The organism is Lactimicrobium massiliense (assembly GCF_900343155.1).
Classification (GTDB): Bacteria; Bacillota_I; Bacilli_A; order Erysipelotrichales; family Erysipelotrichaceae; genus Bulleidia; species Bulleidia massiliensis.
This window is the reverse complement of the sequence record NZ_OUNG01000001.1, coordinates 345,400-403,070: the sequence shown is the minus strand read 5'-3', so window position 1 is coordinate 403,070 and position 57,671 is coordinate 345,400. Positions and strand designations below refer to the sequence as shown.

The window sequence follows — 57,671 nt, the reverse complement described above, 5'->3', positions numbered from 1 at the left end:
AAATAGCATTACGCAGAGTCAGAAAACTTATATGACGCATAAATTGAATACTGAATAGAATTAACTCCGCATAATATCTCACTCTACATAAGGCGGTTTATGCCGAGCTCCACATAAACCGCCCTGTGCGGTTCCTTTCCGTGTCTCTTCAAAGCTGCCTTCTATCAGAACGCCTCCCTGCAGGAATCGTCTGATGAGTGATTCAGTGTCCGGATCTTTAATAACGTTGTGTACCAGAATCATCAATATATCCTGATTGACGTTATCAAAGAACTTTGAAAGGTCTAGGTCGACAATCCAGTCATAGCCATCGTTCATATATTCGAGTGCTTTCAGGATTGCCTGCTTGGCCCTTCTTCCTGGTCGGAACCCATAGCTGCTGTCTGAGAATGTACGATCAAAGATTGGTGACAGAACCTGTGTTACTGCTTGTTCGATCCGCCTGTCTTTGACTGCCGGCACACCCAGATTTCTCTTCGAGCCATCATCCTTCGGAATTTCCACACGCTTGACTGGCAGTGGTCTGTAATGTCTGTGCCGGATAAGTTCCCGCACTTCATCTTTATGAAGCCCGATATATTCCGGCAATCGGCTTACAGGCATACGGTCAATACCTGCAGATCCCTTGTTAATCATAACCTTGCGACTGGCTTCTTCCAGATTTCTATCTGAAAGAATCAGCTCCAGTAACTGTGATGCCATTTGTCTGCTTCTCCTTTCCGTCGCTGTCTCGTCTCTGGTCTTAACGGACTTTATCCGAGCTCACAGACCATTCAGAGAGATTTGACTACATTCATGAAATGAAGCTGGTGATTCGTTCGGCCCTTTGCTCCATCCCCATTGCGGGATTTCTTCACTACTACGGCCTCTGCTGACTTCTCATCGTTCGTTGTTACTGCTACTTACCTGCATGATGTTCTTCACCTCGGCTTTCGTCGATGAGACCTCCCCGAAGAAGGCGTGATAACTTTCCTCCCATCCAGCCTCCGGATTTACTGCTTTGCCATATTCAGCGGCTTGGACTTCTCTTTGTTCTGGAAGATCGTCCAGACTGACAGCCTTATATCCGGTTTCTGTACGTAGGCCCGGGATTTTGCCACACGGTTAGTATGTTCCCGCATCCGGCTTCCTTCCGTTGACACCTCACGATGTCCACGTTGCCTTTGGCTAGCGCTTTGAATCATGCCGCTATACATGCGCAAGGGACTTTCACCCTCGAGTTATCACCCATGTCGGGTGTACAGAAAAGAGCATTGTCATACCTGTAAACAAGGTGACAATGCTCTTTTTAAAACAGATGCAGGATGATGCCGGTCACAAACGATACCGCCCAGACATAGCCAACAATCCTCAAGTTGTTCTTCATGTTGGGATTGACCCGGAACAATACCATCATGCCAACGCCGGCATTGGCAAGCAGACCTGCGGCAACGGCCGCAAACGGGATCATCTGATCCAGATACATCTGCGTCAATAACAGGGAAGATGCACAGTTTGGAATCATGCCGATCAGTGTGCATACAAGCACGGAGCGGCTGGGATACCGGGAGACAAAGGCACGCAGGGTATCCATGCCGATGAGATCAACAGCACCGTTGAGCAGTAATGTGATGACAAACAGCCAGATCGTGATGGTCAGTGTATGCATAATGGCTGAGTGCAGGATGCCATGCTCGCAGTCACAGTGCTCTCTCTGGCAGAAAGACTCAACATCGATATTGCTGTGCCGGCTGAACAGATCGGCCAGATAGCCGGCAATGATGGCAGTGATGACCTTGACTGCAAGCAGGGGCAGAATCTTGTCTGCCGGGGCATGGGAAGAGATCATCAGCGGCAGCATTTCATCGCTGGTGGAAAGATAGACGGCAGCCAATGTGCCGGCCGAGATCACACCAGTTGCGTACAGGCTGCTGGCTGCTGAAGAAAAGCCGCATTCTGGTACGATACCAAACAGGGCACCTGCCAATGGCGCAATTTTCCGGTGGCCTTCCAGAAAGTGTTCAAACTTCTTTCCGGTTTCATGTTCCATCCATTCCAGCACAAGGTAGGTAACAAACAGGAACGGAATGATCTTGGCAACATCTGAGATGGTGTCAAGCAGGATTGCTTTGATTACTGCTCCCATGTAATCACTCCATCCAGGCCGTCTGTCCAGGCAATGTAGAAACCCATGTGGTCTTTGCCATTCTTGGCTTCGACCTTTTTATCTTCTGACATGACCCAGATCGCATCGGCATGATTGCCGGTAGCCTGTTCGTATTCATCCAGCACCTTCTGGCCATCTTCCATGGACAGGGTGAACAGCGTCGTGCTCAAACAGTCCGCAGCGCTGGAATCTTTGGTAATAATGGAAACGGAACGGTAGCGGTCAGCAGGATAGTTTGTTTCAGGATCAATGATGTGATGGTACTTCTTGCCATCCGTGGCTACATAGTAGCGTTCATAATCACCTGATGTCACAAAGGACCAGCTGCCGGTTTCAGAGACAATGATCAGCTTGTCTTCGCCATCCGGATTCTGAATGCGTACCCGCCATGGGGATCCATCCGGCTTGGCATTGATGGTGCGGTTGTTGCCGCCGGCATTAATCGCAATCGTACCGATGTTGTCTTCCGAGGCAAGCTTCTGGGCAATCTTTTCCGTAGCATACCCCTTGGCAATACCGCCGACATCAATGGACACCGACGCATCCGTTATATATACGGTATTGGCAGAATCATCGATCACGACCTTGTCCCATCCTTTATGAGATGCAGCCTCACTGAGCTCTGCATCCGTCGGCAGGGGACCCTGCTTGTTTTCCTCATTCAGGGTGATGCCATTTTCACGATATGTATGCCATACATTGAGCAAAGCACCCATGGTGATGTCAAACTCGCCATCACTCCACGTATAGAACTGCTTCGCTTCCTCCAGCATGGCAATGATCTCAGGATCCACCGTAACCGGGGCAATGCCGGCATTGTCATTTACGGTCTTGAGGTTGTTCATGCCAGCGTAGTTGTTATAGATATCGAACAGATCGTTGTAGTGCGTAAACAGGCTGACGGCTTCATTGAAGTGTGCTTCCGAGGCATCCTTGTCCTGGTTGTATTCCTGGTAGTAGAAAACTGTGTCAAAGCCGGCATCGGTAGAGACGTTGGAATACAGGGGAACGTCACTGCTGGCAGTGCTGGCTGTTTTGGATGTCGAACATCCGCACAGAACCAGGGAAGCCAGACCGGCCGCAAGCAATATTTTTTTCATAGCGTAGGGATTATAGCATGTTTTCAGCGATGTCTGAATGAATATGAATAATGGGTAAAGTATGTGGAAATTGTGGGAGAAGGTTACAACAGGAGGTGCATTGTCTATTTGACAATTTGCTAATAATGCTATAATGTTCACGATTGTTTAAGGGAAAGGAACTGAGGATATGTCACTGTTTACAGGACCGATGCATCGTCATCTGGATGGACATAAGGATTTGACACTGACTGCAGAAGTCAACAGATCCATTGACCCGGATGTGATTTACATTCCGCTGGTCAACGGCAATGCGCCGTGTGCGCCTTGCGTGAAAGTCGGAGATGACGTCAAAGTCGGAACGAAGGTTGCTGAACGCAATGATCACTTTTATCTGCCTCTTTTCTCTTCCGTTTCCGGTACGGTAACGGGAATTGAGAAGCGTATGACCTCTGGTCTTACGATGGCAGACCATCTTGTGATTCAGAATGATCACAAGCATACGGCTGAAAAGCCGTTTGCACCGCTCGATTATGAGAAGGCTTCCTGGGAGGAGCTGCAGGCATTCTGCAAGAATGCCGGTATGCTTGGCCTTGGAGGTGCGGGCTTCCCGACATACGTAAAGTATGCTGATCCGAAGAACGTCGAGCAGCTGATCATCAATGCGGTTGAGTGTGAGCCTTACCTGACTGCAGATTATAAGAATATTGAAGCAAACATGGATCTTCTCAAGACCGGTGTTCTTGCTTTCTGGAAGCTGGCCAAGGCCAAGAAGGCATGCGTTGCCATCAAGGAAGACAAGGTCAAGCAGATCGCTGCTCTGAAGCAGACATTTGAGGGTACTGGTGTTGAGATCCGGATTGTACCGAATGTGTATCCGATGGGCTGGGAGAGAACCCTGGTCTATGAGGTTACAGGACGCCGTTATGACAAGCTGCCGATTCAGGCTGGCTGCATTGTGAACAATGCAACAACAGCGATTGCCTTTGGCAATGCGCTGACCAACGGCATGCCGATCACACACAAGTATGTGACGGTATCCGGTGATGGTGTCGGCCATCCGCAGAATGTCTATGTACCGGTTGGTACAACTGCCCATGACATCATTGATGCCTGCGGCGGTTATACGGCTGATGATGTGTATCTGATTGCCGGCGGACCAATGATGGGCCGCACAATCACCAAGGATGAGTTCTCTATTGCACCGCAGAACAATGGTCTTACCGTTCTGATTAACAAGCCTGAGGATGAGGTCGCCTGCCTGCGCTGCGGCAGATGCACCGAGAGCTGCCCGGCTGGTCTGGAACCTGTTCAGATCGCTGCAGCTGCCAAGGGCAGAGACATGGAGGCTTTAAACAAGCTGCATACGATGGACTGCATTGAGTGTGGTCTTTGCAGCTATGTATGTCCTTCCAAGATTGCTGTGACGGAGAATGTCCGCACAGGCAAGAGACTGATCATGATGCAGATGAAAAAGGCAGGTGCTAAAAAATGAAACTTTCGTTCCATGCGTCTCCGAACTACAGAGACAGCAAGTCAACATCTGAGATCATGCGCGATCTCACGGTATGCCTGCTTGCGGTTCTGCTGTTCTCAATTGTTTACTATGGCGTCTTTTATGGCGTGAACTATGGTGTCAGAGTTGCCTGCATGGCATTGACTGGCGTTGCGGCGGCAATGATCACCGAGGCTCTCTGGTTCAAGGCTGTACACAAGGATGTCAGATCATCTCTGGCTCATTCCTATGGATGGGTGACAGCCCTGATCATGGTGCTGATCTCCAAGATCACAGTTTCCTACTATGCCATTGCAGTAGCTACTATCTTTGCCATCATCTTTGGCAAGATGGTCTTCGGCGGCTTCGGCCAGAACATCTTTAATCCGGCTGCCTTTGGAGAAGCCATCATCATGAATGGCTTTGCAAGCTCCACAAATGCTGACTTCACAACAACCGCCACACCGATGGCAACCATCAAGAGTGCAGGCTGGGTCATGAAAGGATCTGATTTCTCTTCCTTCATGGCACAGTATGGCGGCTTCGGCAAGATGTTCCTGGGCTACTACCCAAGTGTGATCGGCTCGACAAGTACACTGCTGATCATCCTGTGCTACATCTTCCTTGTTGTCCGTGAAGATATCAACTGGAGAACACCGCTTGTCTATGTCGGCTCCATCGTCGTCATTTCGCTGATTGCAGCTGCGATCAATGGCAATGCCATGGGTACAGTTCTGCTCAACGTACTGGCTGGCGGCACACTGTTTGGCGCTGTCTTCATGCTGACAGATCCGGTCACATCACCTGTGACGATTCCGGGCAAGTACATGTTTGCGGTTGGGGCTGCGGCACTGACCTGCATCATCCGCTGGCGTGCAAATCTGCCGGATGGCGTTCTGTATTCCATCCTGCTGATGAACATGCTGACACCGGCTATTGACCGTGCATGTGCAGGCAGCCAGATCAAGGATGCCAAGAAGATTGCCAGAACAACACTGATTGTCAGCGGCATCTGCCTGGTAATTGCCATTGCTATGGGTGCTACTGTCAAGCCGGCTGCTTCTGAAAGTACAGAATCTGCCGCTTCCACATCTGCATCAACAAGTTCAAGCACTGCAGCAGCTTCTGCCTCTGCTTCGGATACCGGCATTGCCCTGAATGGTGATTTCAAGGACAATGAAGCAACCTGTGAAGAGCAGTCCGATGGCGTTTATGCCTGCAAGGCAAAGGGCTTCGGTCTGATCAACAACATGGGCGGCAATTATTCTGAGAATGAGGCAACCATTACCGTCAAGGACGGCAAGATTGTTTCGGTTGAAGTAACCAAGTTCGGCGACACAAAGGGTGTCGGCGATGCGGCTGTTGCCGATGATGCCCTGGCTGCTTACAAGGGACTGGGTGCTGATGACAGCGTAGATGCCACAACTGGTGCAACCTATACTTCAACATCCATTGCTTCTATGGCTGCAGCTGCACTGGCGGCTGCCGGAAAGTGAGGAGGTAGAACCCAATGAAGAACAAGGACTCAAGTACCTATAAGATGATCCTGCTCGGCATTGTATGTGCTGTGTGCGGACTTCTGCTTTCTGTAGCCAACTCTCTGACAGCACCGGTCATTGCCGAAAACAAGATCGCTGCCATCAAGTCTTCTCTGCAGGAATTCTATCCGGATTCAGACTTCGAGGATGTGACTGACAAGTATCTGGCTCAGGATGAGACCGGTCTGATCGACAATGTCTATGCGACAACCGACAATTCCGGCTACATCTTCAAGTGCCATGGCATTGGTTATAACTCCAATGGTCTGACCTTCCTGATCGGCTTCAACACAGATGGTTCCGTTTCCGGCTTCAAGGCTCTGGAACAGAATGAAACCAACGGTGTTGGTTCCAAGTACTTCGATGATGACAATGTGAAGAAAGTGGAAAGCATCAAGATCGGCGATGATATTCCGATGATTTCCGGTGCTACACTGACATCTACTGCTGTCAAGAACGGCATTCTCGCTGCCGAAGATCTGTTCAACAAGATCAATGGATAAGGAGGCTGAATCATGAGTGAAAAGAACACTGAGAAAAAAGAAAGCTTTATCCATAAGCTTCTGACACAGAACCCTGTATTCGGCCTGTATCTTGGCATCTGCTCCACACTTGCCATCACCACAAGCCTGAACAACGCACTGGGCATGGGCATCGCCGTTATGGTTGTCTTAACCCTGTCCAACATGCTTGTTTCCATGGTGCGCAACATCACACCGGATGATATTCATATTCCGGTTTACATTGCCATCATCGCAACGCTGGTTACCGTCATTGAAATGTTCATGCATGCGTACACAGAATCTCTGTACACAGCACTGGGAGCATTCCTTGACCTGATCGTTGTTAACTGCATTATCCTGGGACGTGCTGAGGCATTTGCCTGCAAGAACCCGGTTGGTGCTTCCGCAAAGGATGGCCTGATGATGGGCTTTGCCTACACATGCTCACTGCTTGCCATGAGTCTGATCAGACAGATCCTTGGCACTGGCGTACTGTCACTGTCCAACCCGTTCACAAACCAGGTGATCTTCTCCCTGAGACTGATTCCAAAGGGATATGAGATCAGCATCCTGACAGCACAGACCGGCGCATTCTTCACATTTGCCTGCCTGGCTGCTGCCATTGCCATTTACAAAGAGAGCTCCAGCAAGGAATCCAAAGGAAAGAAGGACTGACAAATGAATCTGTTTACACTGTTCATCAGCGGCATGCTGATTAATAACATCATCCTGACAAAGTTCCTTGGCATGTGCCCGTTCATGGGTGTCTCCACCAAGCTGGATTCTGCTATTGGCATGGGCGCCGCTGTGATCTTCGTCATCTTCTGTGCATCCGTACTGTCATGGGCTCTGTACTATGGCGTACTGGTTCCGCTGGGACTGGAATACATGGAGCTGATCTGCTTCATCCTGCTGATTGCTGCATTCGTTCAGCTGGTTGAAATGTTCATCAAGAAGAAGGCTCCGGCTCTGTATAAGTCTCTTGGTATCTATCTGCCTCTGATCACGACAAACTGCACCGTGCTCTATGTCGCAATGGATAACATTACACAGAAGTATACGCTGGCTGAAACCATGGTGAACTCCATCGCTGTACCGGCAGGCTTCATGCTAATGCTGGTCATCTTCGCCACCATCCGTACAAGACTTGCAACCAATGATCTTCCGAAAGCATTCAGAGGCAACCCGATTGCCTTCGTCTGCGCTGGTATCATGGCTCTTGCCTTCAGTGCTTTGGCAGGTTTGGTTTAATTCATGAAATACGTGTATGCGGTTCTGATTGTTGTTGCACTGTTTGCTCTGGTGATCTGGAGCTACCGTGCCAACAAGCGGACACCTGTTCCGAAGGGATGCGAGAATCTGCATCCGGACTGCAAAGCCTGCGGTCTGACGGACTGTGAGCTCCGCAGCAACGTTTTAAACAAGATTGAGGAGGAACTGAAGAAAGATGGAAATTCTTAAGGCATTCTTGCTGATGGTGATCCTTGGTGCAGTCATCGGCTTATTCCTTGGCATTGCCGGCAACAAGCTGGCTGTCAAAGAGGACACAAGAGTTGCAGATCTGCTTGCCATGCTGCCTGGTTACAACTGCGGCGGCTGCGGAAACCCTGGCTGCTCCGGCATGGCCGAGGCACTTGTTTCCGGCAAGTCCCATATCGAAGACTGCAAGCCTTGCAAGCCTGATCAGCGCACAAAGATCAAGGAATACATGAAGGAACACGATCTGGCTGCATAAGTCAGATGAAGATCTGTCAGTGAACTGGCAGATCTTTTTTGTTACCATAGAAGTGAGGTGAAACAAATGAAACCAGTATTTGAAAACGGTGAAGCGATGCCCGTCTTTCCTTTTACCGATGGCAGAAAGGAAGGGTATACAAACGCAGACAGCGATATCATCCGCTTCTGTGTTTATGTTGAAACAGACTATGACACAGACATGGATGGCAGAAGAGACCGTGTCAAGGCACTCGTACAGGTACCCCGTTCTGCTTTGGAAGGGGATTACAAGGCACCGGTGATCTATGAGGCAAGACCTTACATTGCCGGGACAAGAGCAGATTCCTATGAAGCGATGAAGCGCTTTGCACAAAAGACAGTCAAACCAATGGATTTCAAGCGCAGCAGTCCTGCCCCAGTCATTCCGTCTGATGAAATCACCAGTCTTGTCCATGCGCAGAATGCCAGACAGTCTGACTGGTACTATGAGGATCCCTTATCCAAAGGCACCATGTGCTATGAGGATCTTGACTGGTATGACAGCTATCTGGCGCGCGGCTATGCGGTGGTATGCTGTGCAGGCCTGGGCACCCGCGGCTCTGCTGGCTTTAATGGCTGCGGCATGTATGAAGAAAAGATGGCATTTGCCAGTGTCATTCAATGGCTTCATGGTGACCGTACTGCCTATACAACATTGACATCTGATATTGCTGTAAAGCCGGAATGGTGCAGCGGCCTTGTCGGTATGACGGGACGCTCCTATGGCGGTACGATGCCATATGCCATTGCCTGTGAGGGAATAGAGGGATTAAAAACGATTGTGCCGGTTGCTGGCATTGCCGACTGGTATTCCTTCCTCAACCAGCAGGGCGCACAGCGCTACTGGCCAAAGGAGATGACCTCTGCCTGGCTGGATCTTTACTGCATGTCCTCTCTTGATGATCTTACAAAACAGAGCCGCAGAGAAAAAGCGGAACAGTTCTTTGACTGGCGTATCCGCAAACAGGCAGAAAACGGCTTTGACTATGGGCCATACTGGGAAGAGTCCAACTACTATGAGCACAGTGATCAGCTGAACTGTTCGGCATTGATCATTCATGGCCTTAATGATGAAAATGTCTCGACCAAACAGGCAGAGATGATGTACGACTCTTTCAAAAAGCACAATCTGCCGGTATCCATGATTCTGCACCAGGGCCATCATATGACCCCGGATATGCCGGCAGGACACTATGGCATGCGTATTGACGGCATGGTATACGATGATCTTGTCAATGCATGGTTTTCCCGGGAACTCTTTGGCACCAAAGTCAGGCAGTTTCCGGATCTTTTGGTACAGAACTGTCATGATGGAAACAGATGGGATACCTATCCGGAATACTTTTCAAAAAAACATACGATCCTGGAAAGTGAACATGCTGGAAACATTCTGATTTCCACAGATTTTGACAAAGAGGACATCACGGCAGACAACTATGAAGAAAAGCTGTGTCTGGATCACAGCAATACGGCAGTGCGTCTGATCAGTGATGAACTTTTGGAAGATGTTTTCCTCAAAGGCTCTGCGCGTGTCTCATTTGCCGCAGCACTTGACGATCTGAATCCTGCCTTTGCAGAGAATGTCAGCGATGCAGATCAGCGTACATTTCATCTTGGCAAAGACAGACTGACATGTGATGATCTCAAGCTGACCGTGATGCTGGCAGATGTATGCGAGCAGCCATTTGACAGCTATGGCTGCCATGATGCACCGCGTACAGAAGTAGAGACATCTCTTGTCAGAAAAGATGGCATTGCACTGGGCGGTGGTTTTGTGCTGGACGAGAAGAAGCTTGTGCCAACCCATAAATGCTTTAAAGTCTTTGCAAGAGGATATCTGGATCTATGCAATCCGGATGCTGGCTACCTGCCTTCCTCTGCTGCGGGACATATCACCTTGAAATCAGGTGAAATGCATCGCTATACAGCCTGGCTGAATCCGGATGTGTATACAGTCGAAAAGCATCACCATCTTGCTGTGCTGATTGCCACCGAAGATCCATGCACGACACTTGTGCACAAGGACTATCAGGTACTTGTGGATGCGGCCAGCATCCATGTTGATCTGCCTGGAAAAAATGGAAAAACAATGATGCTGAAATAGGGGAATCTGTCCTTTCTGCGGCCATACAAGAGCAGGAGGACAGTATGAAACTCTGGAAGAAAATGGTATTGACGATCGGCTGTGCTGCCATGCTTGTGATGCTTTGTGTCTTTGGCATCCGTATTTATGCGGCCCGGCAGATCAATCTTGTTTCCACATGGATGGCAGCTCATGACATTGCCCCGCGCACAAAGATCGAAGAGGATGATCTTATCAGTATCAAAGTGCCATCAGCTTATCTCAGTGATGCGGCTGTGATGAAGAAAGAAGAGATCATCGGCCGCTATACGGACCTGCAGGGTAAAATCCCGGCAGGCTCTTTGTTTTACCGTTCGATGCTGTATGAGGAGGCAGATCTGCCTGATCTGCCGGCTTTACTGCTGAAAGATGGCCAGGCGGTCTATTCTCTGCCTGTAGATCAGAGTGATGCCAATGGCCTGGCATCCGGGCAGAGAGTCAATGTCCATGCGGCCATTGAGCGCCGGGATGGTCCGCCATTAACGGGTGCACTCATTCAGAATGCCCGCATCCTGACGATCAAAGACCATAATGGTCTGTTGATTGAGGACCCGAAAAGCAGCCATATTCCGTATCTTCTGACTTTGGCTGTTGATGTAAAGGATATTGATCTATTGTCACTGGCAGAAACAGTGGGGAAGCTGCGTTTGTATGCCGGCAGTGATAATGCCTATCATAGCGAGATGGAGGCCGCCAGGGCAGACAGTGCTGCCTGCAGCTATCTGTTATCGATGCTGGAAACTGCGGATATTCAGGAAAACTAAAAAGAAGAATGGCTCATCACCATTCTTCTTCACACAATGGGGCGACTACAGGGACTCGAACCCTGGGGTGCTGGAGCCACAATCCAGTGTGTTAACCAACTTCACCATAGCCGCCATGCGCAGGTAATATGATACCTGATGCAGTCGTTTCATGCAAGCATTATTTTTTCAACAGGGACCATGCGGCAGAAAATGCAATCTGTCTATCAAAAATAGGCGAGAGCACTACGTCTGAAAAGCCGCAGCCGCCTGTGTCGGCATATCGGCGTTCAGACGTAGATGAATCGCCGACTATTTGATTTTCTGATTGTTAATGTAGGTTTTAACCACAGTTTCCGTTTTATCGCTTACGCTTCCAATAAAGTAGGAAAGACTCCAGAAATAAGGCTTCCAATAATATTGAGCCAGCTCAGGACTGAAGGCTTTCCTGATCTGCCGTGATGAAGCAGATTTAAATGCGTTAATAAACTCCGCAAGATTGAGCTGCGGATACGCATCAAACAATATATGCATATGATCCGGCATTGTTTCAATCGCCTGCACACGAAGTTCATGCTCTTTAAAGTATCTGCACGTATAATCTTTCAGAAAATCCTCGAGTTTTCCCGTTATTGCCGATTTTCTGTATTTTGTAATCAGTACAAGATGATACTGCAGCAGAAAGCAGCTGTGCTGATTATAGTAGTATTCTTCATGCTGTTTCTTGTGCATACATCGGCCTCCACATTGTGTATAACTGACATCTTTTAGGATATAATATATTTAGCATAAATAAAAGCTTTTATGCTTAGAAAGGATGATTATTAACTGATGTATAGTGCAAAGACGATATTTGTACAAAGATCGGATCCGTTATTTGCATGGTGTGACGATATTGCTCACAAGGCGAACAACCTTTACAACGCCGCACTTTTTCGTGAACGGCAGATGATGTTTGCTGCAAAAAGAACAAACATCTTCGATCTGAGCGATAACGAACTGGAAGTGATGAGCGAGTTTGAGTGGATGAACTATTATCTCCCGAAAGACAAGCAGAAAATACTTCCGCCTTCCGGATCCATCAGCTATGCAACTCTGGACTGTATGATGAAGCTATGCAAAAATCCAGATTACTGCTGTACTGGATTGCCAAGACAAACCGCACAGCAGATATTGAAAATGACTTTGCGGGATATTTGCTCATTCTTTGCGGCATTGAAGAGCTACAAGCGTGATCCGGGCAAATTTACAGGGCGGCCGAAAATGCCTGGATACAAGCACAAGAAAGGTGCGTGCGCTTTTATTGTTACAAATCAGGACTGCGTTATTCGCAAAAACAAGAAACACCGGTATACCGCAAAACTGCCTTTTACGAAACAAGTTGTGCGCCTTGGCAGAGAAGTACACGGCAAATTTGTTCAGCTTAACGTAACGCCCAGAAACGGCACGTACAAACTGTCATTTGTGTTCGATGATGGGACAAATGCACCGGCAACTGCTGATACAGCAGAGCGTATTGCTGCAATTGATCTCGGTGTAGACAACCTGATGGCTGTGACTAACAACGTTGGTGCTGAATGTCTGCTGTTCAAAGGCGGGGCTGCAAAATCTGCAAACCATTATTTCAATCAGATGTCTGCCCGCATCCAGTCAGAGCAGACAAGTGGAAGCACTGACAAGTTTTTCCCGACAAAACGGTATTATCGCATCCTCCAGAAAAGAAATAATCGCATAAATGACTGCATGCTTAAAGATTGCAAACGTCTTATCACATGGTGCGTAGAAAAACGTATCGACACCATTGTGATAGGTGAAAACAAATTCTGGAAGCAGGAATGCAGTATGGGAGGTACGAGCAATCAAAACTTTATGCAGATTCCATTTGAAAGGCTGAAAAGAATTATTACCTATTCAGCAGAGCGCCTGGGAATCCGTATCATTTATCAGGAAGAATCATACACATCAAAAGCATCTTTCCTGGACAGAGATAAAATTCCGGTGTACAGCCGAGATTCAGAAGAGCATCATAAATTTTCAGGTGTCAGAGAAAAACGTGGGCTGTACAGATCTGCAGATGGCACAAAGATGAATGCGGATCTGAATGGCTCGGCAAACATTCTGAGAAAAGCCATACCGGACGCTTTTGAAAGCGGGATAGAGCCTGATTTCAGAAATATAAGGGCATATTATCATCCTGATCTGAAGCTGGCATAAAAGCAGTGCGGGCAGAACCGCATATGGGACCGTGAATGCCCCACTGTACGGAACGGTAAACTGTTCCGCCTGCAGAAAATGAAGCCATGCGTGACTTTCCGCATCAGCGGATAAGTCAGACATGGTAATTCACTTTGGTGTACAATATAGCACGCGATGAATAAACCAGTCTATTTTGATTACTGCGCCAATACACCTGTGGACCCTTCTGTTCTGGATACATATGTCAAAACGGCATCCCAGTGCATTGGCAATGCCAATTCTGTCCACAGCATGGGCAGAGCAAGCAAATCCATCATGGATGATGTGCTGGCAAAGATGGCAGATCTTCTGCATGTTAAACCGAATGAGATCATCCTGACATCCGGTGCAACCGAGGCCAATAATCTTGCCCTCAAAGGCATTGCCGCAGCTACCCGCCATGTTGGCAAACATATTGTTTCAACAAGCCTCGAACACAGTTCCATCAGTGCCAGTCTGAGCATGCTGCAGCAGGAAGGCTATGAGATTGATCTTTGCCCGCTTTCTGGTGATGGCACCATTGATCTGGAAGAACTTGAGGATCTTGTGCGGGATGATACGTGCCTTGTCTCCATCAGTCTTGTGGACAGTGAGGCAGGTGTGATCCAGCCGGTGAATGAAATCAGAAAAATTGTACATTCTCATCCACACACATTGCTGCACGTGGATGCTACCCAGGCAATGGGAAAGACGCCGGTGGATTTTGACTGCGGCGATACCATTTCTTTTGCTCCGCACAAGTTCTTTGGCCTCAATGGCTGCGGTGTATTGATCAAACATGAACATGTACCGCTGGTACCACAGAACAGCGGCGGTGCTTCAACAACTCTTTACCGTTCCGGCACACCGGATCCGGCTATGGCTGCCGCATGTCTGTGTGCTCTGGAGAACCTGTATGCTCATCAGAATCAGTGGCAGCAGCACTGTGCAAAGTGCAATGCTTATCTGCGCCAGGAACTGACAAAGATCGCGGGGGTAAAGATCAATTCACCTGCTGCGGCAGTACCGCAGATTTTGAATCTGTCTCTCTCCGGCAGAAAAGGCTTTGAGACGCAGAAAGCACTGGATGAAAAGGGATACTGCGTCTCCGTTAAAAGTGCCTGCACATCGGATTATCTGCCATCCCATGCCGTTATGGCCATCACCAGAGACAGAAGAAGAGCCCTGGAAAGTTTCCGGATCTCAGTGTCACCACTTACAACGTTGGAGCAGTGTGAAGGACTTGTACAGGCAGTTCGAGAAATCAGTGAGGATAAATAAATGGAAAAGAAACTGACACCAGCACAGCAGATTGAACATACACTGACCAAGCAGTTCAGAAGAGAACTGTGGTCTAAGTTTCAGATTGCGGTGGGAAAATATGAACTGATCCAGCCGGGTGACAAGGTCATGGTCTGCATCTCCGGCGGCAAGGACAGCATGTGCATGGCCAAGCTTATTCAGCTCTACCAGCGCTATCATCTGGTTGACTTTGAAGTGAAGTTTGTGGTCATGGATCCCGGCTACAATGAGATTAACCGGGCAAAGATTGAAAGCAATCTGCAATTGCTTGGTATTCCGGCAGAAATCTTTGAGACCAATATTTTTGCGGTTGCCAATAACTCGGATAAAAGCCCATGTTATCTGTGTGCCAGGATGCGCAGAGGCTATCTCTATAACCATGCCAGGGAAATCGGCTGCAATAAAATCGCGCTTGGCCATCATCTCAATGATGTCATCGAGACAACCGTCATGTCGATGTTCTATTCCAGCAAGCTGGAGACGATTATTCCTAAATCACACAGTGAAAACTTCCCGGGTCTGGAACTGATCCGGCCGATGTACTGCATCAAGGAAGCTGACATCATTGCCTGGGCAAGGGCCAATGATCTGCAGTTCATCCAGTGTGCCTGCCGCTTCACAGAGAACTGCACGATCTGTGACAATGGCGGCGGAGGATCCAAACGCCAGGAAGTCAAGAACCTGATCCGCAGGCTGTCCAAAACCAATCCAATGATCGAGGACAATATCTTCCGGGCTCTGCATGCCGTACAGATTGAAAGTTTCCCTGGCTACAAGGCCAATGGTGAGATGCACAGCTTCCTGGAGGACTATGATGACAAGGGCCACGTCTATACCGCAGCACATCACGATACAGATCAATGAGGAAACCATTCCTGCTGCAGTGACAAGAAAACGGATCCGCAATCTGTACCTGCGCATCCAGGAGGATGGCAGCCTTGCCATCAGCGTGCCCGTGTTCATGTCCCAGGCACAGGTGGAGGCCTTTCTCAACGAAAAACAGGAGTGGATCCTGAAAGCTTCCCATCATGCAAAAAAGAAACAGAGCAAAGAAGCATCTGGACAAGCAGGCATGGTTACCTGGCTTGGCAAAGCTTATCCAATCCATGTCATGCCGGCAAAGCGTGAGAAAGTGTGCATACAGGATGGCATTTTCACATTCTATACAAATGATGATGCTGGCGGACATTTGTCACTGCTATATGAGCGCTATGCCAGAGAGCAGCTGAAGATGGCGATCGCAAAGGAACGGGTGCAGTGGGACAGGATCATCTGTGATGCCCATGGTTTCCCACATCCTGCCATCACGATCCGCAGCATGCGTTCCCGCTGGGGATCCTGCACACCGGCAAGGAATCATATTTCTATGAATGTACGTCTGATGCATTATCCGTATGAATGTCTGCAGTATGTTCTGCTGCATGAATATGTACATCTGCTGGTACCAGGACATCCTGCCAAGTTCTACCAGACTGTCGCATCCTATATGCCAGACTGGAAATCAGCCAGTGACAAACTGAAATAGGAGGATCTATGGAAGAGATCACAAACACATCTCAGGGTATCTGGACATTTGGCAATAATCTGTTTCAAAACGGCTTGTTTCTGTTTCTGATTCATGCCGGCCTGATATTTCTGGCAGCCAAAATAGTTGTTCATCTGTTGCGCAGAGGCCTGGAACACCAGAGCCGCAGAGAAGATACAAGCAACCAGCTGATCCTGCAGTATCTTGCCAAAACCATCAAAACGATTGTCTATATTCTATGTGCCTTCTCGGTTCTCTCGGATATCATTCCTTTGAAAGGATTAGGCAATTTGGCAGTTGGCAGTGCCTCGATTCTGGCTGTTGCAGTATCCCTGGCTGCCCAGGAAACCTTTGGCAACTACATCGCAGGCTTCTTTGTGGCTCTGTACCATCCATTCAAGGTAGGGGATAACATTTCTCTGCCGGAGAAAAATGTTGCCGGTACAGTGACCGGCATCAGCCTGCGCCACACAACATTGACAACCGTAGAAAATACGCAGATCATGATCCCCAACAGCATGATGAACAGCTGTATTCTTGAAAACCGCACGTTTGGCCAGACGGACTACACCCACTATGAACTGATCGGGGTTGCCTATGATTCCGATATTGATGCGGTCAAGGAAGCCATCTGCCATGTGCTGGCCAATACGCCTGGCATCATTGACGGCCGTACGGACAAAAGTGAGCCTTTTGTACCTGTGCAAGTCAATGCTTTCCAGGATTCTGCCATTGAGATCAAGTTTCCAATTCATGTGGAAAGCTTCGGTGCCTACTTTACGGTTGCGCCAATTGTCAGGGAAGGCATCCTGAAAGAATTCAATCAGAGAGGAATTGAGATCCCGTATCCGATTGTGACAGTTGAAAGAAAATAAGATCAGTTTCAAAAAATGACAGATCTTTGCCTGACAGCGAATATTTGTTGTAAGGCATAGTGAGGGCTCTTTTTGATTCTTTCATGCTATAACCAACCGAATATCATTACCCGAGTTCAAACCTATTTAATGCAATGCAACAGACAAATTTCCTTGCTAATAAAAAGGTTCAGTCCTAATTCCTGTTGATAGATGTACCCAGAGGTCATGAGAATTCCCTGCTGGCATCAAAGTATTGCCATTGACACAGAGGATTTAGGAGAACTTAATACAGTTGAGTATGTAAAAAGAGCGCAAATCGGAGATACAATCAAAGCTTGCTATTTGAAAGAAGATAGTGATATTAGTAATGGCGTGATTGCCGTTTACGAGATTATCCCCTTAGAAGAAAATAAATAATCCACTATTTTATAAAACAAAGTCACCAAAGGTGATCTTGTTTTATTGATCAGGAGGAAAAATGGCAGCAACAAGACTGATCGCTCTGCATGTGAACAAGAGTAAAGGCGCATTCGCAAGCATGCATGAGCGGATTGAATATTCACAAAATCCGGAAAAGACGGAAGACGGAGAAGCTGATTACGGCATATGCGTGTCAGCCGGAGACGGCTGCAGAAGAATTCCTGATTGCAAGTTGGAATTTGCCAAGGCTATATGGGGAGCAGAAAAACTTTTGAGCATACAGTTTTTGAAAAATCTTTTTTACCCGATAAAAATGAGATTTTCAAAGAGTGGAGTTTGCGGTCTCCTCTAAATCTTGAAGACTGCCAAAATTGTCCCGCCCTTGCAACCTGCGGTGGAGGCTGTCCGCGTAATGCCGACATGATAAACGGGACTATTTGGAAACCGGATAAAGCTTATTGTCATTTTGCTCTGAAAGCACTAAAGTGGATGATATGGAAAAACATGAAACCAGAAATGATCATCGGCTGAAGACAAATCTCCATATCATCCGGAATGTGATTGTTGACCGCACTTTGCAAAAATATCGTGCATATCCATGGAGTATGCTGTTTGAGAATGTGATCAATGCCATTCTTTCAGTGATGCTGCCATTGTTTATTTATTACTTCATCTATCATGGCAATGTTTCTGACAGCTTTGTGTCCTATGCAAATACTTCTGACTATGTGAGTTATCTGATTGCCGGTCAGATGATGGGCGTCTTTGTCTTTTCTTCTCTGATGAGCACCGGCTACGCCATTCTAAATGATATTCATGAAGGAACGTTCAATCACTTTCTGATTTCGCCATCCTCGACAATGTTGTTTTTCATTGGTGCTTTCATTGAAACTCTGCTGCAGGCAATAGGACAAGCACTGGTCATCTGGCTGCTTGGCTTACTGCTTGGGGTGCGCGGCCTGTTGTTATCACCTGGTGCTTTGCTTGTCGTATTTGTTCTGCTGATAATCAGCGGTTTCAGTGTCTCTATCTTCCTGAGCACATGGATCATCTATTTCAAGGACACGTACCTGACCGAAAGCACATTGTCTCTTTTCATCAGTCTGTTCAGCGGCATTTTCTTTCCGCCCGCCTACATGCCAGGCATCCTGCGCAGCATTTCTTATGTGATGCCAGTCACTTATCTGATCAAACTGTTCCGTGCTCTTGCGATTGAAAAAGCATCGCTGGCAGAAAGCGCATATCTGATCTGGCCGATTATTCTGCTGAGCCTGTTTTACTTTGTGATCGGTTATTTCTGGTATGAAAGAAAAGTCAGGAAAATTCTTGTGGAAAAGGTATTGATGTGAGGTAATGCACGTATGATACAGGCAGTAAGCTTATCAAAAACATATGAATTGAAAGTCAAAGATAAAGGCTTCCGCCACCATACCGAGAAGAAGGAAGCCGTGAAAAATCTGGATCTCAGCATTGAAAAAGGAAAAATCACAGGCATTCTTGGTGTCAATGGCGCCGGTAAAACAACCACCATTAAGATGCTGGCAACACTGCTGGCTCCTACCAGTGGAACGATTAAACTCGATGATCTAGATTATTGTGAGAAAAACCTGCGCAGGATCAAAGAGAAGATCAATCTGATCTCAGGTGGTGAAAGAAGCCTGTACTGGAGATTAACCGGCAGAGAGAACCTGGAATATTTTGCCTCTCTGTATGGGATTGGCAATGCCAGAGTAAGAATCGAGGAGTGTCTGCGGATTGTCGGGCTCCTTGACAATGCAGATCAGCTGGTCGAAACATACTCCAAAGGCATGAAGCAGCGTCTGCAGATTGCCCGCGGCATCATCAATGATCCCTCCTACCTGTTCATGGATGAACCAACTCTGGGGCTTGATATTGCCATTGCCCAGAATCTGCGCCAGTATATCCGACAGCTTTCCAGACAGGAAAACATGGCTGTGATTCTCTCCACTCACTACATGAAAGAAGCTGAAGAACTTTGCGACTATGTCTATGTCATTGACCATGGCGAGAAAGCAGCCGAAGGTACGATCGATCAGTTAAAGCAGAAATTCACAGAATTCTATGAATACACTCTGGAAACAAGCGATGCTGATAAGCTGGTCACAATGCTGCCACAGCTGGACTGCACCTTCTCACAGAATAAGAATCTTGTCAGTCTCAAGTCCAAAGCAAATATTGTTCCACAGCTGTTTGCACTGGCTGAAGACAATCACATCAGAATCAACGGATTCCACCAGCAGGAAGCCAGTCTGGAAGACTGCATCATGCAGATTATTTCCAAGGAAAAAGCATCATGAAGTTCTTCAGAGTTTTCATTGGTGAATTTGCCAGTCAGCGCCGCAATTTCTTTGGCCGCTTCTCTGCCCTGGTCACACTGGTCCTGTGGCCGATCCTGTCGTGTGCCATCAGTTACTTTACGTACCAGTCATTCCAAGCCGACAAACTGAGTGTATATGGTATTTCCAGCAAAGCAGAACTTTTTGTTTTCCTGCTGTGCGGCGGTCTGGTCTATAACTGCTACTGGTCTGTTGTGCAAAGTGCCGGACAGATCCGCTATGATAGAATCAATGGTACGCTGGAAAAGATCTTCCTGAGCCCGGCTGACCGCAACGCTTTCGTCTATGGACGCTCATTTGGAGCTGTTGTCTTTAATACGTGGATGCTGACAGTATTCTCCTTTGCCATTTTTCTTATCTATGACAGATTCTCACTCTCCAGTATTGCATATCTCTTATTGGGCTATATCATATTGATCCTGTCCAGCACCATCTGGGGAGGTTTCATAACAACACTGTTTCTTTTCTCACGTGACTCCAATGCCGTCTTCATCCTCTGTGACAAACCTATGAGCCTGCTCAGCGGGACAAGCTTTCCCATCGCTGCCCTGCCGCACATCCTTCTGTTTGCCGCAAGCATCTTCCCCTCAGCCTACCTGATCGAACTCTTCCGTCATATCCTGCTGCAATCCTATCAGCCATCCTTCCACGCAGCAGGCTTTATCCTGATTCATCTTATACTGATTCTGGCAACATCATTTCTTGTCAAAAAGATTGAAAGACATAACTATCGGACCGGCGGCTGGGAACGGTACTAAAATCACTGATTGTCAAAAATTGAAAATCAGTTTTCCATGCGCATTGATTGCGGCGACAGAGATGACAAGAGCCTCTTTTTTCAAGCATACGGTTAGAAGGGATGCAAGCTGATCGGAAAAGCATATCACAGCATGGCGTTTGTTCCTTTATGAAACAACTCTTGATCATGAATGTAAGCCCTTGCAGTTTGCTGTGGTTCTGTTAAAATAAAGGTAAAGAATCACCGCAGACAGATCGGAGACAAAGACAATGGACGACAGAGTAACTGGTTTTTCAGTATCGACAGTCACCGGCTCAGAAGAAAGCCTGGTTGTTTTCGGCGGGGTTGCGGTCTGCTTTGCATATGACATTTGAGATGGACAATGTCCATCTTTTTTGTCGGTTGTTTGACTTCATGAATAATAGGAGGAAACGAATATGGATCAGACAAATCTGGAATTCTTCGAAGCAGCAGCCAAGGGCGATTTTGCCAAGGTCTGCTCAGAAGTCTCAAAGGGCGCAGATGTCAATGTGGCAAATGGTGATGGACGCACTGCATTGATGCGTTCTGCCAAGCGCGGCTATACGGACATTGTGCGCTTTCTGCTGGATAACGGTGCCGATACGCATGCCCGTGACAAGAATAATAAGACAGCTCTGATGGGAGCTGCGAAAAAGGGACATGTAGAGATCTGCCGGATGCTTGTGCATGCCGGTGCTGATGTGAATTCCCATGACAACAAGGGCCGTACCGCTCTGATGAGAGCCGCATTGCTGGGCGAAGGTGAGACCGTTGCGTATCTTGTCTCCAAGGGTGCTGATGTCAATGCCCGTGATGAACAGGGCAGAACTGCACTGATGGAGGCTGTCAATGCCTATAACAGTGATATCATTTCCTTCCTGATTGAGCATGGTGCCGATGTCAATGCGGCTGACAACCGCGGCTGCACAGCTCTGATGCGGGCTGCTTATATCGGCTATCCGGAACTTGTCAAAACACTGCTGGACCATGGTGCAGATAAGTACATCAAAGATAATGAAGCTAACATGGCCATTCACTATGTGCGTAAAGAATGCCTTGCAGATCTGAAGGATCTGCTGAAGTAGGAGGGCATTCGATCATGAAAGACTATTTGGCGAATAATGTCAGAAATGTCGTTGTGCTTGGACATTCTGGCTCTGGCAAGACAGCCGTCATCGAAGCCTGCATGTACTTTACAAAACTGATTTCGAAGTTTGGCAAGAACCATGACGGCACAAGCGTCCTCGATTTCGATCCGGAAGAAGGCAAGCGCGGTACATCGTGCTATGCCCATCTTGCACCGGTCGAATGGAAGGACCGCAAGATCAACTTCATTGATACTCCGGGCTATATGGATTATGCGGGTGAGGAAGAGACCGGATTGTATGTAGGGGATAATGCGCTGATTGTTGTCAATGGCAAAGAAGGTGTGGAGCCTGGTACAGAGCGTGCCTGGAAGAAAGCCAGTCTGAAACAGAAGCTGCCAACTATCTTCTTTGTGAACAAGATGGACGATGAAAACGCTGATTTTGATAAAGTGCTCTCAGAATTAAGAGAGAAGTTCGGCAATTCTGTCATTCCGTTTGAAATGCCGATCATGAAAGATGGCAAGAATATTGGCTCGGTCAATATTCTGCGTAAGAAGGCATGGTACCATGACAACCGCACCCAGGCCCAGCCGGTTCCGGAAGAGCTTGCGGACAAGGTGGAAGAGTACTATGGCGAGATTGCCGAAGCGATTGCCATGACGGATGATGACCTGCTGGAGAAGTTCTCCAATGGGGAAGAATTCGATGAACATGAGCTTGCCAAAGGTTTGAGAATTGGTGTCCGTTCTGGTGATATCCGTCCGGTTTATTCAGGTTCTGCTGTCCAGCAGACCGGTATTGAAAGACTGATGGATCTGATTACCGAATACTTCCCGAGCTATGCAGAGAAGGGCCATATTGATGCCAACAGCCAGCGCGGCGGCACCATTGCCATGGAGACCAATGAACAGGAAGCACTCAGTGCATTTGTCTTCAAGACGGTCATTGATCCATTTGTTGGCAGAATCTCCTACCTCAAGGTGATGTCCGGTGTGCTCAACTCTGATTCTGAAGTTTATAACTCCACCCGTGAAGTTACCGAAAAGATCGGTCAGATTTATGCCGTCAATGGCAAGTATCAGATTGGTCTTGGCAAGCTGTTTACCGGTGATATTGGTGCGGTGACCAAGCTTGCCTCAACCCAGACGAACGATACACTGTGCACGCGCAGCCGTGTTGTTTCCTATGATGGCATTGAATATCCGCAGCCGATGCTTGGCTATGCCATCTGGCCGAAGACCAAGGCCGATGAAGACAAGATGTCGGTTGGTATCCGCAACATGGAACAGGAAGATCCAACCGTCCGTCTTGTCAACAATGAAGAAACACATGAACAGGTACTCTATGGACTGGGCGACCAGCACATTTCTCTGATCTGTGCCAAGCTGAAATCCAAGTATAAGGTAGATGTTTCCTTGACAACACCGACGATTCAGTATCGTGAAACCATTACTGCCACAGCTGAGGCGCAGGGCCGCTATAAGAAGCAGAATGGCGGTGCAGGTATGTTTGGTGATGTATGGGTCAAGTTTGAACCGACCGATTCAGAGGATATGGTATTTGCCGAGGATGTCTTCGGCGGTGCAGTGCCGAAGCAGTTCTTCCCGCCGGTTGAGCAGGGACTCAGAGAATGCATGCAGAAAGGTGTGCTTGCCGGATATAAGGTTGTTGGTGTCAAGGCAACATTGTATGATGGCTCTTATCATCCGGTAGATTCCAAGGAAGCTGCCTTCAAGGAAGCTGCCAGACTTGCCTATAACGCTGGCATGCCAAAGGCAAAGCCGGTATTGCTGGAACCAATCGGTGAAATTACAATCACAGCACCAGAGGAATACACTGGTACATTGATTGGTGATCTGACCAAGCGCCGCGGCTCCATTCTGGATGTGGGCTCCAATGATGACGGCGATCAGGTCATTAATGGTGAAGTACCGCTGAGAGAAGTGCAGATGTATGCCAATGAGCTGCGGTCCATGACGCAGGGCAGAGGCACCTATGTACTGGAATTTGACCGCTATGAACCTGCACCGCAGGAAGTGGCTGATGAAGTCATTGCCCAGGCAAAGGCGAAGAGTGCAAAGTAAGTAAAGCATATAAGCAATGCAGGCAGATGGCCTGCATTGCTTTTTATGCGTGATTGCATTAAAATATTCAGGCAATGCCCGTGTGATGGAATTGGTAGACGTAGGGGACTCAAAATCCCCCGGTAGCGATACCGTGCCGGTTCGAGTCCGGCCACGGGCACCTTCCTGCTGTCAGAAAGACAGCTTTTTTTCTATTACATTGGTACCTTGTTTCCAGCCATTCTGTAATACAATACTTCTGGTAAGCTTCACGGAGGATTTCAATCATGGCAAAACTGTACTTTTATTATGGCGCAATGGGCAGCTCCAAAAGTGCCAATGCATTGATGGCAGAATACAACTATCGTGAAAGGGGACAGAAGGTATTACTGGCCAAGACCAATACGGATACAAGAGATGGTAAAAATGTCATTCGTTCCCGGATTGGTCTGGAAAGAGAATGCATTCTGCTGAGTGATATCTGTGCCATGAGCGATGAAGAAATCAAGGAATATGATGCTGTGATTGTGGACGAAATCCAGTTTGCGCCGGCCAGGCAGATTGATTTCCTGGCTCACATTGTCGATGACCTGGGTATTCCGGTACTCTGTTATGGCCTGCGTACAGACTTTCAGCTGAACCTGTTTGAAGGCAGTGAACGTTTGTTGGCGATTGCGGATGAGATCAAAGAGATCAAGACAGTCTGCTGGTGCGGCAGGAAGGCAACCTGCAATGCCAGATATAACAAGCATGGCATTGTCCGCAGTGGTGCCCAGATCATGCTTGGTGCCAATGATGACTATATTGCTTTATGCCGCAAACACTTCCTGGAAGGAAAACTCAGTCCTGATGATCCCGGTGATCAAAACAGGGGTGATGATTTGTAAAAATTTTGGCTCAATCTCAAAACCTGTTGATATGACGCCATGTGGGACGGAGATATAGTACGAATATAAAAATGGATCTCGTATAATTGTGTGTACCCAAACATACAAGATAGGAGATCCATATGAATGTTAACACACAGCCGCTTATTCAGGAAGAATTACTTGATACCAGATCAGACGATCTGCGCTCCGATGCACATGATCTGATTGATTCAATTTCTGATGTGCAACTCCAGAGTGGCATTTTAACATTCTCATCAGGTCTGCCATCCTTTACCCAGGTTGGTATGCCGGAAACGGCCGTTAAAGAGATCTCTGTAGGCACATCATCCAGACCTGCCAGGCGCAGTGTCACTGAATATTTCTTTAAGGGAAAGCTGAATCGTCTGAACGGACAGCCGATTTACTGCAGCTGCTGTGGTCAGGAAATGGTGTATAACGGCACAACTGAGGTTGACTTGAAACACATTCCTATGGGAGGTATCTATACTCATATCGTTGTATCCAAGCAGAGAGCACTCTGCCAGAATAAGAACTGTCCGGTCAGTACTTATACAGAACCACTAGATTTCAAGGCTCAGGGACATCTGATTACAGCTGCTCTTGAGAACTATACACGCGATCTGCTTCGCTTTGGACTGACAATGAAGGAAATATCCATCATTACCGGTTTAAGCAAGAATACAGTCAAGGAGATCGATAAGAAGCGCCTTCAGGAGCTGTATACCGTTAATGGTGAAGGCAAGGAACTGAAGAAGCCTGCAGAATGCCTGGAGTATCTTGGCATTGATGAATTTCTTCTTCATAAAGGCCATAAATACGCTACGTTGATCATGGACCTGAAGAGCGGACATGTGCTGTACCTTGCCTATGGCAAGAAGAAACAGACTGTATATGACTTTATTGACTGGGTCGGCATCGACTGGATGAAGAACGTGAAGGCTGTGGCCTGTGATATGAACAGTGACTTTGAAGAAGCCTTTAAAGATCGCTGTGAATGGCTGGATATTGTCTATGACCATTTCCATCTGGTCAAAAACTTCAATGACAAGGTGGTATCAGAAGTCCGTAAAGAGGAACAGAAGCGCCTGATAGAAGAAGGCAATACAGAAGCTGCCAAAGCTCTCAAAGGCTCTAAGTATGTTCTGATGACAAGTGCTGAAACAAGAAAGCAGAAAGAAAAAGATGCCAAAGCGGGCAAAACCATTGCCCGTGGAAGCGATCTGTTCAAGAAGCCGGAGGTGAAGCAGAAAGCAGGCATTGAAGAAGAATACAAGAAGCTATTGGATGAAAACAAGCTGTTCTTCACCATGGATCTGGTAAAGGAACAGCTTGATAAAGCATACAAAGCAAATAGCGAAAGAGGCATGAAGATTCATATTAACCGGATCATACGCACCTGCAAAGCAACAGAGAACAAGCATTTCATATGGTTTGCCAAGCTGCTGGAGGAACACATGAAAGGAATTATCTCTCATGCAAGAGTCCATATCTCATCAGGCAAAGTTGAAGGAACCAACCAGATGATAAAAACATTGAGACGCAAAGGATACGGCTATCCAGATGATGAATATTTCTTCCTGAAGATCATTGATGCCAGCAGGAAATTCTCATGACCTCTGGGTACATCTATCAACAGGAATTAGGACTGAACCAAAATTTTATTAGAATCGTTAACGATCATATTCATAGACAGATTTAACAGGATATTTTATCAAGAAAGCAATAATGTATTCTTGGTTAAAAAATCCTGTTTTTTGCAGTTCAGCAATGATATAGAAGAGCATTCCAACTGCGTTTTATGCCAGGGCTAGCTGGTTGCCTGGCAACAACAGGCCGTTTGTTATTGACGGGAAAGCACATACTGACGGCGCCAGTCGGAACATTCTCCTGACAGGCACGAAAGAAACAGCACGATTGATCAGCACTTTCAGGGTATTGCGCATATGAATCTTTCTGAACAGGAAGAGACCGAACAGAATCAGGCGGTTATTTTTTGCTCAGTGAAATGGAGAAGGCATTCATATCACGGTCTTTCTCCTTTAATACACTCTGCAGATAGACAGCCATCATCGTATCATCCATATGGGCAATTTCTTCATCCAGTTCCGGCTGATCCGTTATGGTATCAACGGTACCGGTGAAAAAGGCTGCGTTTAGTCTGGCAATATAGCGATCCAGCTCTGCATTACCGGTGGATTCAGCATAAATGGCCTTCATGAAGAAGTCTCTGGCATACTGGCTGTAATGCAAAAGATTCTCATCCGTACACCCGTGCTCTTTCGCCCAGGCATCCACATTTAGACTTTGCGTCTGATAGGACAGTGTTTGTTTTTTGACAGTGATATTGGCAATGTGGCTGTCAAGAATGGAAACAGCCCCGGTTACAGCTTCGGTAAAATTGCCTTTAGAGGCGATGTGCTGGCAGTGCATATGGCCTGAGAAGCCAGCTTTGACACCATATTCCTGAAATAAATCAAGAAGCTTATCACCATTGGCAATCCGAAAGCCATCTGTAAACAGATCAAGATGGATAAGAAAGTTCTGATGAGAGAAAGCCAGGACAGTTTCACCTGCTTTCTTTGCTTTTTTCAGCTGCTGCTCAATCCATGTCAATGTTGTATCAGACACAGCGCCTAGAATCGAGGAGCCATTGACATCGATCATCAGGCAGCGCACACCGGAATCCAGACGATACATATAGCTCAGGGAATCAGAGTCACGGGATAAAGCGTCATCATAACCATCGTTGTGATAGATTGAAATAAATTCATCATTTGTGACAGAGGCAACTGGCTGCACTCCCTCATTGGTGTAGGCAATGGCATGCTTGTTATTCAAATCATGATTGCCCGGTATGACCAATACCGGGATGCCGGCATCATTGATCCGGTCAAGTTTCTTTGCAAGTTCCTCATGAGAAATCTTTTCGCCGTTCAAGGTCAGATCACCAGTCATGATGAAAGCATCCGGATGGCTGCTGATGATGGTTTCAATCATGGCATCAGTAAGCTGGCTGCCATAGATTATGGTTTTGCCATCACCTTCAGCCGCCGCTTCTTTAACAAGATTCTGATTTTCCATCAGGGAAGGAGAAAGATAATGCAGATCTGTTGCTGTCATCAGAGCCGCTTCCGGCGCTTTTTCAACCGCATGCACGCCGCAGCCTGACAGTGAAAATGACAGGCAGACAAGTACAGTTTTCAAAATGTTTTGTTTCATCACGGCAATTAGCGTAGCACAAAGATGTATACTAGTCATGCAAGGAGACCAACAATGAAAGGTGCTATTTTTGACATGGACGGCCTGATGTTCGATACGGAACGCATCTGGCAGAATAACTGGCAGAAACTCGCCAGAGAACGTCATGTTGTGCTTGATCCCAATTTTGTCAAAGCGATTACCGGTACATCCGGAGCACACAGGGCAGCAGTAGTTGCAGAATACTATCATGTTTCTGATGGCTGGCCCATTGATCGTGAATGTGTCAGACGCGTACATGCCGATCTTGAGAAGAATGTACCGGAAAAACCTGGCATTCATGAGATTCTATCCTGGCTGCATGAGCATGGCTTCCGCATTGCCGTTGCGTCCAGCACCGCCAGCGATCAGATTGAACACAATCTGGAAATGACGGATACCAGAAAGTATATTGATGCCATCTGCTCAGGAACGCAGGTTTCCCATGGCAAGCCTGCGCCGGATCTTTTCCTGTATGCGTCAAAGTGCATCGGGGTTCCCATTCAGGAATGCTATATCTTCGAAGATGCCTATAATGGCATTCGGGCGGCCTACAGTGCCGGTGGGAAAGGCATCATGGTACCGGATACTCAGGCACCGGATGAAGAGATGAAAGAAAAGGCACATGCCATCTGTCATGATTTGAACGAAGCGCTCTCATTGATTCAGAAAGAATACAGTGAACAGGAAAGAGCGTACAGGAAGGAATAACGGTATACATGCTGCAGGGAACATATCCCTGCAGTTTTTCAGTTTCTGCTTGCAGGTCTTCTGAAAATAAATTATATTCGTCATAAGTTAGCTTTAACTAACTGTTTGGAACCTGACAGAAAAGGGAAAGAGAAATGGATATAAACAGCAAACGGGAACGTGAAAAAGAACTGGTCACTGAAATGATTGCCCTGTACTGCCATGGCCATCATGGAACGGCAAAGGGGTATCTGTGCCCAGAGTGCCAGGAACTGACCGACTATGCCAGAGCAAGAAGTGACAAATGTCCGTTTATGGAAAGCAAAACGTTCTGCTCTAACTGCAGGGTGCACTGCTATCAGCCAAAAATGAGGGAAAGGATCCGGGAAGTTATGCACTATGCTGGCCCACGGATGCTATTTCATCATCCTGTTACTGCGGTTCGGCATGTCATTGAAACAAACAGAGAAAAGAAGAGGCTGAGGAAGATATGAAGTTAAAGAAATTTGTATTTTTGATTCTTGGCTCTGTGAGCCTTGGCCTGGGTACAGTGGGCACCTTTCTGCCAATCCTGCCGACTGTGCCATTTTATCTTCTGACGCTGTTCTTCTTTGCCAACAGTTCACAAAGGCTACACAGATGGTTTCTTGGCACCAGGCTGTATGAGAAGCATCTTGCTTCCTATGTAAGCGGAAAGGGGATGACAGTCAGGACGAAGGCTGGCACCATCGTCACCGTGACTCTCCTGATGGGATTTGGCTTTGCCATGATGGCATGGAAGAAGATCTGGATTCCATGCGTGATTCTCCTGCTGGTCTGGCTTGCACATATTTACTATTTTCTTTTCCGCGTCGCTATTTTCAAATAAATAGTTGATGTACCCGAACAAGTACATCAAGTTAATATCTATAACTTATCATGACTTCAGTTGAGGTGATGATATGCTCGTTAATCAGAATTTCCTGAATTCTTTATCTCCTGTCGAAATTGAATTCATTCGTGTTGGTTTAGAAAAGCTATTCAGAGAGAAAGTAAACTGTACGACAACAAATTACGAGAATCTCTCTTTGCATGTTGAGAAATGTCCTCATTGTGGTTCAACTCACTTTGTTAAGAATGGCTTTAACCCACATAATCGTCAGAAATACAGATGTAAAAAATGCAAATCTGTTTTTATGGCAACAACAGGTACGATGTTTACTCATTCCAGAACAAGCTTTGATATCTGGACTACTTTTATCTCTGGCGAGCTTAACGGAATGACTCTGACTCAGCAGAGTGTAGCTACAGGCTTATCAGTTACTACCTGCTTCAACATGCGTCACAAGTTATATCAGGCTGCAGCAAAGATTCAGAATAATGTGGTCTTAAGTGGAAATGTTGAATTGGATCCTACTTATACCAAAATCAACCTGAAAGGGACCGGGAAGGATAAAATGCCAAGATTCAGCAAACAGCGTGGAAAGCATCGCCGTCATTCAACCAAGCGTGCTTTACCTGGCACCAGCCATCACAAGATCTGCCTGGTAACAGCTATTGATGAGCATGACAATATTCTCTTTAAAATTGGAGGATTAGGCAGAGAGAGTGCAGAAATTCTGAATCAATATAGCTCTCACTTCGCAGCGCATTCAACAATTATCAGTGATGACAGCCATAGCATTCAAACTTTCGTGGGCGATAATCACTTCAACAGTGACATTATTCCATCTAACGGTTATTTAACACCAAAGGGCAATACAGTATCTGAAGTAAACGAGCTTCACTCTGAGCTAAAAAACATGATCAGGCAGAAACATGGTATCAGCACAAGACATCTCCAGGGTTATTTGAATTGGATCGTCATGAAGAAATATTTAAAGTACAGGCTGGACATGCGCAAATGGAAATCAGAAGCATACATGGAAACAATGTTTGAACAGATTCCATTTACCTGTGCGGAGATCCCAAAGCTTAAAATGCCAATTAACCTCTATGAGGCATATAGCTCATGATATTTTGGTGTTTACAGCCTCATCAACTAAATCTTTGAAAATAGCGTTCCGCGTAAAAACAATTGCTGCAGAAGACGCATAAAAGAGAGAAATCGTCTTTCAGATGCAGAGCTGCCTCCATAGACATCAGGTCAGAAAGCTGCTGTAAAAGGACTGCTGTGGCTTATTCGCTCCGCACAGAGAATGAACGATATTACCTGCTTTCTTTTCCTGTTTTTTCATTCAGCTTCTTTACTGCATCCAGCTCCACTCTGGTGATATGGCAATAGCCATCCGGATGTTTCAGCAGATAATTCTGATGGTATTCTTCTGCTTCATAGAAGCACTGCAGGGGCTGCAGTTCCACATAAAATTCCTGATGTTTCTTTCTTTCCTGATCAAACCGTTTCTGCAGCACTGGCAACAGTTTCTCATCCTTGTAGTACACCCCAGTCTGATACTGTTCACCAATATCATTTCCCTGCTGATGATACTGGGCAGGATTCACACATAGAAAGAACGCATCCAGCAGCGTTTCCTCTTTCAAAACAGCAGGATCATAGGTGACACGTACTGTCTCCTTATAGCCGGTATCATTGCGGCAGACTTCTTCATAAGAAGGATTTTCTGTGTGGCCGTTGGCATAGCCAACGGTTGTATCCGTGACACCATCCAGCATCTGAAAGATCCGCTCTGTCCCCCAGAAGCAGCCTCCGGCAAAGTACAGAACATCCCTTCCTTCCGGTCGCCAGGCATTGTCTTTTGCAGTCTTAGGCGCCTCATGCACATAAACAATCGTTTCAGCATCCTTCTTGCCTTGGGCAAAGCCATTGTGCTCCAGCAAATGGCGTACCTGGTCATTTGAAACCGGAACATTGGCAAATACTTTCGCAAGGTGCAGCTGCTGATGCAGATAAGGCATCAGCAGGTATACTGCATTGGCGGCATAGTGCTGCTTCTGCCAGGCTGGCAAAACCAAAATGGAAAGATAAGGCTTGTCTTGTTCAAGCCAGATCGATCCAACCTTTGTGCCATCATGCAGGATATCCCAGTGCCTGTCATCTTCCTGCTGCAGACTGACAAGATCATTTGCAAGTGTTGTTTTCATGATGCTTATTTTAGCATTTTTTCTTCATCACGGTGTCTTATGACCTATGGGAGGAAATAAGTGACAGGAGTGGCTGCATCTGGTGGAATCATGATGCGTCTGTCATCTGCTGAGCCCAATTGCGGATTTGTTCCGGCGGATCAGCTCAATGTCATCTACAGCAGCGAAGCCACTGTAGCGGTATCTTTTTGAAATTATGATGGGGATACACAATCCATTGGCACTGAACATCCTGGCATCGATTATGCAGAAACAGGTGCTTCGATGCATGCTTTGTCCAAACCATGCAAGCGGATGTTATACTGATGCAGGAAAACCGGCAGGACAGATACGAAGCATTCTGCCATAAAAGAATACTGAACCTTTCAGTGCAGGAGAAGATGATGGCATATAAAGCAGTTCTATTTGATTATGATGGTACGCTGACCGACCGTACCAAAAGCGCTTATACAGGTTTCAAACTTGTCTTGAAGCAGTATTTTCCGCAGCTGGATGAACATGATCCGGTGTTTGAGGGAATGATGCAGCAGTGCATTTTGTGGGATGAGTACGGCACCATTGGTAAAAAGACCGTGATGGAAAGAGTAAAAGACCACTGGCTGCCGGATCTGGATGTGGATCAGGCTGTGAAACAGTGGTATGAGGTCTTTCCAGACTGCCAGTTCTGGACAGAAGGAATGCCGGAAACAATCAAAGCTTTGAAAGAAAAGCATAAGGTGGGTATGGTTACCAATGGCCCCCATGACCGTCAGTGGCCGAAGATTCATAAGATGCATATGGATGACATGTTTGATCCAATTATTGTCAGTGGTGATTTTGGCAGGAAAAAGCCAGATCCCTCCATTTATCAGGCTGCTGCGGATTACCTGCATGTCAGTTGCGAAGAGTGCATTTATGTCGGTGATACCTTTCATACAGATATCGTTGGTGCGATAAATGCACATATGCGTCCCGTCTGGTTCTGTGCAGAAAGGGCAGGGGTGAGTGATCTGGATGTAGAAATTGTCAGATCCGCAAAGGAGCTGGCAGATCTGCTGCTGTAACTGAATGCGTAAAAGGAAAAGCGATTTGATTGAACAGAAAGAAATTGAACTGATTCCTTTGAATGACGGAGATGTGATCGATCTTGGCGGCAGAACACTGACAGTGATCGGGTTCGAGGGTGGTGGTCTTCTATGATGATCTGACAGATACAGTCTTCATGGGGGATGGCTGCAACAACAGTTCCTTCCTGTTCCTGCCGGAATCGACGTCGATCAGTACCTATCTTCATACCTTGCAGAAATTTAAAAAAGACTGGATGCTGAAAGTCAGAAAACTGGTAATCTGCCATGATTATGACTTTGTTCCGCTGGAACTCATTGACAATGTCAATGACTGCTGTGAAAGAATTCTAAACGGCTCGGATGATAAGTATACTTTTAACCATCACATGGCAAAAGGTTTTGAAAGATGGGCAAGCAAAGGAGGCCCTGACAGGCTTGATGGAAAGTTTGGCAATATAGTCTACAATGTGAACAGAGTGGATTAAACGGATAGATTTATCCGTAAAAGATGGGGATTAACAGGATTGATCAAACTTTTTTCTTTTGCGACTCCCAGGAAATTGTATATAACAGGCTGTCTGCTTTTTTCAGTTTTTTCAATTTCAGGAAATATGTCTCCAAGATCAGAAATAGTTCTGAAATCAAGCATAATGGCATCTCCATATCATGATTTTCCCATCATAAAGCGCGGGAAAACTAAAAACGGGAATCTCTCCCGTTAATATAATTGATTGCTTTACATTTCAGAAATAGAATTCCGCTTTTGAAACAAAAGTTATTCATCCAGACATTCTGCCACGATATCGTTGAACATCAGAAAGGCAAAGGTATCCGAAAGAATTGTGTGTGACATGGAATCTTTCATGTTCGATGTCGGCAATGCGATTATCTCATTGAAATTATGCCGCAGCGGGTGCTTGGCATTGGTTGTGATCAGTACCATATAAGGATTTCCCTGTTTCTCCCTGCGCAGAGAACGCATCAGTTCCTGATGGGAAGAACCGCTGATCGCAGAATAAATAATGATCATATCATCATCGCGGAAACGATAGGGCAGTACGTCAGGCTGCGGGACAATGGCATTGATGTTTTCTGAAAAACTCATGGTGATCAGGAGTCCTTCCGCAGGAAGATGTGAAAGATTGGTGCCGATAATAAATACTCTGTTTGCGTTTTTTGCGTGTCTGATCAGGTCTTTTACCGTATCCCGGCTGACCGATTCACTGACACGGGCAAGAATTTTTCCGTAGATCTCGGCGTTGCCAACCTTTTCAGTAGATGTCTTATATGAATCGATATCCTGCTGGAACTGATACTGGAATTCCATAAATCCGGCAAACCCCAGTTTCTGGGCAAACCGGGTCATTGCAGATTTTGTATAAGCGCCGTTATCACACAGAGTCGAAAGACTGTCATGCGCAAACTGATCAGGGAACTTTTTTATTGCTTCATAAATGATCTTATCGGTTTTTGAAAAAGAAGATTCTTTTGCGTCCATCAGTTCAAATATATTCATAGATTATTTCCTTCCTATTTCTATTATAGCGGGCAAAATATAAAATGTATTTCAAAAACAGAATAATAAAATTGACATATGTTGCATTGCGAGTAATATTATAGGCGTGAGGTAAAGCGCTTTCACAAAAGCTGTCCGATCAACAGCTGAAAGAGTATTAAAGGAGAAAGAAAGATGGAAAAGTTTCTAGATAAACTGATTGCAATATCCGCAAAGTTTGCGCAAAACAGTGTTCTGAATATCATCCAGGGCGCATTCATGATGGCGATGCCAATCACCATGCTCGGAGGTTTCGCCGCACTGTTCAACGGTATCGGTATTGACGCATATCAGGCATTCATCACTTCCACAGGGATCAAGGGTATTCTGAGTGTCATCTATCAGTGGACCATCGGTATGTTCGGTGTCTATGTTTCATTCCTTGTTGCCCTGCAGTATGCCAGAGTTTACAAGTGCTCCAAGTCTGACATGGCTGTCGCTCTGACTGCTCTTGTCAGCTTCCTGATCGTTACTCCGTATACGATCCCTGAAGAGCCGCTTGCTGCAAGCAGTCTGCCGACTACATGGCTTGGTTCATCCGGTATGTTCACGGGTATTATCATTGCCTTTATTGTTGGGACAGTTTTCCGGATCTGCGACAAGTACCATATCGTGATCAAGCTTCCCGAACAGGTTCCGCCGATGGTTTCCGCTCAGTTCAGCAGTCTGATCCCGGGTGCGATCTCCATGATCCTCTTCGGAATCATAAATGCGATTTTCCAGGGAACAGAAATCGGCTGCTTCCACCAGCTGATCTACACGATCGTTTCCACTCCGCTGAAGGCTGCCGGATCCAACATCTTCGGTTACTGGTTCATGATGATTTTCCTCTATGCTCTGTGGTTCTGCGGAATTCACGGCGGCATGACTGTCGGTCCGGTCATCATGATGCTGTTCATGGAGCTGCAGGTGGAAAACCTGACTGCATATCAGGCCGGCCAGGCTCTGCCGCATATGTTCATCGGCGATCAGCTCAGCTACGGTACAGGTTCCCTTCCGATGATTGTCGCAGCACTGATCTTCTGCAGGTCCGAATCCAACAAGTCCATTTCCAGGCTCAGCTTCCTGCCGGCTCTGTTCGGTGTTGATGAACCTGCTTACTTCGGTATGCCGATGATCCTGAACCCGATGTTCTTCGTTCCCTGGGTCATTCTTTCCCCGACGATTGCGATCTTCGGTTCACATCTGCTCAAGATGCTGCATCTGCTTTCTTACAGCAACGGTGTCCAGGGCGGAGCAAACCTGCCGTTCTTCGTCAGCAACCTGATGACATATGGTACAAGCGGACTGATCTGGGGCTGCGTACAGTTTGTATTGCTGGTACTCTGCTATGTCCCGTTCGTCAAAGCATATGACAAGCAGATGCTCGCTAAGGAAGAATCAGGTAAATAATAAAAAAGGCTGGAGGAGGAAATTCCTCCTCTTTTTGAAAAAAGGAGAACGAAAAGATGAAATTACTGGTACAGAGTGATGATTACGGCATCACAAGAGCAGCTGCACTCGGCTGCATCCATGGCATCAGAAACGGCGTTGTAAGAAACACAGGCATGTTTGCCAACATGCCGTGGATCGAAGAATGTGTGGAATGGATCAGACCGTATCTGGATCAGATTGCATTCGGCATTGACCTCAACGCATCAACAGGACCTTCCATCCTCGGACACGAGAAACTCCCTACATTAACGCATGAGGACGGAATGTTCCTGGGCTCAAGAGAGAACAGGGCACTGGATACCGACGAGAATGATCATGATCATCTGGCGGAACACAGGGACGAACTATATGCCGAATTCAAGGCACAGATCGAAAAGTATATCGAACTGGTCGGACACAAGCCGGACTATATTCATAATCATGCCTATGGCACAAAAACAACCGATGAAGTCACAAGAACTCTCGCAAAGGAATACGGCATTCTCTGCTCGGTAGCATTCATGGACAGACCGGAAGTAAAGGAAGCCGGCATGGGCTGGTATGTCTTGGGCGGACCGGAAGAACAGCTGAAAGAAGACCCGATCAGTTATATCACCGAAGACAAAGGAAAGATCCTGGATCAGGAATACGGTTATATCGTTTCCCACTGCGGCTATGCCGATGCCGATCTGTTCGGACTGACAAGCTTCTCCCTCTGCCGCGTCAAGGATCTGGAAGCTATGACCAGCGATGCGGTAAAGAACTGGGTAAAGGAAAACAACATCGAACTGGCATCATTCAAAGATCTGCCGAAGGAGTGGATCTGAAAATGACATACGGAATGCCGGAAAATTTCTTGTGGGGTGCTTCCACCAGTGCTTTCCAGATCGAAGGCGCCTATAACATCGATGGCAAGGGACTGGCGACTACCGATGTCAGACATGTTCCTGAAGGCATGGCTGATACAAAGATTGCCTGTGACCATTATCACCACTGGAAAGAGGATGTCGACCTGATGGCGGAACTGGGTCTTAAAACCTACCGCATGGGTTTCTCATGGAGCCGTATCATGCCGGATGAGACACTGGTGCCGAATGAGAAGGGACTTGCTTTCTATGACCGGCTGATCGACTATCTGCTGGAAAAGGGAATTGAACCGCTTGTCACTTTGTATCACTTCGAATGTCCGCAGGCACTTGTCGATTCATTCGGCGGCTGGAAAAGCCGGAAAATGATCGATGCCTATGTAAAATATGCAGAGGTCTGTTTCCGTCACTTCAAAGGTAGGATCACCAAATGGGTCACGGTGAATGAACAGTTCATTGCGACAGCTGCACCGGATCTGGCAATGGAATATATTGAAGACCCGCATGAAAGATCAAAATGGATCTACCAGATCAGCTACCACGTTTCCTTGGCGGAACACAAAGCAATTTCCTTGCTGAGAGAAATCGATCCGGAGGCACTGATCGGCCCGGTATGTTCAATGCAGGTTATTTATCCCCTTTCTTCAAAACCTGAGGATATCCGGGCTGCGGCAGAGGCCGAAGAAATGCAGGAATTCTATTTGCTGGATATGAGTGTATACGGTGAATACTCTCCGGCTGCATATACCTGGCTGAAAGAAAGAAATCTTCTGCCGGAAACAGAAGCAGAAGACAAAGCAGTCCTGCAAGGTTCGAAGCCGGATTTCATCGGAGTCAATTACTATTTCAGCAGCTGTGCGAAGTATGAGGTAAAACCGTTTGGTTTTGACACATCCTTTTTCTGGGCAGCCGATGACTGCCGCATTGTCCGCAACCCTTATATGAAACCGACAGAATGGATGCCGCACGGCACCGATGCGGAAGGTCTTTACTACGGAATGCGCAAGATCTATAACAGATATCGTCTGCCGATGATCGTAACCGAGAACGGCATTGCTGTCAGTGAAGCACTGGGGGAAGACGGAAAGATCCACGATCATTATCGCATTGATTATCTCAGAGAACATATTTCACAGGTAATGCGTCTTTGTGAAGAAGGATATCCTGTTTTCGGATATTGCCCGTGGAGCTTTATGGACGTTCTTTCCTCTCATCAGGGTTTTGCGAAAAGATACGGACTGGTTTTCATTGACAGGACCGACACAGACGCAAAAGAATGCCGCAGGGTAAAGAAAGACAGCTTTGACTGGTATAAAAAAGTGATTGCTTCCAACGGATCAGAGCTGTAATAAAATCTGATCTGATACTAAATATATAGAAAATACAAGAGGACAGTGAAATGACGGAAGAAAAATTTCTGATCGGTTCCGCTACAGCCGGCGGCCAGGTGGAGGGAAACAACACCAACAGCGACACATGGGCTCAGGAATACATGAAGACCGGTGGCTATAAAGAGCCGTCACTTGATGCGGCAGATCACTACCATACCTATCGTGAAGATATCCGCATGATGCATGAAGCAGGTCTGAATGCCTACAGATTCTCTTTTGAGTGGGCAAGGATCGAACCGGAAAAGGGCAAATTCGATGAAAAAGAAATGAACCATTATCTGGATATGGTCGATGCATGCCGTGAATATGATATTGAACCGGTCATTACGCTTCTTCACTTTGTATGTCCGAAATGGTTGATCACCGAAGGCGGCTGGGAAGCTGACACAACGCCGGATTACTTTGCCAGGTATGTGGAATATGTGGCAGAGCATCTCAAAGGTAAGAACATACGCTATATCGTTACGATCAACGAAGCCAACATGGGTACACTGATTGCCGGATATCTGGAAAAGATCATGAGACATACCGACGGCGCAGGTCTGCAGATCGGCATGGATCTTGAAAAGATGGCGGAACAGCAGGAAATGACGAAGAAGGAAAATCTTGAGGTCTTCGGCGTTGAAAATGCGGCTGTATTTACTTCCCCGCGTTCGGCTCACGGTGATGAGATCGTATGCACAGCTCATAAGAAGGCTGTGGAAGTCCTGCACAGGATCCTGCCTGAAACAAAGGTCGGCTTAAGCCTTTCCGTCAGAGATCTCCAGTATACAGAAGGCGGAAAAGAAAACGCAGACAAGGACTGGGAAAAAGATTTCCTCCATTATCTGCCTACGATCGAAAATGATGATTTCTTCGGTATCCAGACATATACCAGAGCCATCTTCTCCGCAAAAGGGGAAGAAGATCCTGCGGAAGGTATGCCGGTCACCCAGATGGGCTATGAGTATTATCCGGAATGTGTGGAACATGTGATCCGCAGGGTACACGAATCATTCAAAGGGGATCTGCTTATAACAGAAAACGGTATCGCCACGGATGACGATACCGTCAGGATCAGATATATCGAAACCGCATTGAACGGCGTTATGAAATGTCGTGAGGAAGGCCTTCCGATAAAAGGCTATCTCTACTGGTCCTTCATTGATAACTGGGAATGGCAGAGCGGCTATACCATGCAGTTCGGACTGGTATCCCTGGACAGGGAAAACCAGATCCATACACCGAAGCCAAGCCTTGCATTTCTTGGCTCTTATACAAAAAGTGATCGGCGGAAATGAAAGAATGGTGCTTCCTGTATAAGGGAACCATGTTTGATGATTAATCTGCGAGTGAAAAGGAAATAAAACGTATGAAAATTCAGAATGGGAAAGTCTGTCATCTGATAAATCCTGTCGGGTATGCGTTCGGCACACCGGTTTTTTCATGGACAGTTTCCGGGGCAGAAGGAAAAAAGGCTGAATCATCACGCCTGATTGTCAAAGCGGAAGAAAAGACAGTTATGGATACCGGGTGGAGTCAGCTGGATTCACTTTGTACACAGGGAACTTTTGCCCCGGAACCGATGACAGAATATACATGGACGGTCAGTGTACGCAGCGATGCCGGTGAGGAAGCAGTTTCAGAAGAATATCATTTTGAAACCGGAAAAATGGATACCCCATGGCAGGGGAAATGGATCACTTGTGACAGTACAGAAGAAAGACATCCGATCTTTTATAAACAGATCAGTCCGAAAGGTCCGGTAAAAAAAGCAAGACTGTATATCTGCGGTCTCGGTCTTTATGAAGCGTATTGGGACGGAAAGAAAATCGGTGACGAGTATCTGACCCCATACTGCAACAATTACCATAATTTCCTGCAGGCAGAAACGTTTAATGTGACAGAAGAACTTCAGAAAAGCGGAATTCTGTCAGTGGAACTCGGCAACGGCTGGTACAAAGGCAGATTCGGTTTTGATGAAACGGCCATTACATATGGAAAAGAATGGAAGCTGATCGCTGAAATACATCTGACATATGAAGACGGCAGCACAGAGATCATCGGCACCGATGATTCATGGATGATGAAGCGTTCCGATATCACTTTCTCGAATATCTACGATGGCGAACACCGGGATGGTACTCTGCCCGAAACAGAACCGGTGCAGGCTGTTTTCAGTGACGAAACAATGATGCCGTCTGACCGGATCAGCGTATCGCTGAAAGCTCATGAGACGTTCTGTCCGGAAATCCTGCATTCGCCTGCAGGTGAGACAATTGCGGATATGAAGCAAAATATCAGCGGTATATTCACGCTGCGTGTTCATGAACCGGAGGGCACAGTCATCCGGATACAGGCCGGTGAGGTTCTCCAGGATGGTTGTTTCTACCGCGATAATCTGAGAACGGCGAAAGCGGAATATGTGTATGTTTCTGACGGGAATGAACACATACTTCGGCCGAAGTTTACATTCTATGGATACCGTTACCTGAAGATCGAAGGTATCACCGATCTGAAAGCGGAAGATCTGACAGGTATTGCCCTCTACAGTGATATTGAAGAAAAGGGACACCTGTCAACCGGCAATGAAAAACTAAACCGGCTGATCGCCAACAGCAGCTGGAGCATGAAAGATAATTTTGTGGATGTGCCGACCGACTGTCCACAGCGCGATGAACGCATGGGATGGACGGGAGATGCTCAAGTGTTCTCAGCTACTGCCATGTACTTTGCGGATACATATGCGTTCTATCGGAAGTATCTGTATGATATGGCAAAAGAACAGGAAAAATATGACGGCCTTGTGCCGCTGGTCATTCCATCTTTCGGCATGGCAGATAATCAGAGTCCGATGGGAGCTACTGCCGCAGTCTGGGGTGATGCGACGACGATCATTCCTTGGAACCAGTATCAGTTCAGCGGTGATCTGTCCATACTGAAAGAACACTATCCGACGATGAAGGCATGGGTTGAATATATCAGAAATACAGATGGTGAAGATCATCATTGGCGTCATGTGTTCCATTTCGGTGACTGGCTGGCACTGGATGGTGCCGCAAAACCGGATGCGGTCCTCGGCGGTACGGAAGAAGGATTCATCGCAGATGTCTATTACAGAAAAAGTGCATTGATCGTGTCAAAATCTGCGGAGCTTCTTGGCTATGCGGAAGACGCAGAAGAATACAGGACTCTGGCAGAAAAGATCGAAAAAGGTATTTATGAAGAATACTACACACCGAGCGGAAGATGTGCCATTATGACCCAGACCGGGGAAGTACTCAGTATTATGAACGGACTGGGATCCATGGAGTCCGAAGCGTCAATACTTGCAAAGTTGCTGGAAAACAACAACCGGAAACTGAAGACCGGATTTGTCGGCACACCGCTGCTGTGTCCTGCGCTGGTAAAGGCAGGCAGGGATGATCTTGCCTATGATCTACTCTTGAACGAAGAATATCCGGGCTGGCTGTATGAAGTGAACCTCGGTGCCACAACAATCTGGGAAAGATGGAACTCTCTGGATGAAACAGGACATATTTCCAGTACCGGTATGAACAGTCTCAACCATTATTCCTATGGTGCGATTGTCCAGTGGATGTTTGAACGCTGTGCCGGACTGACTCCGCTTGCGCCAGGTTTCCGGACTGCACGCATTGCACCGCTGCCGCACAAGGCATTGGATTATCTGGAGATGGATTATCTTTCCGCAGCCGGTCCATGGCGTGTAAGCTGGCAGAGTGTTGACAGAAAGCATCTGCAGATTGCAGTGACGGTTCCTTTCGGTGCCGAAGCGGAAGTAGTCCTGCCGTTGTGGGACGGACAGAAGGAAGAAGGAAATCCGATGTTCGCCGATGTCAGGGACGGCATATGTTATCTGAAAGCCGGTTCCTACTTCGCTGTTTACGGACTTACAGAACCTGTGATGGGAACACTGTCGGTTGATATGCCGATCGGGGATCTGATGAAATATCCGGAAATCCTGAAGATGATCCAGGAGGAGATCAGCGTTGCTTCACCGGTGCTGCTGGCTTCCATGGCTTCGAACAGTCTGCGCAGTTTCGCACTGAGATACGGTGCCGATGAAAGCGTTATTGAAAAAATGGACCGTTACATTGAAGCATTTGCGGACAGTCAGGCTATTTAAACATCATAAACACTGAACCGGACTGCTGCCCGTTCACAAGTCGGAATTTAAAAGCGGATGATTGCGGATGTAAATCTTCAGCAACCGGTCTAATACCCTAAAGGAGATTTGAGAAGAAATTGATAATGAAGACATCTATGACGAAGTGACTGATAATAAGGATGATCCTCTATATCATGCAATAAATAATACATAACTATAAAAAGTTTAATAGGGTAGAGTGAGCCGCGTTAGCGGCTCGACCCTCCCGTTGCACCGTACGTACGGTTTTCCGTATACGGCGCTACGTTTGTATTTACTTACGATTATTGAGGTAGTATTCCAACGGGTTGACCAGTCCTGGTCGACCTGTTTTCCTACTTGGCAGGGCCAGTACTTTCGGGCTGAGAGCGTAATTTACCACATCCATTCCACTCCTCCGATACCATCCTAGGCGTGAGTTGGCTACCTTGTATGTATCTTCATCGGTGAAATTACAATGGAACATAGCGTTAAGCCTTTGGAGATTTGTGTCTATACGCTTCGGTTTCTTCCATTGCTTGATGATGATGACTCTGACTTTGTGCCGCATCCACTGTCCATATTCATCGAGGAAAGCCTTCATATCTCCGATGATGAAATAATTGATCCATCCTCTGACGATCTGATTCAGTTTTGTGAATGTGACGGCCAGAGGTCTGGATATTGCTTCCTTGCGTTGCAGGACAGCCTTGGTTTTCGCCATCAGCCGTTTCTTTCTGTCATCACTCGGTTTGCAGTGCCATCCGTCTTTTGCCTTCCAGTACGTAAAGCCTAGGAACTCGCTGTGTGTTGGCCTGACCACCTTTGTCTTGGTTGGACTGACCTTCAGAAACAGCTTTCGTTCCAGCCATGAGGCTACCGACTTCATCACTCTGTCTGCCGCCATTTCGCTCTTCACGAAGATGTCGCAGTCATCTGCGTACCGCACAAAATGCAGTCCTCTGCTCTCCAGTTCTTTGTCAAATTTATCGAGATAAATAAGGCTAAGTATCGGACTGAGGGGTCCGCCTTGCGGAACGCCTAGTTCAGTTGGTGATACGAGTCCGTTCACCATGACGCCAGCCTTCAGAAAGGACCGGATCAGGTGTAACGTTCTCTTGTCGTTTACCTTTTCTCTCAAAATGGAGATTAATTTGTCATGATTCACCGTATCGAAATACTTTTCGATGTCGAGATCAATCACCCAGTCGTATCCGCTGTTCAGATTATTCAGGACATCCTTCATCGCATCATGTGCGCTTCTGTTTGGCCTGAATCCATAACTATGGTCACTGAATGTGCTGTCGTAGATGCCGCTGAGTACCTGGGCTGCTGCCTGCTGTACCACCCGGTCTGCGACTGACGGAATACCTAATGGCCTTTGCTTGCCATTGGGCTTGGGTATATAGACCCTGCGGACTGGTTTCGGTCTGTACTGCATGTTCCGGATCTGCTGTTTGATTATTTCTTTATGTTTAGAGAAATACTCATCCAGCTCACTGGTTTTCATGCCGTCCACGCCGGCCGCGCCACGGTTTCTCTTAACCCTTCTGATCGCTTCTTCCAAGTTTTCGTCACTCAGAATCACTTCAATTAATTCCATACCGCTGTGCCATTCCTTTCTATCTGTAGATTATTCAGAATCATCCCGGGGCCCTTTGCCGTCAGAGGTTACGATCCTCTGCTGTAGGCTTATCCTCCCTTTCGGACTATCCGAACATTGCGTATAGTGGGGCACACTATACAAACATTAGGTCCTTCGCTCCACTTCCGTTACAGAAGCTTCATCACTACTATGACCTCAGCTGACTTCCTGCGATAGACCTTTATCCGACCAGATGATAACGATAGCTGTTTAAAAGCGTCTCGGTTTCCCTGTGTTTAGGTTCATCTGTCCGCAGGATCTCTCGGGGTAAGACACACATCTGTAATTTCCATAGCTTCCTGATTTACCGGTCGGCTTTACGTTTGTCTTTTGGACTTCAGCTTGCATAGCAGCCTTATCCGCCTTATGGCCTCAATCAGGTTTCTGTACGTAAGCTCAGAAATATGCTAGCTACTGCTTTCGCTCTGGGTTATTCACCCTCGGCTGGTAGTTCACTTCGCTTGGCGACAAATACCCGCGGCCTGCCTCTATTGCAGGCTAGATGTGTGCCATGCCCGACACACTATGAAAGGAGACTCACCCCCAGAAGGGAAGGAGTCTCCTTTATTTCCGTCTAATAATGTTAGCGTCGGGTGAAAATGGCCAAAAAGTGACGGGAGAAAACGGCCAATATCCGCCGGGAGAAAACGGCCACTGGCCGTTCCATCAGTTCCTTCTTACAATTGGAGTGGACCAACACGCCAAGCAAAGGAGGAATTTTGAAAACAAACAGTGACCTAGAAGAAATATTAACACATGCATTGGAGGCGATGAAGGAAGAAGGTACGAAATTTGAGTTTAGAACCCGTAGGTATTTTTCTGGGGAATACATCCGCAATTTGCGAGCTGGAAGTATCTCCGCAAAAGAGGAACTGTGTTATTCCTTTTGCTTTGGCTGCAGCCGAAGGAAAGATCACATCCTTGGATGAGGATGGATGTACTTGCCCCGACGGAGCAGTAGTTGCCTGCTTCGGTGACGGATTACCCGTTTGAATCCGAATATTTATGTAATGCTTTCACAAGGACTTGGAAAAAAGCTCCTGCAGGAGCGCCGCCAATGCTTAAAGAGGGGGACGCTTCTTCTGTGATGCGGAAACAGCCTTGAAATGGAGAAACAATATGCCGTTTTCCGATAAAGCCTATCCAAGAATTATTATCGCACCATTGAGCAGGTGGTCTGAAGTCGGTACACCTGATGTAGTATATGTTTTTGCGAACGCAGATCAGATTTCGGCACTCGTCACCATGCAGGGCTTCCATAACGGTAAGGCCGTAAATACCCTCGCACCATTTGGAGCCGCGTGCCACTCTATCGTCTATGCAGCGGAGCGGATCGATAAGGAAGAGCCTTATGCAATCATGAGACTTTTTGACATTTCCCAAAGAAGCGCTGTCCTTAAGGACTACTTGTCGATGACAATGCCATATAAGCTTTGGGAAGATATGATGAAGGATTTAGGTAAAAGCTGCCTGACAAGCCATAGTTGGAAAAAATTGAGAAAAGGTTGTAAGTGACAAATTCCAGTTTGTCGACATGTTCCCGATAACGGGCAGGCGGCAAAAATCGGTGAATATGTTCCTGACGAACAGGCAAAACGTTGATATGTTCCTGACTGCATTTTTGCGAACAGGCAGCAATCAGTAGTCAAGTTCCCGCTTACTGGCGCAGGTATGAATTAGCAGTTTCATTTCCTCGTGCCATGCAGATATGGCAACGACGCTAATCTGATCGGTGCTCTGAGATTCCATCTGAGCAGAACAGATCAATGATCCTGTCATGTTCTGAAAGAAGAAAAGAGAACATGCCGGACGTTCCGGTCACATGCAAAACAGGGGGCAGCCTCAGCCCCTATTTTCATTCGTTGGCACTCCCCATGACTGAAGTCAGGGGAGTGCCAAAGCGCTGTCTGTAATGCCTCCGCCGGTTTTATCGCGGGCGTTCTGGAGCTGAGCAGGACCAGCTGCTTCAAAAATATAACCGCAGACACCAGTAAAGTGGAAAAGCCAGCGCTTTAAGACGCTGACTTGCACACATAGCTTTTGAGCAAAACACCCGTTTTACGGGTGGCCATGATTATGAAAAAATGACTGGATCGATCCGGAGGGATTATTCAAAATGCAATGTACGGAAGCTGACTTCACCGGATTCACAGATCAGTTTTACCGGAATCCTTCCGTTCTTTAAACCGGAAAGAACAATAGTGTTCTGACCTTTCTGCAGGTGGTATTCCGCTCCGCAGGCTTCAATTGTGAGCTGCGCGCCGTTTGAACATTGCCCGTCGATCGTCAGCTGAACGGAATCCTTTGAAGAGAGAATGGTATATGCAGCATATTCACCTTCCCGCAGGACGAGAGCCAGCCGGTTATAGTCACCGTATTTTGGAATCGGTTCAAAGGATATTCCCTTGAATTCCGCATGTTCATAAGCACGTTTTCCGTCTGGCAGGATCATTTTTAAATGATCTTCCCGCCGGTATCCGCTGAACGAGCAGTACGGATAGTTTCCCTTGTGGGAAGCCGGATCCCAGTCATAGCCGACAGCCGGTATCATGACCGGAACGGAGCGGAGAACAGCATATGCTTCTTCTTCATGCAGCGTGCAGTTTTCAAATTTCACATTTTCCAGATACTGATCAAAGATCTCGATTGCTTCTTTAAAGGAAGGCTTGGATGCGCCTTTCTGGATATAGTCCGTAACTCTGTGGAAATCCTCCGGAACTTCATACGTACAGAGAGTAGGGGCATTCGGTCTGGAAACCGCCTTATGGCACCACACGTTGATGCCGATGTGGTTTTCATACAGCATACTGCTCAGAACTGTCAGCCAGTGCTTTGTGCCGCCTGTCTCACCGACCCATACCGGTACATTCAGACGTTCTCTTTCCGCCATGATCGGACCAAGGAGACCGAGATCGGGGAGAGTTTCATAGATATGGAATGTCAGCACCCAGTTATGGCATACCGGGTCCATGTCTTCTTCGAAAATATCTGCTCTTTTGGCAAAACGATGACCCTGCAGGAATATCATATGATTCCTGTCGACAGACCGGATCTCCTTAATGCATTCGCGGTAGAATTCCAGCAGTTCCGGAATATAGTTATCCCATTTGGGAAGTGCGAGCGGTTCATTCAGCAGTTCATATCCGGCAATGACAGAACGGTCTTTATACCGTTCAGCCAGTTTCTTCCAGACGAGAATGCTTCTGGCCCGGCCTTCCTCATCGGTAAACAGATGCGGATAATTATCAACACCGTCATCGCAGCCTACCGTACTCTGTCCGGCATATGCCGCATGCATGTCAAGGATGACATAGATACCGTACTGCTCACACCAGTCAATGATCCGGTCCAGCATGGCAAAGTTTTCTTCATCCCATACGATCTCCGGCTCCTCTTTCAGAAATGCCCGGGCCAGGAACGGAAGACGGACAGAATTGAATCCCGTTTCTTTCAGATGACGGATATCTTCTTCCGCAAAATAATTCCGGTAATATCGATGCCAGAATGATTCGGCATATTTTGTGCCGCAGGTTTCAATAATCGCCTGGTGAATTGTACGCGGACGATCCATTCCCTGTGCCCGCATAAATGGTTTGAAATCAGCGTGAAAGCCGCCTGTACCGAACAGGAAAGCTTCCTGCACCATCCAGTTGCCTGCCGCATATCCCTGCAGAATGATTTCTTCATTGGCTTCGTTTACGATTCTTTGATTGCCTGTTTTTAAATACTGCATGCTGTTCCTCCTGTATTATGAAGAAAGCCTTCATGAGAAAGGGGTGCTCATGAAGGCGATCCTGTTTATCTTGCCCAGTCAGAGGGCAGGTCTTTATAAGATATCAGTTCAATGTTGTTTTTCCTGATCCACGCTTTCATTTTATCAGACGTCATGCACTCCAGATCTTTGAGACGGCAGGCATTGAAACTGCTCATTGCGAATAATTCCGCATCCGCGTAGCCGCAGTGACATATGATGTAGCCGTATTCACTGCCAAGCATGCCGGGACGGTCTTCCGTAAACCATGTGACGGGATCGTTCTTCAGCTGCGCTTCGGGTCCGCCGAAGGAATACCAGCCCATACCGCCTTCTTTCACCAGCGGATTATGTACTGTGTCATCCGAATAGCAGCAGTGATATTTCGCACTGAGTTCACGCGACACTTCGAACGTTGTCTCCGTTCCGTAGGCATGATTGTGAATATAATCCGGTTTATGCCCGACAAGCTGGATGTATCTGCTGATCTGGGCATCAAACTCAGCATATAGTTCGTCTTTATACTGTGCCAGATGGTTGAATCCGTTCTCTTCATTGTCCAGGCTTCTGTTTTCGCTGCTGGTCAGGAAGGAACCGTCTTCGTGCGTCAGGTGCGGGATCTTTTCATGCGGAAGAACAGATCTGCCGGTGGATGCGTTCAGATCGATTCCGAAAGCGATCTGATCCAGATACGGTCGGATCCATTCCACGCATTCTTCGATACACGGCATGTTGGCAAACATGCCGGTATTTCGGATCACACCGTTGCGGATGCCTTCAATACACCCGAGAGACACTGCTTTCGTCATGCCGTAATCATCGCTTTGCACAAGCAGTTTCATAGATTACTCTGCTTTCTCTGTTTCCAGTTTTTTTCTGTCCAGTGCTTTGACAAACGGCAGGAAGATCACAACATCGATTGCGAAGAGTACGATTTCCAGAATGACCAGGCTGAAGCTTCCGTTCAGGAGTCCGGTTGCGATCATCGGAAAGTTAAATACAACAACACCTGCGTATTTTGCAACGATGCCGAGAGAGCATGCGGCATAAGCGAGAACGAAGTTGACGACAGGGCAGATTACCCACGGAATGATCATGACCGGATTCAGCATGATCGGAAGACCGAAGATCATCGGTTCACTGATGCCGAAGATTGCCGGGGCAATTGCGACTTTGCCAACTGTCTTCAGTTCTCTGGACTTGGCGAACAGCAGCACGCAGACTGCGATTGCAGGATAGAAACATGCAATTGTGGAACTGTAGGACATTGCCATACCGATCGTGTTCGGAATTGGCTGACCTGCCGCATACGCAGCCTGGTTGGCACCGTCAAGACTGAATAATACAGGAGCTGTTATGCTGGAGAGGAAACCGGGGTGAATACCCAGTCCCCAGCAGACCTGGGTCAGAATCTGAATGATCACATTGGAGATTACGCTGCCGCCGAGCAGTGCCTGGAGCGGGATCTGCAGAATGCCGTAAAGGCAGTCAAATATGGAACCGAACGGTGTCGCCGCAAAGATCATGCGGAGGACAATAGCGAGAACTATAAGAATGAAGCCCGGGATCAGTGCTGCAAATGATCTGGATACATATTCCGGTGTTCCGTTCGGCATCTTGATCGTGATGTTTCTTTCAGTAACCAGCTTCAGGACTTTAACGCTCAGAATCGCGAGGATGATTCCGACGATCATTCCCTTTGTGCCGGTATAGTCAAATGCAAGATATGATCCGATTCCTTCTGCTGCATAAGCCGGCAGCAGAATGAAGTAAACAGCAATTGCGAAGATACCTGCCAGTTTTGAATTCATGCCCTGCTTTTCGGCAAATGTTCTGGCAATACCGTAAGTGAAATAGACACCAAGCATGTTTGTTGTGCCGTTGATTACCATTGCAAGTGCGGATGCAATTCCTGTGGACTGGATGAAGTTCTGCCAGAAGCCGACCGGCAGTCCGCTGAACAGGCTGGCAAATGAGCCGATGATAATGACAGGCAGCATCATCATGACGCCCTGTGAAATGCTCTGCAAGTAAAGATTTCCGGATATTTTATCGCTTAATACTGTAAGCTTGTCTGTGAAATTTGCTTTCTTTTCCATCTTCCTTTTCCCTTCTGAATTACTTGGATTCTTTAAGGAACAATCCGATGCAGGTTCTTTATCCGGCTGGAAATAAAGGGCTGCTGTTTCGATGTGTGTTCCTTTGACACCATCAATGTAGCAACCCTTTTCTTTTCCGGTAATCCATGCAGTACAGGTTTCTTGCGTTTGAACTAAACGTTTTTCTTTTTGTTTAGTACCGCTATGCTTTCACGATAATATATGTTCGGTTCGGTATAGATCTTCTGTGTTTTTGTTTCGCCGCTGCTGATTTTCTCCACGATGCGTTTGACAGCTGTCACACCGATATAACTATAGTCCGGTTCCACGCTCGCCAGCTGCGGTGTCTGTTCAAGACACACCGGCAGATTGTCAAATCCGGCCAGTGAGAAATCCATGTTCAATGCAATCGAAGCTGCCAGAAAGGAAACGGCAATCCTGTCGTCACATGCGAGAAAAGCAGTCGGCATTGGGGTATTCCTTTTCGACAGTTTCAGCAGGAATTCCCGGATCTCCTCCACAAATTCACTTTTATTCTTCCGTTCCACCCGGCATACGATACTGCGGTCGTACTCCAGATTATTCGCAATCAAAGCATTCTGATATCCGCGGCTCCGCTCATCAAATACTTCCATGTCGCCTCCGTGGATAAAACCTATTCTTCTGTGTCCGCAGTCGATCATCCGCTGTGTCAGCTGGTATGCCGCATCCACATTATTATTTGTCACAAAATCATATTTCGGATCCGAGAAAGCCGCATCGATCACGACGAACGGAATATTCAGAAATTCACGCAGCCAGCGCAGGTCGTCTATCGTCAGTTCCCAGCCGAGAATGATCAGCCCGTCACAGTCGGATATTTTCCGGATATATCCGAATCCTTTTTCTTTATCCATCTCTTTGATGTGGTTGACGGCAATCCGGTAGTGAAAAAGACAGCACTGTCTTTTCATGGATGTATATAGTATTTTGAACTTCGGATCATGATCTATTTTCCTGCTTTCAGGGAGAACTCTCCGTTCAAATACAACAAAACGGATCAGATGATTTTTCTTCTGATATCCGCATTCCTCCGCAATCTGAAGGATACGCTTTTTAGTCTCCTCACTCAGCATGTGATCTTTCCCGCTGAGGGCATTTGAAACTGTACTCTTAGATACACCGGCTTTCTGAGCGATCTTTTCCATCGATACTTTTTTCATTTATTGTATTTCTGTGGCTTTCCTATCCATATGATAACAAAAACTTTTGTCATCATATATTTCTTATTGTCAGATATATATTCTTATATGACTTCCGAACATTTCTTTCACTGTTCCGATTGTGTCTTTTGCAATATTCGTTTGAATGTTTACTTTCGTGAAGACAATCCCTGAGTACTTTAGACCCAGAGAAAGATTGGATCGGACACGCTCAATAGTTTTAATGAGCTGCGTCATGCCAACGACAGGCAGATATTGAGGTTCCACTGTGATCAGTGTTTCATCTGCTGCTACGAGTGAATTGATAGTAAGATTCCCGAGAGTAAGGGGGATAATCAATCAGAATATAGTCATAATCCTTCTTGATGACTTCAATACCTTTAGTCAGTGTTTTTTCCTTTACGAAAGCTCCAGTCAGCCTCTGGTCAATATCAGCGAGTTTGATGTTACTGGGAATCGGATCGCCTCCTTCGTCATGATGAAGAATCATGTCTTCGAATAACACATCTTTTTCGAGCATAATTGCTTCCAGGACATCATTAATGCTGCATCTGCCAACTTACAGCCAGTGTGGTTATCATTAAACTTCGCAAATTCACTTTCGTAAGTTCTTTATCAAGATGACTGATTTGATCTGTAATGCTTTTTCACTGATCGTGGAATATCATTGTGACAATGTGATATGGCGAGTGAAAATCATATGATCCCCAGTCGCCGCTTTTGTCTATGAATATGCTAAGTTCTCTTTTCATAAACAAAGCCTCCAATGAACAAAAAATGCGAGGAACTTCCACGCGTAAGATGGACCCGGGTCTTTCAACCAGCCCATAACTTTTGTGACTTTATTTTAGTATTTTCCTCTCGTTTGGCAATCACAGTACCAGAAACAACAAAGATCCCGATTGCTCAGGATCTTGTTTATTGTCAGAAAATGAAGTGGATACTTTTTATATCTTGTTATAACCTGTTATTCTCCGCGCTGCTTCATCGTCGGGAATAACAGAACATCACGGATGGAATCCTGACCTGTCAGCAACATGACAAATCTGTCGATACCGATACCAATGCCACCTGTCGGAGGCATGCCGTATTCCAGTGCCTCAACATAATCTTCATCCATTTCACCGGCTTCATCATCACCGAGCTTCTTGTTTTCCAGCTGCTGGATGAAACGCTGCTTCTGATCGATTGGATCATTGAGCTCCGTGAAGGCATTGTCGAATTCAACACCGCAGATTTCCAGCTCGAAGCGCTGGGTGAATCTAGGATCATCCGGATTCTTCTTGGCCAGCGGCGAAATCTCAATCGGGTGGCCCCAGACAAAGGTCGGCTGTTCAATCTTGTCTTCGCAGAACTGATCAAAGAACAGAGAGATGATGTTGCCGACTGTTCTTTGATGAGGAAGTACTTCCACATTGTGTTCCTTGGCCAGCTCGAGTGCCTTGTCAACGGACATCGGCTGCCAGAAATCAACACCAGTGACTTCCTTGACGGCATCCACCATGTTCCATCTCTTGTATGGTGCCTTCAGGGAAACATTCTTGCCCATGAAGCTGAACTCGGTCTTGTGGAATACTTCATTGGCGACGTATTCAAACAGCTGCTCATTCATTTCCATCATGCCCTTGAGATCACTGTAGGCAAGATACGCTTCCATGGTTGTAAATTCAGGGTTGTGCTTGAGGTCCATGCCCTCATTGCGGAAAATGCGGCCGATTTCATAGACACCTTCCATGCCGCCAACAATCAGTCTCTTCAATTCCAGCTCAGTGGCAATACGGAGATAGAAATCCTTATCGAGGGCATTGTGGTGGGTAATGAACGGTCTGGCATTGGCACCGCCGAGAATCGGCTGCAGAATTGGTGTTTCGACTTCCACATAGCCATGGTCATCCATCCATCTCTGGATGGCACGGATGATCTTCGGTCTTGTCAAAGCGATCTCCATGCTGGAACGGTTCATGATCAGATCCAGATACCGTCTGCGGTAGCGCTCTTCCTTATCGGTCAGGCCATGGAACTTCTCCGGCAGAGGGCGCAGTGCCTTGGACAGGTGGGTGTATTCATGGCATTCCACAGACAGCTCACCGGTCTGGGTACGGATGATGCGTCCCTTGACACCGATGATATCGCCGAGATCTGCAGACTTGAACAGTTCATAGACTTCCGGTCCGACGACACGCTCATTAACGACAACCTGGATTCTGCCTTCGCGGTCCTGCAGCTGGATGAAGCCAAGCTTGCCCATTCTGCGCTTTGCCATGATACGGCCGGCAACAGATACCTGTACATCCATCTTCTCCAGCTCTTCGGCAGTATTATCGCCATAATCGCGGCGGATGATGCCGCTGTTGGAATTGCGGCTGAAGGCATGTCCGAACGGATCAATACCCTGGCTGGCAAGCTGTTCCATCTTCTGGCGGCGGGCAGCTTCCTGGTCATTCAGGCTCTGCTCATTGACAGCCTGCACAAGCTCTTCCTTTTTCTTCTGCAGTTTCTGTTTCTTCTGATCAGCCTCTCGGCGGCGGGCAGCCAGCTCCGGATGCGCCGCTTCAAATGCTTTTCTTCGTTCTTCCTTGAGACGCTTCTTCTCTTCTTTTGTCAGTTCTTCTTCAGACATTGTCTTCCTCCATCCTAATATAAAAAGCTCTCACCCATAGGGACGAGAGCTTGTTCGTGGTACCACCCTAATTCATGACAGAATCTGTCATCTCATTACTCTGCCATATCGCAGCAGCGCGGCTTTCTCAAAAGGCCTTGTCATCAGGTTTCACCATTGTTCTGCTTGCACCATCCAGAACTCGCTGCGCATGGCCTTGTGCCTGTGCTTCCTCTATCACTGTCGGCGCTGTTATTCTAGCAGATAGGCAGGGGAATGCAACTTAAAGATCGTTGTCGTCGCGGGAGTTTGGATCCTTTGCCAGCAGCTTGTTTACGATGATGCCAAGGATCAAGGAGCAGGCGATCGTCGTGATTGCGATCTTGCCGAATGTCAGGGATAATCCGCCGATGCCGGAGATCAGAATCGTGGAGACAACATACAGATTGCGGTTGAGGTCGAGATCGGCTCTCTGGATCATCTTCAGTCCGGAGACAGCGATGAATCCGTACAGTGCCATGCATACACCGCCCATGACGCAGGTCGGGATCGAGGAGATGAAGGCGACGAACGGTGTGATGAAGGAGATGATCAGGCATTCCACAGCGGCGCAGGTGATGGTGGCAACGCTGGCATTGCGGGTAATGGCAACGCAGGCGATGGACTCACCATAGGTTGTGTTCGGGCAGCCGCCGAAGAAGGCGCCGGCAATGGAGCCGATGCCATCACCCAGCAGTGTGTGATCAAGGCCTGGATCTGTGAGCAGGTCTGTTTCGATGATGCTGGAGATGTTGCGATGGTCCGCGATGTGCTCGGCGAAGACGACGAAGGCAACCGGTACATAGGCCGCAAAGATCGTGCCGATGTAGGAAGCGTCGATTTCATGGAAGCCGGCAAATGCCTTGAGGAAAGTGAAGTCCGGTACAGACAGGAAGGTGTGCAGGCCGATGCCGCCATCTGTCAGTGTGCTGAAGGCGCTGAAGTCAACAATCTGCATTGGTGCATAGCCGGTGGCCAGGCCGATCCATGTGAAGATCGCCGCCACACCGTAGCCGGTCAGGATACCGATAATGAAGGGGATCATCTTTGCCTTGCGGCCGCCATAGGTGCTTGCCAGCATGGTAGCGATCAAAGCGATGATGCCGCACAGGACGGCAAACTGGGTCGTTTCGCCGGTCAGGCTGGATGTGCGCAAGTTGGTGACGGCGCTGCCTGCCAGGGACAGGCCGATGATGGAAACGGTCGGGCCGATGACAATCGCAGGCATTAGCTTGTTGATCCAGCCGGTGCCGACTTTGCGGATGATCATCGCGAAGATGACATAGACGATGCCGGCGAAGGCTGCACCAAGCAGCAAGCCTGCATAGCCGGCCTGAATGGATACCGCACCAGCGAAGGCTGCACTCATTGATCCTATAAACGCAAATGAAGAGCCCAGGAATACTGGGCTCTTATGATTGGTAAACAGGATGTAGACAAGGGTTCCAATGCCGGCACCAAACAGGGCGGCGGCGGTGGACATGCCATTGCCGATAATGAGAGGAACGGCGATTGTTGCGGCCATAATAGCCAGAACCTGCTGGAAGCCGAAAACAACAAGCTGCGTGAATTTAGGTCTGTCATTAACCTGATAGACGAGTTTCATGTGAAGATCCTCCTTTTCGGTGACTTATCATATCTGACAGCAATCTGTTTGTAAACACTAACATTTGCCTGATACTGTTTTCATGAAACAGAAAATGGTAAAATATAGCCCGGAGAGAAAGCATGAAGTGGAAGAATAAACTTGATCCTGTCCTGACAAAAATATGTTTATACATCATCGGAACCATTGCCATCCTGTATGTTCTCTACCATGCCGGCAATTCTTTGTTCTCATTACTGATGATGTTAATCAAGCTGATCGGCACGATCTTCCATCTGCTGGTGCCGGTGTTCTGGGGTTTCTTCCTGGCATACCTGCTGATGCCGATCACTGACTTCCTGCAGAAAAAGCTTGCCTATTCCCGCTTCAATAAGAAAAACAAGTCATGCCGCGGCTTTGCCGTTGCTTTGACAATCATGATCATTGCGGCCTTCTTTGTGGCAATGCTTTCCATTCTGATCACGTCCTTTACATCCACCGTTCAGATCGCCGATCTGGACAGCACGATGAAGTTCTTCAAAGGCATTTCCGACAGTGCCCAGAACATCTATAACTCGCTTCTGTATCAGCTGAAGAACATGAACCTGGATTCCAAGCAGATCCAGGATGGCATCAATGCCGTTGTCTCTGCTTTGACCAACTGGTTTACCGGTCTTGGCAAGAATATGTTTACTTCTTTGGAAGATCTGCCCGGCATTCTGTCCAGAGTTCTGCTGTCAGTCATCTTTGCCATCTGGTTTCTGCTGGATGGGGCACACATTGCCATCTACTGGGGCAAGGTTGCCTGTGCATTGTTTTCGGATGAAACAAGACAGAAGATCGGTGACTTCATTGAAGATGTCGACCGTGTCTTCTCCGGCTATGTGCGCGGCCAGATGCTCGATGCATTACTGATGATGATCATTCTTTCCGTTACACTGTCATTATGCAAAGTGCCGTTTGCCGTACCGATCGGCGTGCTGGCAGGCTTTGGCAATCTGATTCCGTATGTCGGCCCGTTTGTTGCCTATGTCGGTGTTATCATCGTCTGTGCAGTCAAGATGGATCTGTCCAAGATGATCATTTCGCTGATCATGCTGTGGATCGTGCAGTCGGTCGACGGCAATATCATCAATCCGAAGCTGCTTGGCTCCAATGTCCATATTCATCCGATGTATGTGATCATTGCACTGATCATCGGCTCAGGCCTTGGCGGACTGCTTGGCATGCTGTTTGCGGTGCCGATTGCGGCCTTGATCAAGCTGCAGTTTGACCGGGCAATGGCTGCACTGCTGAAACGCAGACAGCGAAAAGAACAGGAAAAAGAAAGTTCCGATTCTGAGTGAACCGGAACTTTTTTACATGTTGGTATTGAGGTAATTGACCAGGGCCAGCGCCTGGGGATACAGCTGGACAGAGGATGCCATCGAATTAAACGATACGCAGAAGGAATAGTTGTCAGTAAAGCCGATCATGTAGCAGTGTACACGGTCATTGGGGCATTCTGCCGTACCGGTCTTGGCATAGACCATGCCATACCTGCTCTCCGAAAAGCCGTAGGACAGGGCTGCTTCATGCATGGCTTCCTTCAGTCTTGCGTCTACCGTTTCATCAATGGCCGCAGAAAGCTTTTTCTGCCTGGCCTGATAGGAAGTAAACAGGGAACCGTCAATCTTCTGGACGATGTAGGGTGACATCATGACGCCGTCATTGGCCACTGCCTGCGCGATCAGAGCCAGATGGACAGGCGTGATTTCGGTATTGCCCTGGCCAAAGGCGGTCTGGGCAATGGTTGCCGGCTTGTCATCTTCAATATCAAGCTGCGAATGAAGCGTGCACAGGAATGGGATCTCAATATCCTTGCCGATCATGAAGTTTTCTGCCATGGTGCGCAGATTGTCAGCACCGGTCTGAATGCCAAGGTTGGCAAAGTAACAGTTGACGGAATTGGCAAAGGCTGTATCCAGATCAATATCGCCATAGACCTCATTGTTGTAATTGGTGATCGTCCAGTCATCACCTTCCGGCGTATATGTGCCGGTGTCGGTATACTGGAAGAAATCATCGGATAGGCCTTCATCTTCCTGTTTCTTCAATGCCGCTGCCGTTGTGACAACCTTGAAGGTGGATCCCGGGGGATCGGTCTCATAGGTGCCGCGGCGGTACTGGCCATCCTGGGTGGTATTGGCCAGGAAGCTGTCGGGATCATTGACGTCATAATCAATCGTTGACTGGGAAGCCAGGGCCAGAATGGCACCGGTCCTGTTATCGATGACAGTGATGGAACCTTCCTGTCCATCCAGCAATTGATAGGCATAGTCCTGCAGACCGGTATCGGTTGTCAGGGTAACCGTTTCACCTTTATCGTTGCTGTCAAGATGATACAGCAGGGCATCCTTGAGACTGCCCCGCAGGCCATAGGAATTTTCCTGCGAACTGTTGACAGTATAGTAGCCAAGCAGCCATGCATAGGAATAATTTTCCGGATC

At 47.3% G+C, this 57,671-nt stretch carries 57 protein-coding genes, 2 tRNA genes and 1 pseudogene (2 of these 60 only partly in view); 40 read left to right on the top strand and 20 right to left on the bottom strand.

The window, feature by feature from the left end; genetic code table 11:
- A protein-coding gene (locus DHU66_RS01980; RefSeq protein WP_108774213.1) for a site-specific integrase crosses the window boundary here: on the top strand, window positions 1-6 show its end. 1,008 nt of this gene lie to the left of the window's left edge; 6 of the gene's 1,014 nt are visible here — the last part of the coding sequence; its start codon lies off the left edge, out of view; it ends in the stop codon at window positions 4-6.
- Window positions 7-78: 72 nt separating this feature from the next.
- Here DHU66_RS01980 and DHU66_RS01975 read toward each other — a convergent pair whose 3' ends face one another.
- From DHU66_RS01975 to DHU66_RS01965, 4 genes are all read right to left on the bottom strand, one after another.
- A complete protein-coding gene (locus tag DHU66_RS01975; protein WP_108774212.1) occupies window positions 79-702 on the bottom strand; it encodes a reverse transcriptase domain-containing protein in 624 nt (207 codons plus the stop codon).
- Between the two features lie 290 nt (window positions 703-992).
- Entirely contained in the window at window positions 993-1,121 is a 129-nt protein-coding gene (locus tag DHU66_RS12510) for a hypothetical protein (protein ID WP_277634875.1), read from the bottom strand.
- A gap of 167 nt (window positions 1,122-1,288) precedes the next feature.
- The gene (locus tag DHU66_RS01970; protein WP_108774211.1) at window positions 1,289-2,125 is read right to left on the bottom strand and encodes a putative manganese transporter; all 837 of its coding nucleotides are present in this window, start codon (window positions 2,123-2,125) and stop codon (window positions 1,289-1,291) included.
- On the bottom strand, window positions 2,113-3,246 hold the full coding sequence (locus DHU66_RS01965; protein ID WP_108774210.1) for an FAD:protein FMN transferase: 1,134 nt from the start codon (window positions 3,244-3,246) through the stop codon (window positions 2,113-2,115). Before DHU66_RS01965 ends, DHU66_RS01970 begins: the two co-directional genes overlap by 13 nt.
- A 169-nt stretch (window positions 3,247-3,415) precedes the next feature.
- Here DHU66_RS01965 and DHU66_RS01960 point away from each other — a divergent pair, with 169 nt between their 5' ends.
- The 9 genes from DHU66_RS01960 to DHU66_RS01920 all read left to right on the top strand — a co-directional run bounded on the left by DHU66_RS01960 (window position 3,416) and on the right by DHU66_RS01920 (window position 11,402).
- Entirely contained in the window at window positions 3,416-4,720 is a 1,305-nt protein-coding gene (locus tag DHU66_RS01960) for an RnfABCDGE type electron transport complex subunit C (RefSeq protein WP_108774209.1), read from the top strand.
- Window positions 4,717-6,216: an RnfABCDGE type electron transport complex subunit D gene (locus DHU66_RS01955; RefSeq protein ID WP_108774208.1), complete on the top strand. Its 1,500-nt coding sequence runs from the start codon at window positions 4,717-4,719 to the stop codon at window positions 6,214-6,216. The genes DHU66_RS01960 and DHU66_RS01955 overlap by 4 nt, the downstream gene beginning before the upstream one ends.
- Before the next feature lie 14 nt (window positions 6,217-6,230).
- Window positions 6,231-6,761 (top strand): RnfABCDGE type electron transport complex subunit G, encoded by a 531-nt coding sequence (locus DHU66_RS01950; RefSeq protein ID WP_108774207.1) that lies wholly within the window; start codon window positions 6,231-6,233, stop codon window positions 6,759-6,761.
- Window positions 6,762-6,773: 12 nt separating this feature from the next.
- Entirely contained in the window at window positions 6,774-7,436 is a 663-nt protein-coding gene (rsxE, locus tag DHU66_RS01945; protein WP_108774206.1) for an electron transport complex subunit RsxE, read from the top strand.
- Between the two features lie 3 nt (window positions 7,437-7,439).
- Window positions 7,440-8,012: an electron transport complex protein RnfA gene (locus DHU66_RS01940; RefSeq protein WP_108774205.1), complete on the top strand. Its 573-nt coding sequence runs from the start codon at window positions 7,440-7,442 to the stop codon at window positions 8,010-8,012.
- A 3-nt stretch (window positions 8,013-8,015) separates the two neighbouring features.
- The gene (locus tag DHU66_RS01935; RefSeq protein WP_108774204.1) at window positions 8,016-8,222 is read left to right on the top strand and encodes a hypothetical protein; all 207 of its coding nucleotides are present in this window, start codon (window positions 8,016-8,018) and stop codon (window positions 8,220-8,222) included.
- Complete coding sequence (locus DHU66_RS01930; protein WP_425349060.1) at window positions 8,209-8,496, top strand: (Fe-S)-binding protein; 288 nt, start codon at window positions 8,209-8,211, stop codon at window positions 8,494-8,496. Before DHU66_RS01935 ends, DHU66_RS01930 begins: the two co-directional genes overlap by 14 nt.
- A 66-nt stretch (window positions 8,497-8,562) precedes the next feature.
- Window positions 8,563-10,620 carry a CocE/NonD family hydrolase gene (locus tag DHU66_RS01925; RefSeq protein WP_108774203.1) on the top strand — a complete coding sequence of 686 codons (2,058 nt, stop codon included), beginning with the start codon at window positions 8,563-8,565 and terminating at the stop codon, window positions 10,618-10,620.
- Between the two features lie 44 nt (window positions 10,621-10,664).
- Window positions 10,665-11,402 (top strand): CpaB family protein, encoded by a 738-nt coding sequence (locus tag DHU66_RS01920; protein WP_108774202.1) that lies wholly within the window; start codon window positions 10,665-10,667, stop codon window positions 11,400-11,402.
- Between the two features lie 37 nt (window positions 11,403-11,439).
- On the opposite strand, the gene DHU66_RS01915 is transcribed toward DHU66_RS01920, so the two are convergent.
- Window positions 11,440-11,516: transfer RNA gene (locus tag DHU66_RS01915), tRNA-His, on the bottom strand.
- 177 nt (window positions 11,517-11,693) lie between these two features.
- Entirely contained in the window at window positions 11,694-12,113 is a 420-nt protein-coding gene (tnpA, locus tag DHU66_RS01910; RefSeq protein WP_108774201.1) for an IS200/IS605 family transposase, read from the bottom strand.
- A gap of 99 nt (window positions 12,114-12,212) precedes the next feature.
- Between tnpA and DHU66_RS01905 the strand changes: the two genes are divergently transcribed.
- The 16 genes from DHU66_RS01905 (at window position 12,213) to DHU66_RS01835 (ending at window position 26,470) form a co-directional block, all read left to right on the top strand.
- Entirely contained in the window at window positions 12,213-13,595 is a 1,383-nt protein-coding gene (locus DHU66_RS01905) for an RNA-guided endonuclease InsQ/TnpB family protein (RefSeq protein ID WP_108774200.1), read from the top strand.
- A gap of 156 nt (window positions 13,596-13,751) precedes the next feature.
- A complete protein-coding gene (locus DHU66_RS01900) occupies window positions 13,752-14,876 on the top strand; it encodes a cysteine desulfurase family protein (protein WP_108774199.1) in 1,125 nt (374 codons plus the stop codon).
- Window positions 14,877-15,761, top strand: a complete 885-nt coding sequence (locus tag DHU66_RS01895) for a tRNA 2-thiocytidine biosynthesis TtcA family protein (protein ID WP_108774198.1) — start codon at window positions 14,877-14,879, stop codon at window positions 15,759-15,761. It abuts the gene before it with no gap.
- Complete coding sequence (locus DHU66_RS01890; RefSeq protein WP_167836210.1) at window positions 15,712-16,422, top strand: M48 family metallopeptidase; 711 nt, start codon at window positions 15,712-15,714, stop codon at window positions 16,420-16,422. The genes DHU66_RS01895 and DHU66_RS01890 overlap by 50 nt, the downstream gene beginning before the upstream one ends.
- Before the next feature lie 8 nt (window positions 16,423-16,430).
- Complete coding sequence (locus DHU66_RS01885) at window positions 16,431-17,297, top strand: mechanosensitive ion channel family protein (RefSeq protein WP_108774196.1); 867 nt, start codon at window positions 16,431-16,433, stop codon at window positions 17,295-17,297.
- Between the two features lie 192 nt (window positions 17,298-17,489).
- The gene (locus tag DHU66_RS01880) at window positions 17,490-17,696 is read left to right on the top strand and encodes a hypothetical protein (RefSeq protein ID WP_135358282.1); all 207 of its coding nucleotides are present in this window, start codon (window positions 17,490-17,492) and stop codon (window positions 17,694-17,696) included.
- A 61-nt stretch (window positions 17,697-17,757) separates the two neighbouring features.
- Window positions 17,758-18,051: a hypothetical protein gene (locus DHU66_RS12405; RefSeq protein WP_167836184.1), complete on the top strand. Its 294-nt coding sequence runs from the start codon at window positions 17,758-17,760 to the stop codon at window positions 18,049-18,051.
- Window positions 17,952-18,230 carry an SPASM domain-containing protein gene (locus DHU66_RS12605; protein ID WP_108774194.1) on the top strand — a complete coding sequence of 93 codons (279 nt, stop codon included), beginning with the start codon at window positions 17,952-17,954 and terminating at the stop codon, window positions 18,228-18,230. Before DHU66_RS12405 ends, DHU66_RS12605 begins: the two co-directional genes overlap by 100 nt.
- Window positions 18,194-19,048 (top strand): ABC transporter permease, encoded by an 855-nt coding sequence (locus DHU66_RS01870; RefSeq protein WP_108774193.1) that lies wholly within the window; start codon window positions 18,194-18,196, stop codon window positions 19,046-19,048. The genes DHU66_RS12605 and DHU66_RS01870 overlap by 37 nt, the downstream gene beginning before the upstream one ends.
- Window positions 19,049-19,060: 12 nt before the next feature.
- A complete protein-coding gene (locus DHU66_RS01865) occupies window positions 19,061-20,017 on the top strand; it encodes an ABC transporter ATP-binding protein (RefSeq protein WP_108774192.1) in 957 nt (318 codons plus the stop codon).
- The gene (locus DHU66_RS01860; RefSeq protein ID WP_108774191.1) at window positions 20,014-20,814 is read left to right on the top strand and encodes an ABC transporter permease; all 801 of its coding nucleotides are present in this window, start codon (window positions 20,014-20,016) and stop codon (window positions 20,812-20,814) included. Before DHU66_RS01865 ends, DHU66_RS01860 begins: the two co-directional genes overlap by 4 nt.
- A 418-nt stretch (window positions 20,815-21,232) precedes the next feature.
- Complete coding sequence (locus DHU66_RS01855) at window positions 21,233-21,901, top strand: ankyrin repeat domain-containing protein (RefSeq protein WP_108774190.1); 669 nt, start codon at window positions 21,233-21,235, stop codon at window positions 21,899-21,901.
- Window positions 21,902-21,915: 14 nt separating this feature from the next.
- Window positions 21,916-23,988 carry an elongation factor G gene (locus DHU66_RS01850; protein ID WP_108774189.1) on the top strand — a complete coding sequence of 691 codons (2,073 nt, stop codon included), beginning with the start codon at window positions 21,916-21,918 and terminating at the stop codon, window positions 23,986-23,988.
- 76 nt (window positions 23,989-24,064) lie between these two features.
- Window positions 24,065-24,148 (top strand) — tRNA-Leu (locus DHU66_RS01845).
- A gap of 106 nt (window positions 24,149-24,254) precedes the next feature.
- Entirely contained in the window at window positions 24,255-24,854 is a 600-nt protein-coding gene (locus DHU66_RS01840) for a thymidine kinase (protein WP_108774188.1), read from the top strand.
- Window positions 24,855-24,976: 122 nt separating this feature from the next.
- The gene (locus DHU66_RS01835) at window positions 24,977-26,470 is read left to right on the top strand and encodes an ISL3 family transposase (RefSeq protein ID WP_245309319.1); all 1,494 of its coding nucleotides are present in this window, start codon (window positions 24,977-24,979) and stop codon (window positions 26,468-26,470) included.
- Between the two features lie 373 nt (window positions 26,471-26,843).
- Here the strand turns inward: DHU66_RS01835 and DHU66_RS01830 are convergent, their stop codons facing one another.
- Window positions 26,844-28,076, bottom strand: a complete 1,233-nt coding sequence (locus DHU66_RS01830; RefSeq protein ID WP_167836209.1) for a metallophosphoesterase — start codon at window positions 28,074-28,076, stop codon at window positions 26,844-26,846.
- A 54-nt stretch (window positions 28,077-28,130) separates the two neighbouring features.
- Here DHU66_RS01830 and DHU66_RS01825 point away from each other — a divergent pair, with 54 nt between their 5' ends.
- From DHU66_RS01825 to DHU66_RS01810, 4 genes are all read left to right on the top strand, one after another.
- Complete coding sequence (locus DHU66_RS01825; protein WP_167836208.1) at window positions 28,131-28,805, top strand: HAD family hydrolase; 675 nt, start codon at window positions 28,131-28,133, stop codon at window positions 28,803-28,805.
- A 134-nt stretch (window positions 28,806-28,939) separates the two neighbouring features.
- Window positions 28,940-29,278: a nitrous oxide-stimulated promoter family protein gene (locus DHU66_RS01820; protein ID WP_108774185.1), complete on the top strand. Its 339-nt coding sequence runs from the start codon at window positions 28,940-28,942 to the stop codon at window positions 29,276-29,278.
- Window positions 29,275-29,652 (top strand): YbaN family protein, encoded by a 378-nt coding sequence (locus tag DHU66_RS01815; RefSeq protein WP_108774184.1) that lies wholly within the window; start codon window positions 29,275-29,277, stop codon window positions 29,650-29,652. Before DHU66_RS01820 ends, DHU66_RS01815 begins: the two co-directional genes overlap by 4 nt.
- Window positions 29,653-29,725: 73 nt before the next feature.
- On the top strand, window positions 29,726-30,778 hold the full coding sequence (locus DHU66_RS01810) for an IS1595 family transposase (protein WP_108774183.1): 1,053 nt from the start codon (window positions 29,726-29,728) through the stop codon (window positions 30,776-30,778).
- Window positions 30,779-30,971: 193 nt separating this feature from the next.
- On the opposite strand, the gene msrA is transcribed toward DHU66_RS01810, so the two are convergent.
- Window positions 30,972-31,865, bottom strand: coding sequence for a peptide-methionine (S)-S-oxide reductase MsrA (msrA, locus tag DHU66_RS01805; protein WP_108774182.1), 894 nt, complete (start codon window positions 31,863-31,865; stop codon window positions 30,972-30,974).
- Between the two features lie 383 nt (window positions 31,866-32,248).
- Between msrA and DHU66_RS01800 the strand changes: the two genes are divergently transcribed.
- Genes DHU66_RS01800 through DHU66_RS01795 form a run of 3 tightly spaced genes read left to right on the top strand, consistent with a single transcriptional unit; the run spans window position 32,249 to window position 33,396 of the window.
- Window positions 32,249-32,908: an HAD family hydrolase gene (locus DHU66_RS01800; RefSeq protein WP_167836207.1), complete on the top strand. Its 660-nt coding sequence runs from the start codon at window positions 32,249-32,251 to the stop codon at window positions 32,906-32,908.
- Between the two features lie 4 nt (window positions 32,909-32,912).
- On the top strand, window positions 32,913-33,044 hold the full coding sequence (locus DHU66_RS12505) for a hypothetical protein (protein WP_280952611.1): 132 nt from the start codon (window positions 32,913-32,915) through the stop codon (window positions 33,042-33,044).
- On the top strand, window positions 33,028-33,396 hold the full coding sequence (locus DHU66_RS01795; RefSeq protein ID WP_135358281.1) for a hypothetical protein: 369 nt from the start codon (window positions 33,028-33,030) through the stop codon (window positions 33,394-33,396). Before DHU66_RS12505 ends, DHU66_RS01795 begins: the two co-directional genes overlap by 17 nt.
- On the opposite strand, the gene DHU66_RS12105 is transcribed toward DHU66_RS01795, so the two are convergent.
- A complete protein-coding gene (locus DHU66_RS12105; protein ID WP_167836206.1) occupies window positions 33,393-33,560 on the bottom strand; it encodes a hypothetical protein in 168 nt (55 codons plus the stop codon). The two genes, DHU66_RS01795 and DHU66_RS12105, sit on opposite strands and share 4 nt — an antisense overlap.
- 126 nt (window positions 33,561-33,686) lie before the next feature.
- Window positions 33,687-34,427, bottom strand: a complete 741-nt coding sequence (locus DHU66_RS01790; protein WP_108774179.1) for a MurR/RpiR family transcriptional regulator — start codon at window positions 34,425-34,427, stop codon at window positions 33,687-33,689.
- Window positions 34,428-34,601: 174 nt separating this feature from the next.
- Here DHU66_RS01790 and DHU66_RS01785 point away from each other — a divergent pair, with 174 nt between their 5' ends.
- The 5 genes from DHU66_RS01785 to DHU66_RS01765 all read left to right on the top strand — a co-directional run bounded on the left by DHU66_RS01785 (window position 34,602) and on the right by DHU66_RS01765 (window position 42,262).
- Entirely contained in the window at window positions 34,602-35,858 is a 1,257-nt protein-coding gene (locus DHU66_RS01785; RefSeq protein ID WP_108774178.1) for a PTS sugar transporter subunit IIC, read from the top strand.
- Window positions 35,859-35,914: 56 nt separating this feature from the next.
- Window positions 35,915-36,706 carry a ChbG/HpnK family deacetylase gene (locus tag DHU66_RS01780; RefSeq protein ID WP_108774177.1) on the top strand — a complete coding sequence of 264 codons (792 nt, stop codon included), beginning with the start codon at window positions 35,915-35,917 and terminating at the stop codon, window positions 36,704-36,706.
- Window positions 36,707-36,708: 2 nt separating this feature from the next.
- Window positions 36,709-38,094, top strand: a complete 1,386-nt coding sequence (locus DHU66_RS01775) for a glycoside hydrolase family 1 protein (protein WP_108774176.1) — start codon at window positions 36,709-36,711, stop codon at window positions 38,092-38,094.
- Window positions 38,095-38,144: 50 nt separating this feature from the next.
- Entirely contained in the window at window positions 38,145-39,416 is a 1,272-nt protein-coding gene (locus DHU66_RS01770) for a glycoside hydrolase family 1 protein (protein ID WP_108774175.1), read from the top strand.
- Between the two features lie 71 nt (window positions 39,417-39,487).
- Window positions 39,488-42,262 carry an alpha-L-rhamnosidase gene (locus DHU66_RS01765; RefSeq protein ID WP_108774174.1) on the top strand — a complete coding sequence of 925 codons (2,775 nt, stop codon included), beginning with the start codon at window positions 39,488-39,490 and terminating at the stop codon, window positions 42,260-42,262.
- 295 nt (window positions 42,263-42,557) lie between these two features.
- On the opposite strand, the gene ltrA is transcribed toward DHU66_RS01765, so the two are convergent.
- Window positions 42,558-43,865, bottom strand: coding sequence for a group II intron reverse transcriptase/maturase (ltrA, locus tag DHU66_RS01760; protein WP_108774013.1), 1,308 nt, complete (start codon window positions 43,863-43,865; stop codon window positions 42,558-42,560).
- Window positions 43,866-44,990: 1,125 nt separating this feature from the next.
- Between ltrA and DHU66_RS12565 the strand changes: the two are divergent.
- A pseudogene (locus DHU66_RS12565) lies at window positions 44,991-45,422 on the top strand (DUF169 domain-containing protein); the annotation flags it as partial.
- 592 nt (window positions 45,423-46,014) lie between these two features.
- On the opposite strand, the gene DHU66_RS01745 reads toward DHU66_RS12565, so the two are convergent.
- The 8 genes from DHU66_RS01745 to DHU66_RS01710 form a co-directional block, all read right to left on the bottom strand.
- On the bottom strand, window positions 46,015-47,640 hold the full coding sequence (locus tag DHU66_RS01745) for a glycoside hydrolase family 5 protein (RefSeq protein ID WP_108774171.1): 1,626 nt from the start codon (window positions 47,638-47,640) through the stop codon (window positions 46,015-46,017).
- Between the two features lie 65 nt (window positions 47,641-47,705).
- The gene (locus DHU66_RS01740) at window positions 47,706-48,500 is read right to left on the bottom strand and encodes a ChbG/HpnK family deacetylase (RefSeq protein ID WP_108774170.1); all 795 of its coding nucleotides are present in this window, start codon (window positions 48,498-48,500) and stop codon (window positions 47,706-47,708) included.
- Between the two features lie 3 nt (window positions 48,501-48,503).
- Window positions 48,504-49,757: a PTS sugar transporter subunit IIC gene (locus DHU66_RS01735; protein ID WP_108774169.1), complete on the bottom strand. Its 1,254-nt coding sequence runs from the start codon at window positions 49,755-49,757 to the stop codon at window positions 48,504-48,506.
- Window positions 49,758-49,930: 173 nt separating this feature from the next.
- Entirely contained in the window at window positions 49,931-50,959 is a 1,029-nt protein-coding gene (locus tag DHU66_RS01730) for a LacI family DNA-binding transcriptional regulator (protein WP_108774168.1), read from the bottom strand.
- Between the two features lie 69 nt (window positions 50,960-51,028).
- Window positions 51,029-51,298, bottom strand: a complete 270-nt coding sequence (locus DHU66_RS12600) for an AAA family ATPase (protein WP_108774167.1) — start codon at window positions 51,296-51,298, stop codon at window positions 51,029-51,031.
- Entirely contained in the window at window positions 51,240-51,479 is a 240-nt protein-coding gene (locus DHU66_RS01720; RefSeq protein WP_108774166.1) for a ParA family protein, read from the bottom strand. Before DHU66_RS01720 ends, DHU66_RS12600 begins: the two co-directional genes overlap by 59 nt.
- A gap of 447 nt (window positions 51,480-51,926) precedes the next feature.
- The gene (gene lysS, locus DHU66_RS01715) at window positions 51,927-53,579 is read right to left on the bottom strand and encodes a lysine--tRNA ligase (protein WP_108774165.1); all 1,653 of its coding nucleotides are present in this window, start codon (window positions 53,577-53,579) and stop codon (window positions 51,927-51,929) included.
- A 262-nt stretch (window positions 53,580-53,841) separates the two neighbouring features.
- On the bottom strand, window positions 53,842-55,203 hold the full coding sequence (locus DHU66_RS01710) for a uracil-xanthine permease family protein (RefSeq protein ID WP_108774164.1): 1,362 nt from the start codon (window positions 55,201-55,203) through the stop codon (window positions 53,842-53,844).
- A 122-nt stretch (window positions 55,204-55,325) separates the two neighbouring features.
- On the opposite strand from DHU66_RS01710, the gene DHU66_RS01705 reads away from it, so the two are divergent.
- Entirely contained in the window at window positions 55,326-56,528 is a 1,203-nt protein-coding gene (locus DHU66_RS01705; protein WP_108774163.1) for an AI-2E family transporter, read from the top strand.
- 12 nt (window positions 56,529-56,540) lie between these two features.
- Here DHU66_RS01705 and DHU66_RS01700 read toward each other — a convergent pair whose 3' ends face one another.
- Window positions 56,541-57,671 carry the 3' portion of a penicillin-binding transpeptidase domain-containing protein gene (locus DHU66_RS01700; RefSeq protein WP_108774162.1) on the bottom strand. Its footprint extends 270 nt past the window's final position, so 1,131 of the gene's 1,401 nt are visible here — the last part of the coding sequence; the start codon falls outside the window, past its right edge — the gene reads right to left on this strand; its stop codon occupies window positions 56,541-56,543.

Bases quoted from the DNA above. Each gene is read 5' to 3' on its own strand.
- DHU66_RS12405 (WP_167836184.1), top strand. From the start codon at position 17,758: ATGGCAGCAACAAGACTGATCGCTCTGCATGTGAACAAGAGTAAAGGC.
- DHU66_RS12605 (WP_108774194.1), top strand. From the start codon at position 17,952: ATGGGGAGCAGAAAAACTTTTGAGCATACAGTTTTTGAAAAATCTTTT.
- DHU66_RS01890 (WP_167836210.1), top strand. From the start codon at position 15,712: ATGACAAGGGCCACGTCTATACCGCAGCACATCACGATACAGATCAAT.
- DHU66_RS01935 (WP_108774204.1), top strand. From the start codon at position 8,016: ATGAAATACGTGTATGCGGTTCTGATTGTTGTTGCACTGTTTGCTCTG.
- DHU66_RS01770 (WP_108774175.1), top strand. From the start codon at position 38,145: ATGACGGAAGAAAAATTTCTGATCGGTTCCGCTACAGCCGGCGGCCAG.
- DHU66_RS12105 (WP_167836206.1), bottom strand. From the start codon at position 33,560: ATGCTTGATTTCAGAACTATTTCTGATCTTGGAGACATATTTCCTGAA.
- DHU66_RS01900 (WP_108774199.1), top strand. From the start codon at position 13,752: ATGAATAAACCAGTCTATTTTGATTACTGCGCCAATACACCTGTGGAC.
- DHU66_RS01815 (WP_108774184.1), top strand. From the start codon at position 29,275: ATGAAGTTAAAGAAATTTGTATTTTTGATTCTTGGCTCTGTGAGCCTT.
- DHU66_RS12510 (WP_277634875.1), bottom strand. From the start codon at position 1,121: ATGCGGGAACATACTAACCGTGTGGCAAAATCCCGGGCCTACGTACAG.
- DHU66_RS01970 (WP_108774211.1), bottom strand. From the start codon at position 2,125: ATGGGAGCAGTAATCAAAGCAATCCTGCTTGACACCATCTCAGATGTT.
- DHU66_RS01775 (WP_108774176.1), top strand. From the start codon at position 36,709: ATGACATACGGAATGCCGGAAAATTTCTTGTGGGGTGCTTCCACCAGT.
- DHU66_RS12505 (WP_280952611.1), top strand. From the start codon at position 32,913: ATGCGTAAAAGGAAAAGCGATTTGATTGAACAGAAAGAAATTGAACTG.
- DHU66_RS01720 (WP_108774166.1), bottom strand. From the start codon at position 51,479: ATGCTCGAAAAAGATGTGTTATTCGAAGACATGATTCTTCATCATGAC.
- DHU66_RS01895 (WP_108774198.1), top strand. From the start codon at position 14,877: ATGGAAAAGAAACTGACACCAGCACAGCAGATTGAACATACACTGACC.
- lysS (WP_108774165.1), bottom strand. From the start codon at position 53,579: ATGTCTGAAGAAGAACTGACAAAAGAAGAGAAGAAGCGTCTCAAGGAA.
- DHU66_RS01745 (WP_108774171.1), bottom strand. From the start codon at position 47,640: ATGCAGTATTTAAAAACAGGCAATCAAAGAATCGTAAACGAAGCCAAT.
- DHU66_RS01730 (WP_108774168.1), bottom strand. From the start codon at position 50,959: ATGAAAAAAGTATCGATGGAAAAGATCGCTCAGAAAGCCGGTGTATCT.
- msrA (WP_108774182.1), bottom strand. From the start codon at position 31,865: ATGAAAACAACACTTGCAAATGATCTTGTCAGTCTGCAGCAGGAAGAT.
- DHU66_RS01810 (WP_108774183.1), top strand. From the start codon at position 29,726: ATGCTCGTTAATCAGAATTTCCTGAATTCTTTATCTCCTGTCGAAATT.
- DHU66_RS01860 (WP_108774191.1), top strand. From the start codon at position 20,014: ATGAAGTTCTTCAGAGTTTTCATTGGTGAATTTGCCAGTCAGCGCCGC.
- DHU66_RS01965 (WP_108774210.1), bottom strand. From the start codon at position 3,246: ATGAAAAAAATATTGCTTGCGGCCGGTCTGGCTTCCCTGGTTCTGTGC.
- DHU66_RS01920 (WP_108774202.1), top strand. From the start codon at position 10,665: ATGAAACTCTGGAAGAAAATGGTATTGACGATCGGCTGTGCTGCCATG.
- DHU66_RS01865 (WP_108774192.1), top strand. From the start codon at position 19,061: ATGATACAGGCAGTAAGCTTATCAAAAACATATGAATTGAAAGTCAAA.
- ltrA (WP_108774013.1), bottom strand. From the start codon at position 43,865: ATGGAATTAATTGAAGTGATTCTGAGTGACGAAAACTTGGAAGAAGCG.
- DHU66_RS01780 (WP_108774177.1), top strand. From the start codon at position 35,915: ATGAAATTACTGGTACAGAGTGATGATTACGGCATCACAAGAGCAGCT.
- DHU66_RS01740 (WP_108774170.1), bottom strand. From the start codon at position 48,500: ATGAAACTGCTTGTGCAAAGCGATGATTACGGCATGACGAAAGCAGTG.
- DHU66_RS01950 (WP_108774207.1), top strand. From the start codon at position 6,231: ATGAAGAACAAGGACTCAAGTACCTATAAGATGATCCTGCTCGGCATT.
- DHU66_RS01925 (WP_108774203.1), top strand. From the start codon at position 8,563: ATGAAACCAGTATTTGAAAACGGTGAAGCGATGCCCGTCTTTCCTTTT.
- rsxE (WP_108774206.1), top strand. From the start codon at position 6,774: ATGAGTGAAAAGAACACTGAGAAAAAAGAAAGCTTTATCCATAAGCTT.
- DHU66_RS01800 (WP_167836207.1), top strand. From the start codon at position 32,249: ATGGCATATAAAGCAGTTCTATTTGATTATGATGGTACGCTGACCGAC.
- DHU66_RS01975 (WP_108774212.1), bottom strand. From the start codon at position 702: ATGGCATCACAGTTACTGGAGCTGATTCTTTCAGATAGAAATCTGGAA.
- DHU66_RS01905 (WP_108774200.1), top strand. From the start codon at position 12,213: ATGTATAGTGCAAAGACGATATTTGTACAAAGATCGGATCCGTTATTT.
- DHU66_RS01880 (WP_135358282.1), top strand. From the start codon at position 17,490: ATGTACCCAGAGGTCATGAGAATTCCCTGCTGGCATCAAAGTATTGCC.
- DHU66_RS01940 (WP_108774205.1), top strand. From the start codon at position 7,440: ATGAATCTGTTTACACTGTTCATCAGCGGCATGCTGATTAATAACATC.
- DHU66_RS01955 (WP_108774208.1), top strand. From the start codon at position 4,717: ATGAAACTTTCGTTCCATGCGTCTCCGAACTACAGAGACAGCAAGTCA.
- DHU66_RS01830 (WP_167836209.1), bottom strand. From the start codon at position 28,076: ATGAAACAAAACATTTTGAAAACTGTACTTGTCTGCCTGTCATTTTCA.
- DHU66_RS01885 (WP_108774196.1), top strand. From the start codon at position 16,431: ATGGAAGAGATCACAAACACATCTCAGGGTATCTGGACATTTGGCAAT.
- DHU66_RS01825 (WP_167836208.1), top strand. From the start codon at position 28,131: ATGAAAGGTGCTATTTTTGACATGGACGGCCTGATGTTCGATACGGAA.
- DHU66_RS01855 (WP_108774190.1), top strand. From the start codon at position 21,233: ATGGATCAGACAAATCTGGAATTCTTCGAAGCAGCAGCCAAGGGCGAT.
- DHU66_RS01705 (WP_108774163.1), top strand. From the start codon at position 55,326: ATGAAGTGGAAGAATAAACTTGATCCTGTCCTGACAAAAATATGTTTA.
- DHU66_RS01850 (WP_108774189.1), top strand. From the start codon at position 21,916: ATGAAAGACTATTTGGCGAATAATGTCAGAAATGTCGTTGTGCTTGGA.
- DHU66_RS01765 (WP_108774174.1), top strand. From the start codon at position 39,488: ATGAAAATTCAGAATGGGAAAGTCTGTCATCTGATAAATCCTGTCGGG.
- DHU66_RS01930 (WP_425349060.1), top strand. From the start codon at position 8,209: ATGGAAATTCTTAAGGCATTCTTGCTGATGGTGATCCTTGGTGCAGTC.
- DHU66_RS01820 (WP_108774185.1), top strand. From the start codon at position 28,940: ATGGATATAAACAGCAAACGGGAACGTGAAAAAGAACTGGTCACTGAA.
- DHU66_RS01835 (WP_245309319.1), top strand. From the start codon at position 24,977: ATGAATGTTAACACACAGCCGCTTATTCAGGAAGAATTACTTGATACC.
- tnpA (WP_108774201.1), bottom strand. From the start codon at position 12,113: ATGCACAAGAAACAGCATGAAGAATACTACTATAATCAGCACAGCTGC.
- DHU66_RS01840 (WP_108774188.1), top strand. From the start codon at position 24,255: ATGGCAAAACTGTACTTTTATTATGGCGCAATGGGCAGCTCCAAAAGT.
- DHU66_RS01710 (WP_108774164.1), bottom strand. From the start codon at position 55,203: ATGAAACTCGTCTATCAGGTTAATGACAGACCTAAATTCACGCAGCTT.
- DHU66_RS01960 (WP_108774209.1), top strand. From the start codon at position 3,416: ATGTCACTGTTTACAGGACCGATGCATCGTCATCTGGATGGACATAAG.
- DHU66_RS01735 (WP_108774169.1), bottom strand. From the start codon at position 49,757: ATGGAAAAGAAAGCAAATTTCACAGACAAGCTTACAGTATTAAGCGAT.
- DHU66_RS01790 (WP_108774179.1), bottom strand. From the start codon at position 34,427: ATGAATATATTTGAACTGATGGACGCAAAAGAATCTTCTTTTTCAAAA.
- DHU66_RS01785 (WP_108774178.1), top strand. From the start codon at position 34,602: ATGGAAAAGTTTCTAGATAAACTGATTGCAATATCCGCAAAGTTTGCG.
- DHU66_RS01870 (WP_108774193.1), top strand. From the start codon at position 18,194: ATGGAAAAACATGAAACCAGAAATGATCATCGGCTGAAGACAAATCTC.